Here is a 43,331-nt window from a genome sequence, read left to right as displayed (position 1 = left end):
ACATTCTCCTTCGAAGGAATAGCAGTAAGAGACCAAAGTTGATGGCCATGCTCCCAGAGTTAGGAATAAAAGTCGTTCCCCTAATGCCTGAGATTCTCTCCAAAGCGGAGATGTGTGAAAAGCTTGATTTTGACGATGCCATCCACTACGCGACCATGAAAGCCCACAAGATAGGCGTAATCCTCTCAAACGACCGAGATTTTGACAAATTACAAAATTAAGGAGATAAAAAGGATCTTTTAGCTCACTCCTTTTTCTCCTCGGGGAACTTCGACGTTTCTTCATTGGCCCTCATAATGCTTTTCCTGTACTCCTCGTACTTCTTCCTCGCCTCCTCGGCCTTCTCCTTCTCGCCGAGGTACTCGTATGCCTCCGCCACGTGCTTCCACCACATCGGGTCCTTTTCGGCTTCCTTAAGGCAGTACTCGAGGAACTTCTGATAAGCTTCCCTCGCGAGGTCTTCCATGCCGAGCTTCCTCGCTATGTTACCGACGTCCTCCCAGAAAACTCCCTCTTCCTGAGCCTCCTTCCTGTAGTACTCGAGGGCTTTAAGCCATGCCTCCTTAGCTTTCTCCTCGTTTCCGAGTTCCTCGTAAAGCTTGGCAACGTCTTCCCAGAACCAGGGTTCTTCCTCGGCGTAGCGCTCCAGAGCCTTGGCTGCCCTCTCCATGTTTCCAGCTTTCTTCCAGTACTCGTGGGCCTCCTTGAGATAGTAGGTGTCCTTCTCCTTCTCGTAAAGCTGTTCGTAGATCTCCGCTGCCCTCTCGTACTTGCCGGCCTTCTCGTAGGCCCACGCCGCGCTCTCCATCCAGCCGAGCTTCTCGTACATTTCAGCGGCCTTCAGGTAGTCTCCCTTCTTCTCGTATTTTCTCGCCGCCTGCTTGTACTTGCCGGCCTTTTCGAGACTCTCGGCGCTCTTGAAGCGGTCAACGAGGCCGAGGTCGGGCTCGCTGATGTACCAGATGCCGAAGGCAACCACCGCGATAAAGAAGACTATTATCGCCCACACCGGGGTGAGGTACGACCAGTTGGAACGGTCCCAGGTGATGGCCCGGTAGAGGCCGTAGCCGCTTATGGCCGTGAAGATAGCGAGTATCATCCCGTACTTCCAGCTCTCGGCGTAGAGGGTCAGCCCCGTGAAGAAGAGGAGCATCAGGGTGACGCCGAGGAAACCGAGGACGAGGATCACCTTGAGGAGCAGCGTCCAGCCGCCGTACCACACTATTCCGGCGGCTATTAAAACGACCGCCAGGAGGAAGCCCACCAGATACGCTTTCAGCCTGTCCACACTTCCACCCCCTCCATTTCCAGCAGGAAGATTTTTTCGTCCAGTCGCGGGGTGTAGTAGCCGATCCCGTCTTTAGCCACCACCCTGTGACAGGGAACCACTACCGGGTAGGGATTTCGCCTCATGGCTCCTCCGATGGCCCTTGGGGAGGTACCGAGGGCCCTCGCGAGGCCACCGTAGGTTATAACGCTCCCTCTTTTAACGTTTTTTATGAGCCATTCGTAAACGCGCCTCTCGAAGGGGGTAACTCCCTCGAAGGACAGCTCCGGGAGGAGGTCGGCGTTGTCGAGCCTTCCGAGGATGACGTCCCTCACGAGGTCGGGATAGGGGGATTTCCCGGGTGTTGTGTCACCCTTCACGCCCCTTCTTCCGAGAAAGCGCACGAGTCTCTCAACGTTTCCCGAGAGGTGCTTCTCCTTCAGGGAAAAGGTTATCCCGAGGATCCTTTCTTCCCAGAGGACGGCTATCCAGACAGTCCTTCCGCCCAGCTCAAAGGCCTTGACGCTCAGCATCGCTAAGGCTTTAAGGGGAGGACTTTAAACGCTTTCGGTGGTAAAATGAGGATCTACGTGCTCGGTGCGGGGAGCATAGGCTCACTCTTCGGGGGCCTGCTGGCGAGGGCGGGCAACGACGTTACTCTCATCGGCAGGGCGGAGCAGGTTGAGGCGGTTAACGAGAACGGTCTCGAAGTGTTCGGTGTCGAAGAGTTCAGGGTTTACCCCAAGGCGAGCCTCTACGCGCCGGACGAGCCGCCCGATCTACTCCTGCTGGCCACGAAGTCCTACTCAACGAAAGTGGCACTTGAGTGCGCGAGAAACTGCATAGGGCCGGAGACCTGGGTGCTCAGCATACAGAACGGCCTGGGCAACGAGGAGCTGGCCCTGAAGATAACGCTCCGGGTTCTGGGGGGAATAACCACGAACGGGGCGATGCTCGTTGAATGGGGCCGCGTGAAGTGGACGGGCAGGGGCATAACAGTCATCGGAAAGTATCCCACTGGAAGGGAGGAATTCGCGGAGAAGGTTGCGGAGGTTTTCAGCAGGGCCGGCATAGAAACCCGCGTCAGCGAGAACATCGTCGGCTGGAAGTGGGCGAAGGCGATAGTCAACTCCGTTATCAACGGCCTGGGAACGGTTTTAGGCGTCAAAAACGGCTTTCTGATGGAGGACCCAAACCTCGAGGGAATCTCGGTGGACATAGCGAGGGAGGGCTGCCTCGTCGCCCAGCAGCTCGGCATAGAGTTCGAGGTTCATCCCCTCGAGCTCCTCTGGGAAACCATAGAAAAAACCCGGGACAACTACAACTCAACCCTCCAGGACATCCTGCGGGGCAAGAGAACGGAGGTGGACTACATTCACGGCAAGATCGTCGAGTACGCCCGCTCCGTTGGTCTCGAAGCCCCCCGGAATGAACTCCTCTGGGCACTCATAAAGGCGAGGGAAAACCTAAATAAGCGGGAGGGTGAAGTTTGGACGGAGGGATGAGGATGCCCATATTCGGGGGAAAGGAAAGCAACGTTTTTGATGCCATAGAGGAACACCTGAAGGCTGTGGAGGGGGTTCTCGAGGCCTTCAGGGAGCTCGTCGCTGCCTACCTTGAGGAGGACTTTGAGAGGGCAAAATCCTTTGAAGAGAGGGTGAGCGAGCTGGAGAGCGAGGCCGACAAACTGCGGAGGAGCATAGAGACCATGCTCTACGAGGGTGCTTTCCTGCCGGCCAACCGGGGCGACTACGTCCATCTCAGCGAGCAGGTTGACCAGGTGGCAGATGCTGCCGAAAGCGCTGCCCACACGCTAATCCTGGCGAGACCGAGGGTCCCGATTGAACTGAAGGGAGAGATAATGCGTCTTGTGGATTCTGCGATAGGGACCTATGAACTGCTGATTGACGCCGTAAGGGCCCTCAACTCAAACGTTGACAAGGCTATAGAGCTGACGAAGGCGGTGGAGGACGCGGAGGAGAGTGCCGATAGGGTTGAGTACACCGTCAAGGGTAAGGTTTTTGAAAGCGAGACTATTTCAACCTACGCCAAGCTGATCTGGAACCAGATCCTCACGAAGATCGGTGATATAGCGGATAGGGCGGAGGATGCCTCCGACCAGGTCATGCTCATGGCGATAAAGAGGAGGGGATGATGCATGGTGAAGGTTCTTGTTGCTGCGCCGCTGCACGAGAAGGCAATAGAGATCCTGAAGAAAGCCGGTTTTGAAGTCGTTTACGAGGAGTACCCTGACGAGGACAGGCTTGTGGAACTCGTGAGGGACGTTGATGCCATAATCGTCCGGAGCAAGCCGAAGATCACCAGACGGGTAATAGAGGCCGCCCCGAAGCTCAAGGTCATCGGAAGGGCCGGTGTCGGTCTCGACAACATAGATCTCGAGGCCGCCAAGGAGAGGGGCATTAAAGTAGTTAACAGCCCCGGTGCAAGCTCAAGAAGCGTCGCGGAACTCGTCTTCGGACTGCTCTTCGCCGTTGCCAGGAAGATAGCCTTCGCCGACAGAAAGATGCGCGAGGGAGTGTGGGCCAAGAAGCAGTGCATGGGCATCGAGCTTGAGGGCAAGACGATCGGTGTCGTTGGCTTCGGCAGGATCGGCTACCAGGTGGCGAAGATCGCGAACGCCTTCGGGATGAAGGTTCTCCTCTACGACCCTTACCCGGACGAGAAGAGGGCCATGGAAGTTGGGGGAACCTTCGTATCACTGGAGGACCTCTTCAAGGAGAGCGACGTCGTTACGCTTCACGTTCCACTGGTCGAGTCCACATACCACCTGGTCAACGAGGACAGGCTCAGGCTGATGAAACCCAGGGCTATCCTCATAAACGCTGCGAGGGGTGCGGTGGTTGACACCAATGCCCTCGTGAAGGCGCTGGGGGAGGGCTGGATTTACGGCGCTGGACTGGATGTCTTTGAGGAGGAGCCCCTGCCGAAGGACCACCCGCTGACGAAACTCGACAACGTTGTCCTGACGCCCCACATAGGGGCCTCAACCGAGGAGGCCCAGATGAGGGCGGGCGTTCAGGTCGCGGAGCAGATCGTGAAGATCCTCAGGGGATGAGCCCTTTTATTTTCACTCCTATCCCAGCTGGAAACCTTTTAAACTCCCACCCCTACCTCCCCCCATGACGACCCACCACCCGCGCTGGAAGGAACGCCTCAGGGATGAGGGCTACCTTGAGGTTGGAGACTTCAGGATAGAGCTGACGCTTGACAACACCTTCATGGACCTTGACTACATACCCAGGGTTATATTCTACGACGGGGAAACCGGCCGCTGGCACGTTCTCAGGAATCCTATTCCAAAGGGAAAAACGCTCGAGGAGAACTGGGACAACGCAATCGAAGTTCTGGAGAGAATAGCCCGCGGTGAGGAGAAGCCGATCTTCGGAGACGAGGGGGTGGCCGTGAGGTTCGCCAGGGCTTTGAGGTCCCTTGCCGGTGGTTAGTGAATTTGCTCACCCATTAAGTATTTTTGAGGAGAAAACTTCTAAACCGTTTGGATCTACTCTTATCCGGTGATGGTGATGGATGCTCACATCGATATAGCCAGGTACATAGACCACACGAACCTGAAGCCCTACGCCACCAGGGAGGACATAGTCAAGCTCTGCAAAGAGGCCATCGAGTACGGGTTCTACGCCGTCTGCGTCAACCCCTACCGCGTCAAGCTCGCCAAGGACTACCTGCGCGAGAGAAAAGCGGACGTCAAGGTCGCGAGCGTTATCGGTTTTCCGCTCGGGGCAACGCCGACCGAGATAAAGGTCGCCGAGGCGAAGAAAGCCCTTGAAGACGGCGCCGATGAACTCGACATGGTCATCAACATCGGCGCACTGAAGGACAGGGATTACGAGTACGTTAAGAACGACATAGCGGAAGTGGTTAAGGTCGCCCACGAGAAGGGAGCGAAGGTCAAGGTCATCATCGAGACCTGCTATCTAACCAACGAGGAGAAGGTGAAGGCCTGCGAGCTAGCTAAGGAAGCCGGAGCCGACTTCGTGAAGACCTCTACCGGCTTCGGAACCGGAGGGGCAACGGTGGAAGACGTTAAACTGATGAGGAAGGTCGTCGGCCCGGAGATGGGTGTCAAAGCGGCCGGGGGCATAAGGACATACGAGCAGGCCTTAGCGATGATTGAGGCCGGGGCGAACAGGATTGGGACGTCGAGCGGCGTAAAGATCGTGGAAGGTGCCCGGAATGGACGAGATTCGGGAGCTCCTTGAGAAGGCTATGGAGGAGCTCAGGGAAGAGGGCCTCAACCCGGACATCCTGCTCGCGGGTCCGGGCTTCATCGAGCACGCCTTCGACGTCCTCCGCCGCTGTGGGATCAGGGTTTACAGAATAGAGGAGCTGGACTACGACGCCGTCGTAGCGGATTCAAAGTTCCTGGGCCAGATGAAGAAGGCTTCCAGAAGGATATCCCTGGAGCCATTCCTCCTAGAGGTAGAAGTGTGGGAAGAATTGAAGAGACTCGAGGTCTAGATGAGGTCCTCGATCTCCGGATACCTTTTCTTTATGGCCTTGGCCAGGGCGGTGCCAACGAGGATACCCGTTACTGCCTGAAGGGTGTTGCCCGGGACCTCCGTGAGGGCCGCAGGAAGGCCGTACATATAGACCTCGAAGAGGAAGTAGCCGAGCACCATTATCGCCCCACCGACGACACCCGCCACCACCAGGTTCCCTGTGCTGTCGCTCCTCCTCGCGAGGTAGCCGACGACGAGGCCCTCCAGCCCCTTGACGACGAGCGTTATTGGCGCCCAGCCGGGATAACCGCCGATGATGTCACCAAGGGCCGAGCCGACTCCCCCCGCAAAGAAGCCGACCACTGGGCCGAAGACCATCGCCGCGAACATGACCATCGTGTCGCCCAGGTTGATGTAACCGTTTGTGGCGGGGGTGGGGATCCTGATTATGGTGGTTGCCACGGCAACGAGGGCCGCCATTATCGCCGAAACGGCCAGCATGCTGGCGCTCCTGAACTTCTTCCTGTTGACGTAGACGTAGACAACGTAGAGTACCGTGACTCCCGCGAGCACGTAGGGACCGTAGGGCCCGAGCACCTCCGTCAGGGAGGACATTCGATCACCCCGCTTAAATTAAAGGGATCAGCCGAGGGAGGCCTTGAGGGCCTCCTCGAAGATCTCCATCGCGACGTCGATTTCCTCCTTCGTGACGGTGAGCGGCGGGATGAAGCGAATGCTGTTGTCGCCGCAGCCGAGAAGAACGAGACCGCGCCTTGCCGCTTCCCTGACGATCCTGTCCCTTAACTCCGGATACTTCTCCTTTCCTTTCTTGGTCTTGACTATCTCGACAGCCTGGGCCAGTCCTAAGCCGCGGGCATCGCCGATGACTTCATAGCTTTCCTTGAACTCCTCGAGGTACCTGCGGAGGTAGTCTCCAACCTCCTGGACGTGCGGGAGTAGTTCCTTAACTATCTCGACGACCTCTATTCCAGCGGCTATGGCAACTGGATTGCCACCGAAGGTGGTCGCGTGCCTTCCGGGCTTGTCGAAGCTTATCTCCTTCCTGTGGACGACACCCGCTAGGGGTATTCCGCCGCCGATGGCCTTTCCGAACTGGATGAGGTCAGGCTCAACGCCAAAGTGCTCGATGGCCCAGAACCTTCCGGTCCTTCCGACGCCCATCTGAACCTCGTCGTCAGCTAAGAGAATGCCGTACTCGTCGGCGAACTTCTTGAGGGCCTTGAAGAAGCCCTTCGGCGGAACAACGTAACCTCCTTCACCCTGTATCGGCTCAAAGAATATCGCGCCAATCTCGTGCGGAGGAACGTGCCTGAAGACGTACTCCTCGATGAAGTCCAGAACGCGGTTGGTCAGCTCGTCGGGTTCTTCATAACCGTCGATTCCCCAAGTGTTCCTGTAGGGGTTCGGGTAGGGTATGTGGGTAACGCCGGGCATCGTCGGGAAGAACCTGTCCTGCTGGACCCACTTGCTCGCTGTGAGGCTAAGAACTGCCTGCGTTCTTCCGTGGAATGCATGGTAGAAAGCCAAGAACTGCTTCCTTCCGGTTCCGTACTTGACGAGCTTCATTGCCGCTTCATTTGCCTCGGCACCGCTGTTGCCGTAAACCACTTTCTTCTCGAAGTCACCGGGGGCAAGCTCGATGAGCTTCTCGGCTAAAACGACGGCGTTCTCATAGAAGAAGTCGGTCAGCGAGTAGTGGGTGAACTTCTCGGCCTGCCTCTTTATCGCCTCAACCACGCGCGGGTGGGCGTGGCCGACGTTGAGAACGCCAACTCCGCTCGCGAAGTCGTAGAAGACGTTCCCGTCAACGTCGTAGACCCTTATGCCTTCACCGCGCTCGATGACTATGGGCAGGTTCTCAGGGTCCTGGGTTGTGGTTGCCAGATACTTGAAGTTCTTCTCTATTATCTCCCTGGCCTTCGGTCCCGGGAGTTCCTTAACGCTCGGCTTTATCACCATGTGCATCACCGTCCCACCGTTGGCCTTTCCCTATATAAGCCTGCGTTCATTGATGAACATCTTTGGCCGAAGATTTTTCTGGGACTGCCCCCTGAATCCGAACCCGGCCGGCGATCCGGTTGAAAAGGAAAGCAAGAAGGGGCCTTCACTCCACGTTCTTCTCCGCCCACTTTTCGAGGAATTCCCTGGCTGAGTTGGCCGCTATTGCGCCCTGACCTACAGCAACTGCTATCTGCTTGAAGACGTTGGTTATGTCTCCGGCGGCAAAGATTCCCGGAATCTTGGTGCGCATGTGCATATCAACGGGAATGTAGCCGTACTCGTCTGTTATGCCTAGGTGTTTAACGAAGTCCGTCTTCGGCTCGTAGCCGATGAATATGAAGACTCCATCAACCTTCTCTTCCTTTTCCTCGCCGGTCTTGACGTTCTTCAATTTGACTGCTTCAACCTTGTCCTTTCCGATTATCTCCGTAACCACCGTGTCGAGTATGGCCTTAATCCCGCTCTCCTTAAAGCGATCCTGCAGTATCTTGTCGGCCCTGAACTTGTCCCTCCTGTGGACGAGGGTCACATCGACCCCTATGCTCTTGAGGTAAAGGGCCTCCTGGAGGGCTGTGTTTCCGCCGCCAACCACTATGACTTTCTTGCCCTTGAAGAGCGGGCCGTCGCAGGTGGCGCAGTAGGAGACGCCCTTTCCGGTGAGCCTTTCCTCGCCGGGAACCTTGAGCTTCCGCGGGGAGGCTCCGACCGCTATGATAATCGTCTTTCCACGGTATTCCTTACCATTCCGGGTCTTCACGGTGAACTTGCACGGGCCCTCATAGTAGGCGCACTCCGCCGGGTCAATCCTGATGACTTCGTCGAAGATTATGTCAACGCCCAGCTTTTTGACGTGCTCGTGCATCCTGTTGGTAAGTTCGGAGCCGCTTATGCCCTCCGGAAAGCCGGGATAGTTCTCGATGAGATCCGTTAGCGCCATGTTTCCGCCCAGGTCCTTGCTGATGATCAGCGTTTCGAGGCCGAAGCGCGCCGAGTATATCGCCGCCGTAAAGCCTGCCGGACCGGCCCCTATGATGAGCACGTCCCAGAGCTTCTTCTCGTACTCTCCCCCGCGTGAGAATCCTCCGAGACTGAACATCTCTCCCACCTCCGGGGTTTTCTAACCCGGTTTGCTTAAAAGCGTTGTTGCTCCCCATCCGGTACTCAGACCACGACCCTTACCTCGGGTTCCTCCCTTTCCTTCGGAACATCTTCTCCTGGCCTGACGGTAACCATCGCCGCGTCGTGCACGTCCTTCGAGAACGGAACGTCGAGGATCAGCCGGAGGACGTAATCACCGTGTCCCTCCAGTATCAACCTCCTTCCGAAAACGTCCCTGAGCTTCCTCGGATCGCTGTATTTCCTGTCCATTATCAGGATAATGGGCTCTATCCAGAACTCCCTCCTTAGCTCTGCCTCGCCGCTGCCCTTCAGCTCGGCCAGTTTTTCCTTGGTGCGGAGGCCGCTCTTCTCGAGCTCGACTCTCGCGCCCCGGCATCTGTTCACGTTCACATAGAGTTTTCCATAAAACCCGTTTTCCAGGGTGTCCAGCCTTAAGTGGGCAAACTCCATGTCCCTGGACGCCTCAAGGGGCCCTCTCTCGACCTCAACAGAGTACGAGGGGATTATCGGGACCACAACCGTGCCCCTGAACTTTCCATCCTCGATGAGGTACGCGGGCAGCTCCACCAGGGCATCGTCGTTTTCCTTCACCTCGACAGAGAACCGCTCCGGAGCGAGCTCTATCCCGTCCGAGATGATCTCATCAGTGGCCGTGAAGGTCCTCTCGATGGCGTAGTGCCTTTTCCGGGTTCCCCTCCACTCACCCCTCAGGACGAACCTCCCCCTTCCCAGTTTGGTTTCCCCAGGAAGTTTCAGGACCCTGTCCTCAACGGTTATAGCCGCTGCAAACCGCCGGCATCTCTCCCTGGCGGATTTCTCCCTCTCAATGCCCAGCAGGATCGTACCGGCAATCACCGCGACGAAGAGAAGGAACATCGCTGCCCCCTGGCTCACAGGATCACCAACCTAACTACCTGCAGAGAGGATAAAAGGGTTTTCCCTCAGACGAGTGAAAACTCCCGATCGAGGAGCAGGTGGAGGGTGTAGCCGCTGAAGGCCGCGAAGCCGACGTAGAGGCCCTCCCCGGTGCTCATCGCGAGTCCGTACTCCGCGAGGAGAAATGCAAGGGCCCCATAGATGAGCGCGAAAAACAGGGAATGGACTATGCCCCTGTGCCGGGGCATTATCGCGGTGAAGAGGTACCAGGCGATGACACCAGCGATGACACCGGCGGTCCAGGAGAGGGCCGGGTCGAGCCACTTCGGGCCGAGGCTTATGAGCCCGTTGATCCACAGGAAGACCGCGCTCCCGACGGCGACGCTCACTATTGGTTTTGTGCCGCGGTGGATGAGCGCGTCCGGATGATCCATGTCCGGTAAATCGCTTCCTAGGACGTAGAGGGCGTAACCCAGCACAAGCGCCATCGCGGTCAGCCTGAATGGAACGCCGATGGTTGAGAGGTAACCGGCAACCGCCACAGCTATCGGATAGCTGACTATCCCGCTGAGCACGTGGGTATCGTAGTTCGGCATGGTATCACTCCTCTTCCCTCTCGGCCTGACCCTCCTCTAAAAACTTCCTCACGTAGTCAGGAACCTTGTAGTTACCCTTGGGGTCGCCGACCAGAAAGCCGAGGCGTATAAGTTCGTTCAAACTCTCGTAAACCTGCATCCCGGGTTTCTTGACGGCTTTGGCCACCTGGATGTAGCTGATAGGCCCGCCGTTGAACTGGAAGACTATCGCCTCTACCAGATCCCTGTACTCCCCGGGAATCCTCGTGAGATACTCCTCAAGGCTCTTGGGCTCCTCGAGGATTGTGGTCACGACATAGTCGTCAATCGGATCGAACTTGTGTTTCGCCGACTCGCTCAGGACGTAGTGGAGCAGCCTTAGAATCTGCCTCGGGTTCCCCTTCCCGAGCCGGTGGATGAGTTTGATTGCCTCCTCGGTGAACGGGTACAGCGGGTCGTCGGTGTCCCTTATGCGAACGCGGTTTAGCCTCTTCTTAACGAGCTCAAAGGTCTCATCTAAACTCATCGGCCTCAATTTGAACTCGTAGTGGAGGCGCATGAAGAAGGCCGGGAAAATCTTGGTGTATTCCTCGTAAGCCTCTGGAACGCTCGCGAAGGCAACCACACAGCCCTTCGGCATCGTGCTTATGAAGTGCCTCAGCATCTCGAAGAACTGGATCTTCTCGTGCTCCCTCGCGCTCTGCATGTTCTCAAGCTCGTCAAGGAGAAGGGCGCAGTAGGGGTATTTGCTCATCTGCTCAACGAGAAGCTCCGCTATGTCCCTGCTCTTGTACTCCTTGCTGTCGGTCAGCATCTTCTCAAGCCTGTCGATGAAACCGAGCTTTCTCGATAGGTTTTCGAGGAATATATTGGTTCTGCTCTTCGGTGGCTTGAGGGCGTAGAAGATATCTCTTGTGAGCTTGAGGATGTCGTTGGTGTCCACCTTCACGTATATCGCCTTGCCCCGGTTTTCCTCTACAGCCTTCGCGAGGCTCTTGAGTCTCTGGGTCTTTCCCATACCAAGGGGTCCCACGATGCTCATCGCTATCGAGCTTTTGTTCCCAATAACCTCTGAGACTATCATCTGAAGGCGCATGTCCACCTCCTGGTAAACGTGAATGCTCTCGACGTCGCTTATCCCCTCGCTCGCGAGCTGTTCAAAGGGATTTCGAGAAAGGCCGTAAACCTCGTATGACCGGTACGGGTAAAGTTTAAGGCCACCGCTTTCCATTTTAACCACCGGGGGTGTTTCGCGTTTGGAATATAAAAACCTGTCCATCGGTGAGCGGAAATGACGGTTTTGCTCGTTACTTCCCGGCAGGGGCGCGAGGGGGATGCGATACTCGAACTCGAGTGGGCTTTGGAGAAGGTTCGTGTTAAAGGAACCGACTGGGGGGGCGTTCTCTTGGCGGAAACCCCACTCTCAAGGAAAGAAGTCCTCCGGAGGCTCAGGGAGTTCGAGACCCAGGCGATACAGAGGGTCGTTCCGCTCGATAGATTCGTTCCAGCAAGGTGGGAGGAAATAGAGAGGGCCGTTCTTGAGCTGGCCGGGGAAATCAGCGGAACCTTCGCAGTCCGCGCCAGGATCAGGGGCAACAAAAGACTCTCCCAGAGGGAGCTTGAAGTCAAGCTTGGCTCCCTCATCGTGGAGCGGTACCGCCTTAAAGTCAACCTCTCTGACCCGGACTGGACGGTTGTCGTTGAAGTCCTGGGGAAGAGGGCGGGAGTAGGCCTCGTGAGGAGAGGGGAAGTCCTGCGCTTCGAGGTAAAGGACTAACCCAAAGCTTATTTACTCCCCCGTCCTAAATGGGCAGGGATGAAAATGATTGACGTTGAAGAAATCATCGAGCGCCTCTCAAAGCTGGGCTATGAAGAGGCCCTGGCCTACTGGGTGAAGAGCGAGAGGGAAGAAGCCCAATTCTACCGCCAGCTTGCCGAGCGCGCCAGGAACCTCGGCCTCCCCGAGAGCCTTGTCAGGACCTTTGAGAAGCTCTCCCAGGATTCGGAGAGACACTCCCTGGAACTCACGAGGATATTCCGTGAGACCTACTCGCGCGAGCCTGAGAGCGATATCCCTCCGCTTGAGGTCATGCCGGTCCTTGAAAGGTTCGAGAGGGCCGACCAGGCAGAGGAGGTTCTCGAGGCGGCGATGAAGAGTGAGCTTATAGCCATGAACGCCTACAGAACCCTGGCTGAGAAGGTTAGCGACCCGAAGCTCAGGGAGCTTTACCTCAAGCTGGCGAACGTTGAGAAGACCCACTACGAGGCCCTCAAAAAGGAGTACGAAAGGCTGGGTGGTTGAGATGACGGTTGAGGTTATCGAGGAGATTAAAAAGCTGAACGAGCGCGAACTGATGAGCTACTGGATCAGGGGGGAATACGAGGAGGCGGAAACCTACTGGAAACTCGCGGAGCGCGCCAGGGAACTCGGACTCCCCGAGAACGTCGTTGAGACCTTCAGGAGACTCGGCGACGAATCCAAAAGACACGGAGACGAACTTCTGAGGATCTACCGGGAGAAATACGGGGAGAAGCTGCTTGATGTCAGCATTCCGAACGTGGAATCCCTCGACGTCCTCGGCAAGTTCTGGAAGGTTGAGGACCTCGAGGACGTGCTCAGAATAGCGATGGAGAGCGAGAAGCTCGCTGAGACTATTTACAGAAAGCTCGCGGAGGAGACTGAAAATCCCAAACTTAAGGAAACTTACCTCCGCCTGGCGAACATAGAGAGCGGCCACTACAGCTCCCTTAAAGCCCTTTACGAGTGGAGAAAAGAGAAGGGGCTAATCTGAGTCCTTTTTCTCCTGCTTTTTGTGGGCAACACTCTTGTATGGGTAGTGACCTATGAAGTGTTTGTTTTTGAGAATTCATCGAGCAGTTTGAGTATGGCCTTAGCAAGTTCTTCAAACTCTCTAACGTCTTTGAGTATCTTTTCGTTTTCATTGGGATTCTGCTCAAGGAGTTTCCTTAGCGGGACTACATACTCCTTTAGGATTCTCTCGGGGAACATTAGGAGTCTGTTAAAAGCACTCCGTGCGTGGTAGAGCTTCTTCTTCCCCATCTTCGTCGAATAAACTAGCCCATCATGTTCGAGCAATCTTAATGCAGTGGAAACGGTTGATTTTCCGAGGCCTGTTTCTCTCGCCAGCTCTGTTATCGTCTTCGGCTTTTCTGAAAAGAGCAACTGGGCATATATCCGGGCGGGAGCGGGGGGATAACCAAAGCTTTCGAGGATCTTTTCAACGTAGAACTCCGGACTTTCTTCGCTCTCCATGGCTTCAATTACCGTTCCAATCGTTTTAATCTTTTCGGTTGGACATATTGTTCAGTTTAAACTGAACAAACGGTACTTACCAAAAAATTTAAATATTATGGCCGCCATATGAACATTGAAAAAATCTTGAGGGGGTGAGATTATGGCGAAGCTCGTTGCAAACATGACGGTTGAGATGGCAGACGAGGTTCTTGGGAAGATGGCCGAGGCCTTTGGAGGCGGCGCTGGGAAGGGCATATCAGAGGTTGTCATGGAAATAAAGGACGTTGGCGGAAAATTAGTCATAAAGGCTACACCCGCCGAGGACAACGTCGTGGTCGGTGGAAGTGGGGGAGGGGAATGAACTTCTTCTCCTTAACCCTTGTCCTTTTTATCGACGATGAACTCGTAACTGGAGAGCTTCTTAAGTACGGTGAGTGCGTTATCGTTTTCACTCAAGCAGGAGGCAATGAGATTATAGCATTCTCGGAAAGAACTGGCAAAATCCTAGGAAGGGGAACAATTAGTTTGGAATAAAAAAGAGAACCTAAGACTCCTTTTTGGGAGTGTTTCTTATGGTTTTCACTTGCTCCCTGGCCTTTTCCTTCGCCTCCTCCGCCTTCTTTCTCAGCTCCTCGACTTTATCAGGTTTCAGAGGTATAAAGCGCCCCTCCCTGTTGTCGTAGCTCGCCAGGAGAAATTCCCTGCTCATCTGTAGCGCTCCAGTGGGACAGACGTCAACGCATTGCCCGCAGTAAACGCAGCGAGCAGTCCAGAGGGCCACTTTCCTTATCTCAGGTAGATAGACGAAGACTCCGGCGGGACAGACGTTGACGCACATTCTACAGCCGACGCACTCCTCCACGTTGTAGGAGATAACTCCCCTGAAATCCTCCGGAATAGGGACCGGCTCCGTCTTGGGAAACGGGTTGGTCGCTGGCTTCCTGAGGAGGTTCCTGAGGACCGTTGGAACAAGCGGAGGCGCCCTCACATTATCACCTCCATCGCTATGAGGAGCGAGCCAACGAGCGAAGCAAGAAAGACGTTCTTCCAGAGGAAGTCCACAGCTTGAGTTATCTTCAGCCTTCCGGTAACTGCTCTAAAGACGCTTTCAACAAAGAAGAGCAGGGCGAAGACCTTCAGCGTGTGGAAGAGCAGGTCCACAACGTTTGCCGAGAGACCGGTGAGGTTTAAGTAGCCTGAAATCCCCCATGGGAAGAATATAGCCACGACGAGCGAGGCCGAGATGAAGGCCTTCATGGCGTTCGTCAGCTTGAGTAAAGCTAAATACCTCCCGCTGTACTCAACCAAAAGCCCCCCCGCTATCTCCTCCTCTGCATCGGGTATGTTGAAGAATCCCACCTCTATCTCGCTCGCCAGCCAGACGGTGAAGACGTAGAGGAGTATGACTGCTCCAACGAAGCTCATCGGAGTCCCTATCTCCCAGATGTTGTGGACGTAAAAGACCCCCATGCTGAAGGGCTTGTCAACGCCAAGCTTCCCGAGGCGCCACATTATGGCAAAAATCCCCAGCATCATGGCCGGTTCCCTCGACACCATTATCGTCGCTTCTCTAGCCGCTCCTATCTTCGCGTAGGGGTTGCCGGAGCTTATCGCTCCAAGAATCTTGAAGAAACCGATCAGCGTGAGCAGGTATATGAAGACCATCACGTCGCCCTTGCTCGCCAGGATTGGCGTGAAGCCCACCGGCGTGTAAGCTAGGAGCGCTATGGCGGTGGCTAAAGCTAAACCCGGAGCGGCTGTGAACATGAAGTTCGCCGTGCTAGGGATTATCGTCTCCTTACTGGAAAGCTTGAGGAAGTCGTAGAGCGGCTGCAGTATGGGTGGCCCGATACGCCTCTGCATTCTTGCAACTAATTTTCTGTCTACCCCCTCCCAGACCAGCGAGGCGAGTGAGACGAAGGCGTAGAGGCCGAGCAGTCCAACAGTGGGGTAAACGAGTTCTCCGACAACGTCCATCGCCATCACCTCGAACAGCTCGACCCTACTGGAGTCGGGTCGCCTTTGATATTGGAGTTTATCTCGCGCGTCTTCCTGATGGATTCCCTGAGGAGGTCTTTCTCGGTCAGTATCTTCTTCTTGCCGTCCTGTACCACCGCGACCCTGTCGGTACAGCTCAGGCACGGGTCTATTGACGCAACAGCAACGACGAAGTCAGCTACCTGGTCGCCTTTAACTCCTTCAGCCACCGCGAAGAGGTTGGGGAAGGTCGGCTCCCTCGGTTTCCAGCGAAGTGGCTTGTCGCTCCCCTTCTTTCCGCGAACGTAGTGGACTAGCTCTCCCCTTGGGGCTTCATACCTGCCTATTCCCTCGCCATCAACGAGGAGCTTCAGCTTGGCAACGAGTATGTTGTCCTTGGGAAATGTCTTTATCTTCCCATCCGGCATGGCATCGAGGGCATTCTCAATGAGTTCTAAGCTCCCCCACAGCTCGCCTATCCTAACTGCCATTCTGTCGAACACATCGCCCCTCGGCCTTTCTCCTGTAACGTCCTGGGGCATAACCGGCTTTATTCCGAGGTCAGGATAAACGCCGAGCCTTTCGCTCCATCTCGCGTCGTCCCTGATTCCGCTTCCCCTTCCCGTTGGACCCACTGCTCCCTGCTCCATCGCGACGCGCTTGCTTATTATTGCGGTATCCCTGAAACGTGCTTCTATAGTCGGGTCGTGGAGGAAGGCATCCTCAATCCCCGGAAAGACCTCGCGGTAGTATTTTATCATGTCGAGGATTATCCGCCTCTTCTTCCCGTCTATGTCCCTCCTGACGCCTCCAATGGTCACCATCGAGTAGTTGACGCGGTTTCCCGCTATAGCTTCAAGCGTGTCCATTACCTTTTCTCTGGCCAGCCATGTAAGGTGGAGCAGTGTGTCGTAGCCTATGTCATGAGCCAGAACACCGAGGTTGAGGAGGTGCGAGTGAATCCTCTCAAGCTCGCCGATGATGACTCGAATATACTCGGCCCTCTCCGGGACCTCTATTCCCCCCGCCTCTTCAACGGCCCTCGTGTAGGTGTGGTTGTGCGAAAAGGAGCAGATTCCACACATTCTCTCTGCCAGATACATTATCTGGATGTAGTTCCTCCTGAAGGCTATCCACTGGATTCCGCGCAGGTTGTAGCCGAGCTTGACATCAACGTCGACTATCCTCTCGCCGTCTAAGGTGAGTATGAACTTCTCAGGCTCCTCCAAACCGGGGTGAATTGGACCGAATGGCATCTTCACCCAGTACTCGACTTTGGTCATTTCTTCGCACCTCCCGGAGCCCTTTGCTCCGCAAGCGCCGTTCTCACTGTCGTTCGAACGTCCTTGACGGATCGCGGAAGTCTATCACCTCTATTTGGATGAGCGCGAACCTCGTTCATGGGCCTCATTTCTTCGCACCTCCTTTCAGATAGTAAGGGTGTCCCGCGTTGTGAACCATCTCCTCTGGAACACCTTTGTCGTCTAAGCGAAGAGGATAGATTCCCTCCGGGAAGTCGTCCGGTAAAAAGAGCCTCCTCTTGTCGGGAGCGCCCTCAAAGTCCAGCCCGACCATCTCCATGCCCTCCCTCTCGAACTGGAGGGCTATCGGAAAGACCTCGCTGATGTCCGGAATCACCGGGTCGTCCTTCGGCGCGTGTACATCAACGAGCAGGGAAACGGCCGGAGCATCGCCGTAGTGTATCACAACGTGACTGAGGAAGTCCAATTCATCCCCCCAGTCCTGCTCGATGCCTATCGAGTAGTGAGCCTCGCCGTCGAGTTCTTTGATGAATCTCATCAGCTCCCTGTACTTCTCCCTCGGAACTCTAACCCAGACTCTCTCGCGCCCCCACCTGTTGGTTTTCACCTGAACTTCCGCCTCTGGAAAGCGCTCCGCTATGGCCTCCGCAACCTTCTCGGCCTTGGTGGGTTCTTTAACTCCGGTTACCTCGTTAGCGGGATTATCATTCATACCCATCCCCTCCTGGCGTCTCTCCTTTCAGGATTTTAGCAAGCTTCTCCAGCGCCAAAACGACCCCGTGGAGTATCGCCTCGGGCCTCGGCGGACAGCCCGGGACGTAAACGTCTACCGGAATGACGTTATCGAGCGGTGCGTTGGTGAATGGACTCTCGTAGAAGACGCTTCCACCGGTAGGGCACGCCCCAACGGCTATAACCATCTTCGGCTCGGGCGTTTGCTCGTAGACGAGCTTAACCCTCTCAAGGCTCTGGTTGGTTACCGGCCCGGTGACGAGGAGTATATCAGCGTGCCTTGGACTGCCGACGAGCTTTACACCGAAGCGCTCGGCGTCGTATCTCGGGGTTAGAGCCGCTATTATCTCTATGTCGCAGCCGTTGCAGGAACCGCTGTTGATGTGGAATACCCACGGCGACCTCCCGATGAACCTGCAGAGCTGGGCTATTCTCTTCTCAAGCCTCTCGCGCTCCGGTGAGTTTGAACCTCCGTTAGCGGGAACTTTGATGCTCACTCCCAACACCTCCTCAGCCCCATATGAGCCCTTGCTTGCGCAAGCGCCGTTCTCACTATCGTTCGAACGTCCTTGACGGATCGCGGAAAAGCATCTCCATGCATAAAACGGCCTATTTCCCAGTTGGGGTAACTTCTACTGGCTCTGTTTTCACTGTTCGCGCGTTTGGTCCGCCCTTCGGGCGGGAAGTGATAGCGAACTTCATAGGCCTGCTCCATCCATGTTCACCCCCAGATTAGGAGAACCCCCATGACGAAGGCAGTAACAATGACCAGATAGCTCGCGTAGTCGGTGAGGAGGCCGGTATGATCGGCCCTAAGGACGGTGAAGAAGCGCTTGAGCGCGTAGGTCAGGCCCCACATGACGTTTCTTCCCGTGTAGTGGCCTTCTAAGTGCTCGAAGCCCGGAATAACCCTATCCGGGTCCTCACCGCTGATGAATATCTTCGCCCCCGGCCCGGTTTTTCTCGTCCCCATGCCGCTCCTCTTCGCCCACCGGTCGAGGAGGTAAGCGAGGATCAGCCCGATGATGAAGACGAAGAGGAAGTAGAGCGCGTCCCAGTACCCGAACACATCAACCACCCCCCATTAGAGTGGCTACGTAAGCCAGCTGATTTTCGAGTGCCCTCGCCGCAGGAATCATGACCTTGTCGCTTATTCCCCACGGGAAGAGCCCCATGACGATTATCGCTATCGTGAGGATCACCATCGGCCAGAGCATGCTCTTTTCCGGGTCTTTCGCCTCCATGACCTTTTCGCTCGGCCTTCCGAAGAAGGTGTAGAGAACCCTGACGTATGCTGCTGTACAGAAGGCCGTCCCTATTATCGCTATCGCGCCCAGAACTGGATTGAAGAGGGCCGAGCTTTCGTAGATGAGCCACTTGCTCGCGAAGCCGTTCAGCGGTGGCATTCCTACTATCGCGGCCGCTCCAATGAGGAAGGCAAAGGTTGTTTTCGGCATCGTCTTCGCTAAACCGCTCAGGTCGTTCAAATCCCTCGTTCCGAGCTGGTGAATCACCGCTCCAGCAATGAGGAAGAGCAGGCCCTTCATGAGGGCATGGTTAAAGGTGTGGTAGATCGCTCCCGCTAAGGCTATCTCTCCTGTCCGGCTTCCGTAGGCCGCTAAGCCGATACCAATCCCGAGGAGGATGTAGCCTATCTGCCCGACCGAGGAGTAAGCTAAAAGTCTCTTCATGTCGGTCTGGATTACCGCCATCGCGTTGCCGACGATAAGGGTTATGCAGGCGAAGAGTATTATGAGCCAGCCGACGGTCTTCACGCTTATGCTTATCCCATAGACGCTGAAGGCTATCCTCGCTAAAGCGTAGATTCCCCCTATCTTGATGACCAGACCGGAGAGCATGGCCGAAATCGAGCTTGGGGCAGCTGGATGTGCATCGGCAAGCCACATATGAACCGGCGAAGCACCGCTCTTGAAGAGAAGTCCCGAGGTGAGGAGCGCTAATGCGACCTTTCCAACGACGGTTGCGTTCTGGGAGAGCTTTAAGGCAAGATAACCCATCGTCAGCGTCCCGTACTGGCCGTAGAGGAGCGCTATGCCGAGCAGAATCAGGGAACTCGCCATCGAGCCGACGAGCATGTACTTTATGCCCGCTTCAATGCCCTCCTGAGTGTCGTTCCTGAAGGCAACCAGGGCGTAGCTGGCGATGCTCATTATCTCGAGGAAGACGTAGAAGTTGAAGAGGTCGCCGGTTATCGCTATGCCGAGCATTCCGAGTTCGAGGATTAGAATGAGCGTGTAGTACTTGTCCAGCCCGGTGTCGTGCCTCATGTAGCCGAGGGAGTAGAGAACGGCCATGAAGGAGACGAAGGCCACCATAAGCACCATGAGCGCGCCGAAGAGGTCTACCTCCCAGACTATCCTTATCGGGAAGTTTGCTTGACCGAGCGGGCTTTTTGCACCGAGCGTGTAAAGGACCGTCCCCTTCTCGTAGACCCGGTAGAAGACCCACGAGCCTACCGCGAGCGTTGCACCGCTTATCAGGACGGCCCAGGCTTCCCTCGCTTTCCTTCCGGCCAGGCTCACCATCGGCATCGAGAACGCTCCGAAGAGCGGGATGATCATGAGGTATGGAAGGGCCATCATCCCCTCAACCTCCTTAAAGCCCTCACGTCAAGGGTCCCGTAGTGGCGGTAGGCGTTTATCGTCAGGGCTATTGCGAGGGCTAAAACACAGACGCCGATGACTATGCTCGTTAGAACCAGGGCCTGGGGCAGAGGCCCGACCATCGGGCTTTTCAGCGTCTCGTAGCCGGTGTAGATTGGCGCCGTCGGGATTTCGTTCAGCTCTACCCGGTAGCCGAGGCTTATGAGGAGCAGGTGTATTCCCGAGTCTATGATGTTGAGCGCTAAAATCAGCTTGAGCAGGTTGTTTTTTGCGAGGAAGGCGTAGATTCCGAGGGCGATGAGCAGGAAAGCGGTTATGAACTGGAACTGTATCATTCCCTCCACCTCCGGTATAGCGCTATCCAAGTCAAGGCGCTGACGAGACCGATGAAGACCTTCAGACCAACCGCTAAGTTCATTATCGGCAGGAACCCCGCTGAAAGGAGCGTTCCCGGTTTTCCGTTGAAGAACGGGCCATTATGCCAGAGCGTGTTGTAGAAGAAGGCAACGCCGATTCCGAGCATGGCGGCGCCGAGGAAGGTTAAGCCTCCTATGCCCTCCAGGACCGAGTAGAGGCTCTTGTTGTAGCGCTTTTTCATCTCCTCGAGGCCGAACGCCAGCAGGAAGAGTATTCCAGCTCCGGCTATCGTCGCCCCACCCTGGAAGCCGCCTCCGGGCGTCAGGTGACCGTGGGCCACTATATAGGCCCCGAAGATTCCTATGAGCGGTATCGTGGCCCTAGCGGCGGTTCTCACTATCACTCCCATGTCGTCTCCCCTGCAGTTCACCGCTCATCCCTCCTCCAGGGCCTGAGAAGCGCTACGGCTCCGGCGATGGCAGTGAAGAGAACGGTAGCCTCACCGAGGGTATCGTAGCCGCGGTAGTCGAAGACGATGTCGGTAACTATGTTCGTCCCCCCTACCTCCTGGACGCCGTGCTGGATGTAGTAGTCGTCCGTGTAGCGGAGCGAGAGCCACTCCTTCCCCCCAGGCCCGAACTTGAGGCCGTAATCCGGGTTCGCCACATAGAGGAGCACACCGAGGATGAAGAGCAGTGAGAGGTAAGCAAGCGTTCTCTTCATCCTTCCACCTCCCACCTCTCGGTCTTCGCTATTCCGTAGACCACAACGGCTGTAACAACTCCCGCTCCAACGGCCGCCTCTGCTATAGCCACATCAGGAGCGTGAAGGCTGTAAAACTCGAGGCTCAGGAGCAGGCTCATTCCCGCGAACATCAAAGCCGCGGCAAGCAGATCCCTGAAGCGAATGGTCAGATAAGCGGTTATTAGAACGCCGAGCAGGACGATGGCCTGAATCCCCATGTCTATCGTGAAGGCGTTCATTTGCCTTCACCCCCGAGCTTCTCCTCGTAGGCGTCAACCACTGCCTTGACCGGCTTGTAGCCGCTCAGGTGAGAGGCTTTGGCTATCGCGTGCGCGCCGACGGGGTTGGTTAAGAGGAGAGCCACCAGGGCCACGAGGCTGTGAAGGGTCATCCCGAGGTATTTTGGATCGCCTGTGGCGTGAATCCTGTAAAGGGCGTGGGTAACCACCGCCAGGACCGCGAATATCGTTCCGAAGGTTGTGCACTTGGTCGCGCCGTGGAGCCTCGTGTAGACGTCTGGGAAGCGGTGCAAAGCGATGCTTCCGAGGGCGTTGAAGGTTATAGCTATCGCTAAGAAGGCGTAAACGAGGTAATCAATCATTGCAATCCCCCCTGGAGGTAGCGCGCTATGGCGAGGGTTCCGATGTAGCTCAGCAGGGCGTAAACGATGGCGATGTCGATGTAGATCGTCCTGTCGTAGGCTGCACCGAGGAGAACCATCGCGGCAACCACAAGGGTGTTCAGCGTGTCAACGCCAACAACCCTGTCCGGGACGCTCGGCCCGAGCATCACCCTGAGCACGGAGATGAAGCCCGCTATCACCACTATGAGCGACGCATAGAAGAAAACCGGCTCCATCATCTTCCCAGCCTCCCCGCCCACTTTTCAAAGGGTCCCGCAACCGGTTCGGAGCTTTCCGGCCTTTCCATCCCCTCGGGTATCTTTATCCAGTGGACGTAGAGTGCCCTTTCCTCCGGGCACGCATCTACCGTCAGCGTTCCCGGGGTGAGCGTTATTGAGTTTGCCAGAATAGTATACTGGGCGTCGTTTTCGAGGTCAACGGGAACCCTGACAATTCCGGGCCGTATCTTCCCGGTTATGACGAGATAAGCAACGTGGAGGTTGGCCTTGACCATTCCCCAGAAGAGAACCGGCGAGTAGGCTATGAAGCCGAGCCACTTCATCGGGTTCAGGAAACGAACGGCCCTTTCACCGATCACGTCCCTCGTAGCGTAGCCAACTATCAGGGCGAACATCAGTCCAGCCATGAGTTCCTGCGTGCTCCAGAGCAGGCCGTTCGTTCCGGCGGTTAAGACGAGCCACAGCAGGTAGCTCCAGACGAATGAAGCGATGAACCTCAAATCATCACCCCCTGGGGCTTTTAAGCCCTCTCTCAATCCAGGATTCTCCAATCCTCTTAAAACGCTTTTTTAAAGCTTTGTTTGGCATAAAAAGGTAGGAAACGCATTGTTTTAAACCGGGGGTTGGGGGAAGTTAGGGGACCCTAAAAAGTGTTATCCGCCAACATCTCGGCCTGAGAGGGCTTTTCAACCTTTGGTTTTGAATTTTCGGGTTTAAAAACGCTTTTTTACGTTCGAACCAACCCCAAACCGGGGGGACGGGAATGAGTACGTGCACCTTTATGTTCATTGGAGGTGGTTGGATTGAGGTACGTTAAGCTTCCGGAGGAAAACACCTACGAGTTCCTCGAGAGGCTGAAGGGATGGGGTAAGCTCTACGCCCCGGTGAAGATTTCGGAGAAGTTCTACGATTTCCGCGAAGTTGACGACGTCAGAAAGGTGGAATTTCACTACAACAGAACGATAATGCCGCCGAAGAAGTTCTTCTTCAGGCCGAGGGAGAAGCTCTTCGAGTTCGACCTGAGAAAGCCCCAATACAGGGAAACGATTGAAGACGTTGAACCCTTCGTGCTCTTCGGCGTCCACACCTGCGACATCTTTGGCCTGAAAATACTCGACACGATATACCTCGACGAGCTTCCCGACAAGTACTACAAGGTCAGGCGAGAGAAGGGCATCATCATAGGCATAAGCTGCATGCCAGATGAATACTGCTTCTGCAACCTCCGCGAGACGGACTTCGCGGACGACGGCTTCGACCTCTTCCTCCACGAGCTTCCCGATGGATGGCTCGTCCGCGTTGGAACCCCCACCGGCCACAGAATAGTGGACAAGAACATCAAGCTCTTCGAGGAGGTTACCACCGAGGACATCTGTGCCTTCCGCGAGTTCGAGAGGAAGAGGAGCGAGGCCTTCAAGTACCACGAGGACTGGAGTGACCTGAGGTATCTCCTCGAGCTTGAAATGGAGCACCCCATGTGGGACGGGGAGAGCGAGAAATGCCTGGCATGCGGGATATGCAACACGACCTGCCCCACCTGTCGGTGTTATGAAGTGCAAGATATAATCAACCTCGACGGAGTTACGGGCTATAGGGAAAGGCGCTGGGACTCATGCCAGTTTAGAAGTCACGGTTTAGTTGCTGGAAACCACAATTTCAGACCAACCAAAAAGGACCGCTTTAGAAACCGTTACCTCTGCAAAAACTCCTACAATGAAAAGCTGGGCCTAAGCTTCTGCGTCGGCTGTGGTCGCTGTACAGCATTCTGTCCTGCAGGAATTAGCTTTGTGAGGAACCTGCGCGTCATCCTCGGCCTCGAGGAGCGCTCTTGCCCCGGGAAAATAGCCGAGGAGATTCCAAAGAAAGGTTTTGCCTATGCTGAGAACATCAGGGGTGAGGACGTATGAGCGAATTACCCAAAGATATTATGATGCCCAACGATAACCCGTACGCCCTCCACAGGGTTAAGGTTCTGAAGGTCTACCAGCTCACGGAAAAGGAAAAGCTCTTCCTGTTCCGCTTTGAGGATCCCGGGTTAGCGGAGAAGTGGACATTCAGGCCGGGACAGTTCGTCCAGCTGACCATTCCCGGCGTTGGAGAGGTGCCGATAAGCATCTGCTCCTCTCCGATAAGGAGGGGCTTCTTCGAGCTGTGCATAAGGAAGGCCGGAAGGGTGACAACGGTCGTTCACAGACTGAAACCGGGCGATACGGTTCTCGTTCGCGGTCCCTACGGCAACGGCTTCCCCGTAGACGAGTGGGAGGGCATGGATTTACTCCTCATTGCTGCAGGCCTTGGAACGGCACCGCTGAGGAGCGTCTTCCTCTACGCTATGGACAACCGCTGGAAGTACGGGAAGGTAACCTTCATCAACACGGCCCGCTATGGAAAGGACCTGCTCTTTTACAGGGAGCTTGAGGCGATGAAGGACCTGGCGGAAGCTGAGAACGTCAAAATAATTCAGAGCGTAACCAGAGACCCGGACTGGCCCGGGAGACACGGCAGGCCCCAGAAGTTTATCCCAGAGGCAAACACCGACCCCAGGAAGACGGCCATAGCCATCTGCGGTCCTCCGAGGATGTACAAGTCGGTCTTCGAGGCCCTCATAGAATACGGTTACAAGCCAGAGAACATCTACGTAACCCTGGAGAGGAAGATGAAGTGCGGAATCGGAAAATGTGGCCACTGCGTTGCCGGAACGAGCACAAGCTGGAAGTACATTTGCAAAGACGGGCCGGTTTTCGGCTACTTCGACATAATATCAACACCCGGCTTGCTCGACTGAGGTGATGGCGATGAAAGAGAAAAAAATCCGCATCGGGTTTTACGCTCTAACCTCATGCTACGGCTGTCAGCTCCAGTTAGCTATGATGGACGAGCTTCTTCAGCTAATCCCCAACGTCGAGGTGAAGTGCTGGTATATGCTGGAGAGGGATAGCAGTGAGGTCGAGCCGGTCGACATAGCCTTCATCGAGGGGAGCGTTTCAACCGAGGAAGAGGCCGAGCTGGTGAAAAAAATCCGCGAGAATGCGAAGATAGTGGTGGCCGTCGGTTCCTGTGCCGTTCAGGGTGGTGTCCAGAGCTGGGAAAGGGATAAGCCACTTGAGGAGCTCTGGAAGACGGTTTACGGCGATGCCAAGGTCAAGTTCCAGCCCAAGATGGCCGAGCCGGTCTCGAAGTACATCAGGGTGGACTACAACATCTACGGCTGTCCACCGGAGAAGAGGGACTTCCTCTACGCCCTCGGGACGTTTCTGATAGGTTCCTGGCCGGAGGACATAGATTACCCCGTCTGCCTTGAGTGCAGGCTGAACGGAAATCCGTGCGTGCTCCTTGAGAGGGGAGAGCCTTGCCTCGGTCCGATAACGAGGGCCGGGTGTAACGCCCGCTGTCCTGCTTACGGCATAGCGTGCATCGGTTGCAGGGGCGCGATAGGCTACGACGTTGCCTGGTTCGACTCCCTCGCGAGAGTTTTCAGGGAGGAGGGCCTCACGAAGGAGGAAATCCTGGAGAGAATGAAGATGTTCAACGCCCACAATCCAAAGCTTGAGGAAATGGTTAGCAGGGTTTTCGAGGAGGTGAAAGAATGAGCAGAGTTTACCTCCCAATCACAGTTGACCACATAGCGAGGGTGGAGGGCAAGGGCGGTGTTGAGATTGTAGTTGGCGACGATGGCGTCAAGGAAGTCAAACTCAACATCATCGAGGGACCGAGGTTTTTCGAGGCGATAACCGTGGGCAAAAAACTCGACGAGGCTCTAGCGGTCTATCCGAGGATATGCTCCTTCTGTTCCGCCGCCCACAAACTGACCGCGGTGGAGGCGGCCGAGAAAGCAGTAGGATTCACCCCGCGCGAGGAGATTCAGGCTCTCAGAGAGGTCCTCTACATAGGGGACATGATAGAGAGCCACGCCCTCCACCTCTACCTTTTGGTACTTCCCGACTACCTCGGCTACTCCGGGCCGCTCCACATGGTTGAGGAATACAGGAAGGAAATAGGAATAGCTTTAGAGCTTAAAAACCTCGGGAGCTGGATCATGGACGTTCTCGGCTCAAGGGCCATACACCAGGAGAACGCCATCCTCGGCGGCTTCGGGAAGCTCCCGGACAAAGCTACGCTGGAGGAGATGAAGAGAAAGCTGAAGGAAGCCTTACCCAAGGCGGAATACACCTTCGAGCTGTTCACGAAACTCGAACAGTACAGCGAGGTGGAAGGCCCGATAACCCACTTGGCGGTTAAGCCGGGGGGCAACGCCTACGGAATCTACGGCGACTACATAAAGGCCAGCGATGGTAACGAGTTCCCGAGTGAAGAGTATAGGGAGCACATAAGGGAGTTCGTCGTTGAACACAGCTTTGCGAAGCACAGCCACTATCACGGGAGGCCCTTCATGGTCGGTGCCATATCGCGCCTCGTCAACAACGCTTCGCTCCTCTATGGAAAAGCAAAGGAACTCTACGAGGGCCACAGAGACCTGCTGAGGCCAACGAACCCCTTCGCCAACAACCCCGCCCAGGCGCTGGAGCTGGTGTACTTCACGGAGAGGGCCATCGACCTAATCGAGGAAGCCCTCGCGAAGTGGCCGGTGAAGCCGAGGGACGAGGTGGAGATAAGGGACGGCTTAGGCGTTTCCACAACCGAGGCACCGCGCGGGGTTCTTATCTATGCTCTCAAAGTCGAGAAGGGGAGGGTTTCTTACGCCGACATAATAACGCCGACGGCCTTCAACCTGGCGATGATGGAGGAGCACGTCAGGATGATGGCGGAGAAGCACTACAACGACGACCCGGAGAGGCTGAAGCTTTTAGCAGAGATGGTTGTTAGAGCTTACGACCCGTGCATCTCCTGTTCGGTGCACGTGGCGAGGCTCTGACCTCTCAACTTTTTTAAGGTTTCGTGACGAGAGAGTTTAGGGGAGTGTCAAAGTGGCGGAAGAGCTTGTTGATGTTACGATTCACGTCAAGGTTCCCAGGGAGTACGCTGAGGAGTTTAAAAAAGACGTGGAAGCAAGGGCATGGTACCTTTCCCACAAGGAGGAGCTGTTTAAGAACCTGAAAAAGCTCAAAGGCGTTCTAAAAACCGAAAAATCGTGGAAGGAGCTTAAGGAGGAGTACTATGAGGGACTTACTCGTTGACAGCTCCGTGCTCATCGAGTATTTTAAAGGCAACGAGCGGGCTGTGAAGTTGCTGGAGTCCTTTGAAAATGCTGACGTGGTGCTCTACATCAACGACGTGGTGTTCAGCGAGGTTGTTTACATACTCCTCGGCCACTACCTTGGGAGCTCTCCTAGAACAATGAAAGGAAATCCGAATAAACTTCCTTCAGAAATCGAGGAGGTCTTTAAGGTTCTCAGGAGCTTTGGATTCATTCCTGTAGAGCAGAGCACCGTTTTTAAGGCGATGACCATCATCCAGAAGTACGCCATGCTCCCCAATGATGCCCTTATCCTGGCGACCTGCATGGAGCACAGCTTTTCCCTGGCGACCCTAGATGATGACTTTAAACTTCCCGCCGGGAAGGAAGGGGTTCCACTCATTGGGGTGAGAGCTTGAGAACCCTAATCCTCGCTCTCGGCAATGACCTCATGAAGGACGATGGAGCTGGCCTCAAGGTCAGCAGACTTCTCGCTGAGGAAGGCTACAACGTCCTTGAGGTCGGAACCGACATCTTCCTCTTGGCCAACCACTACAGCGGCGAGGAGAGGCTCATCATTATCGACGCTATCTTGAGCGATAAGCTTAGACCGGGGGAGATAATCCACCTTCGGGGCGAGGAGGTCTTTGATAAACTGAAGGCCGAGATAAGGAGCGCCCACTTCATGGGGGCAATAGATGGCCTTAATCTCCTAATGGCCCTCGATGAGAGGCTGGCGAAGGCTGAGATGCACTTCATCGGCATCGTTGCGAAGGAGATAGACCTTGGTATGGAGCTGAGCGGGGAGGTTAGGAGGGCGATTCCAAAGGTTGTTGAGCTGGCTGAAAAACTGGCCGCTTCCGGTCAGTGAATGCAAACCTTTATATACCCTCTGACCGACTCCCCAGCGGGACTCTTCTCGGAGTCTTTCGAGAAGTCCTGAAAGTTGGAAAGTTGGTGTTAGGTATGTATGGAGATAGATTTGGTGGATACGAAAGCGAAGCCCCGGTCAAGGTTGGGGAGAGATACAGGGTCAGGATAGAGAGCCTTGGAAAGGGCGGTGACGGCATCGCCAAGATAAAGGGCTTCGTTATCTTCGTCCCGAACACTCAGGTTGGAGACGAGGTCGAGATCGTTATCAACTCGGTCAAGAGGAAGTTCGCTTTCGCGGAAGTCATCTGATTTCCTTCCCTTTCCTCTGTTCTTATACTTCTGATTTGCACGTTCTTCTTGCTTCTCTGTAGTTCCCAGAACTGCACCGCACCATTTTTAAACCCCTCCCATTAGCCCCCTCAGATGGCCAGGGTGTACGTTGAGAACTACGGGTGCACGCGCAACAGGGCAGACGGCGAGATAATGGAAGCTATTCTGCTTAGGGCGGGCCATGAACTTGCTGAGACCCCTGAAAACGCGGACTACGTTGTTGTCAACACCTGCGCCGTCAAGGATCCAACGGAGCACAAAATGGCCCGCAGAATACGGGAGCTTATAGATTCCGGGAAGAAGGTCATCGCTACCGGCTGTCTGGTCCACGTTAATCCTGGGGTTATAGACAGGCGCGTCTCTGGAATCCTTGGAGTTAAGAGCATAGACAGGATTGCCGAGGCGGTGAGCATAGCGGAGCGCGGTGGAAAGCTCGTCAGCGTTGAGGACTGGCGCGAGAGGAGCATTGACAAGCTCGAACTTCCCAGGCTGTGGAAATCTGGTGTAGCTTTTGTGGTTCCAATAAGCGAGGGCTGTCTGAATGCATGCACATACTGCGCAACGCGCTTCGCGAGGGGCGTTCTCAAGAGCTACAGGCCCGAACTGGTTATCAAGTGGGTTAAGGAGGCGCTGGCGAGGGGCTATAGGGAGATACAGCTCTCCAGCGAGGACACCGGTTGCTACGGCTTCGACATAGGGACTAACTTAGCTAAGCTTCTCGACGAGATAACGGCCATCGAGGGCGACTTCCGCATAAGGGTTGGCATGATGAACCCCAACCACGCGATAAAGATACTCGACGAGCTGATCGACGCTTACCGGAGTGAAAAGGTCTATAAATTCCTCCACCTGCCTGTCCAGAGCGGCGACAACGAAATCCTGAGGAGAATGGGAAGGAACTACACCGTTGAGGAGTTCGAGGAGATTGTTAAGGAGTTCAGGCGAAGGGTTCCGGGCCTGAACCTCAACACGGACATAATAGTCGGCTTCCCCGGGGAGAGTGATGAAGCGTTCCAAAACACCGTTGAGCTGGTGAAGCGGGTAAGGCCTGACAAGATAAACGTCTCCCGCTATTCTCCACGACCGGGCACGATAGCGGCGAAGTGGAAGCAGCTGCCCGGCTGGCTCGTAAAGGAGCGCTCCAGGGTTCTGCACCGGCTCCGCCTTGCGATAGCCTACGAGATAAACCGGTCCTACGTGGGCAGGGAGATAGAGGTTCTCGTGCACGGGCCGGCCGAAAAAGGCGGGATCGAGGGCAGGACGTTCAACTACAAGGAGATAATCCTCGACTCAGGAAAGGCCGGTGAGCTGGTCAAAGCCAGGGTGGACCGGACAGGATCCACCTACCTGAGGGGTACCCCCACATTCGGGGGATTGCCCCACAGTTCTGAGCAGAAAACTATTTATAAATAGGATCCGCTAAAACCCTCAGATACCTTAAGCATGGAGGTGAACTGTCATGAGGAGGTCAACCAAGAAGAGGTTAATCCCGCTGGCGCTTGCCCTCGCGCTGGCCATGGTTGGGGCCGCGCTGGCTGTGCCGAGCATTACAGTGCACGTTAAGGGAGTTGGCGCGGGAGGTCCCACCCGTATTGAAAACCCAATCCAGCAGGCAGATGTCTCCTGGAACCTGGACACTACCACCGACCCAGACGTTATCTCAGGTATCCACGTTGATCTAACAATTAACTCAACTGTAGCAACTTTTTCGGGCAAAGTGTACATCAAGTTCCTGGACAATTCGAACAACTTAGTCTACATCTACAGCAAAAATATAGACAACACACAGGTTACCAGTGGCCATATAACCTTTGATATTGACAAGCTCTACACCAACGCCAACGATGCCGATAATGGTGGAACTCCAGCTATTGACTTTACAGCGGGGACGGTTAAACTGGAAGACTTAGCCCACTTTTACAAGGTAGCAGTAGTTTACGTGGAGTCATAACCTAGCTGATGTTCCTAAGTTTTTGTTTCTTCTCCTTGTCCCTTCCCGTTTCTTCTCTTTGATTGAAGGAGATGTCACCGTCACCCTTTTAGCCTGAAGGTTTTTTATCACCCAACAGTCCTCCCGTCAAGAACCTGTTCCAGGGGTGTCCGGATGTTAAAGCGCCGCGTGGATCTGGTCTCACTGCTCACCTACGCCACCCTGATCTTCACGCTGGTAGTGGTTGTTCTCCACTTCGTCTTCGGCTTTCAGTACGTCGTAATCCTCACGGACTCTATGGAGCCGAACATCAACCCCAGCGACCTCGTCATCACGATGCCCGTTGATCCCGGCGAGCTCCGCCCCGGGGACGTAATCCTCTACGAGATAACGCTCGACAACACGACGTACAGAATAACCCACCGCATAATAGCAATCGAGAGGGATCCCTCGGGGAGGATCTATTTCATCACCAAGGGCGACAACAGGAAGCACCCCGACCCCTGGAAGGTTTACCCGGAGCAGGTGATTGGAAAGGTAATCCTGGTGATCCCTAAGGTGGGGATGGTCTGGTACTACACACCGCTCCTGGTTCTGCTCCTCTTCCTCATCGTTATAGGTTCCCTCGCCTACGACATGGCCCTTCTGCTCCTGGAGGACAAACCGATAAGGCCCAAGTCAAGGAAGGCTGACCTGCTGGCGATTAGAAGGAAGAAGATAAAGTTTCACCACCACCGGCGCTAGGCCCACTCGTCCTCGGGGATGGCCTCCTTCTTGGCCGGGATTATGCAGAGGAACTCCAGAGTGTCCCCCGTTGCTTTGTAGCCGTGGGGCTCGTTGGGCGGGACGTAGAGGAAGTTCCCCTCTTTAACGTGGTACTCCTCCTTTCCGTTGGTGATTATTCCCTCGCCCCTCACTATGAATATCTCGTGCTCCCAGTCGTGGCTGTGTATCGGGATCTCCGATCCCTTCCTCATGGTGAAGTAGCGCATGGCGAAGTTCTTCGCCCCCAGTTTCGGAGAAACGAGCCAGCGGATGGTTACCCCATCAAAACCTGTTTCCTTCTCCGGAACGTCCCTGTAGTGTCCGACGAACATGGTACCACCGGAACCACTTGGGCGAATGGATATTTAAGCTTGGTGGAAACAGAATCAAAAGGGCTTTAAGCACATACTCCAACGTTTTTCAGGTGAACCCAATGAGAAAGATTGTTTCCGCGGTTCTCCTGGTTCTGCTCGTTCTCGCCGCGGGGTGCATAGGCGGTGGGAACTCCCAAACGGGAACGGCTGCCCCAACATCCTCTCCCTCAGGGGGCATTGACTTCGACTCCTACGGAAAGGGGCAGATTCTGGCGAAGTGGTGGGAGCTCGCCGATACGTCCAAGGTCTACGTCAGCGAGGGCTACGAGGAGATGGCAAAGCACTATTTTCCGGACGCAAAGATCCTCCCGGCCAGCCAGTACGATGGAGGTATAGCGGTACTCTCCCCAAAGGACGCCAGGAAGATTCTGAGGGGCAAGCCAATCCTCATAACCGTGAATGATTACTTCGGCTACGTTGCCTACAAGCTCGGGATAAAGTTTGTCGGTCCGGACAAGGGGGTCTTCGCGGCCTTCAACTCCAAAGGAAAGGCCCACTTCGTCTTCACAGGCACGAGCAGGGCCGGAGCTGGCGCTGCCCTTGAGTACGCGATGGAACTTAAGGAAGGTTCTTCCATCAACACAAAGGACGTCCTGAGAAGCGGCCAGTTCGAGGGGGTTCTCCTGAAGGTCATCGGCGACAACAATTGGGACGGCATTCAGGAGAACGGCGAGAGCTGGTACCTCACCACGGTCAGGACTATGGAGCCCTTCCTCTACCACTGGCGCGTCGTTGAGGGGGAGAACGTCACCGTTAAGGGAGGCTTCATAAGGCTCGTCAACGGATCTACTGTCTACATACACTCCCTCGGCTTCAACGTGAGCGTCGAGGTAAGGGATCCAAAGAACGTCGAGCTGACCTACGTCATCGAGAACACGAACCCCTCGATACTGAACCTTCCGGATAAAGCAGAGACCGGTGATACCTGGGTGAAGTTCAGCACAGCTGAGAGCTCCTTCAGGGTAGAGGCCAAGCCCCTTGGCGATTACAGGATAATAGCCTTCGGCGACCACAGGCCCGACGGCGGCGTTAAGCCTCCGGAGGTATTCCTCAAGATACGCGACGAGATAAACAGGGACGATGGTATCTTCATCCTCGATGGAGGTGACCTCGTATACACAGGCAAGGCCGACGAGTGGGCGGCCCTTCTCAAGGAGTGGAAGTGGGACAAGCCGATCTTCGTCGCGCCGGGCAACCACGAGTACCGCGGTGAGGGGATAAACATCTTCCACAGGATCTTTGGTCCAGATAACTACGCCTTCTCCCTTGGGAAATACCGCTACATAATAATCAACGACGTCGAGGACAACTACGGCCTCAGCGACGAGGTCTTCCAGTGGCTCGAGAACGAGATGAAGGCCGCTGCCGATAAGGGCCAGAGGCCTGTCTTAGTTCTCCACGCCCCGCCGATAGATCCGAGGCCCAACGACGACCACGCGATGAACCCGGAGGATGGAAAGAGGCTTCTCGCCATGATGAAAGCCTACAACGCCTTCGGAATCTTCAGCCACATCCACATCTACTGGTACGGTGAAGAAGACGGCGTCCAGATGCTCATAACGGGAGGAGGTGGCGCTCCGCTCTATGCCCCGCCCGACCAGGGTGGCTTCTACCACTACGTGAGGCTTTACATGGCCGCGAACGGAACCGTCTCGGTCGAGCCCGTCAGGGTGGAGCCCTGACTCCCTTTCTATTTAGCCCTATATAGTGATGCCCATCCAGCTATATTCTACTGCGGCAAGATATTTATACAAACTCAATTACCCACTTCCGGTGAACGGGATGGATCCGTGGCTGCTGGTGACAATAATCCTCGGTTTTGCCATGGCGTGGGCCATCGGTGCCAACGATGCCGCCAACTCGATGAGCACCGCCGTCGGTGCAGGGGCGATAACTCCAAAGCAGGCCGTTATAATAGCCGGAATACTTGAGTTCACCGGTGCCTACTTCTTCGGAAAGAGCGTCACCGAGACCATAAGGAAGGGAATCCTCGATCCAACAAAGATAACCGATCCCAACGTGCTGGTCTACGGCTCCATAGCGGCGCTTTTGGCGGCAACGCTCTGGCTCCTCATAGCCACGAAGTTTGGCATGCCCGTCTCGACCACCCATTCAATAATCGGTGGAATAGCGGGCTACGGAATTGTTTACGCGGGCACCGCGATAGTCAACTGGGGTAAGATGGGCCAGGTCGTCCTGAGCTGGATCCTCTCACCGGTAATCGGGGGCATAATGGCCTACCTCATCTTCAAGGCCCTCACGAAGAGCATTTTCGAGAGAAAAAATCCCGTGAGGAGCGCCCGCCTCTGGTCGCCCTTCTGGATAGGGCTGGCCTTCGTGGTCATCGGAACGATGTTCTACATCAAGGTTCTCCACGGGAAGAACCTCGGAACCGGCGTCCTGATGTACGGGATCCCGGCCGGGGTGGCGGTCTTCCTCATCACGTACCTCCTGATCAGACTCCGCTTCCCGATAAGCGATCCCTTCATAGGAGTCGAGACTATCTTCAGAAAGGCGCAGGTGGTTACCTCGGGCTACGTGGCTCTCGCCCACGGTGCCAACGACGTGGCAAACGCGATAGGCCCGGTCGCGGCGGTTTACGCCGTGGCGACGATGGGTCTGACGGGGATGAAGGTCCCGGTGCCAAGGTGGATACTCGCCCTCGGCGGTCTCGGAATAGCGGTCGGAGTTGCTACCTACGGTTACAAGGTCATGGAAACCGTCGGAAAGAAGATAACAGAACTCACCAATACAAGGGGTTTCACCATAGATTTCTCGGCGGCAACGGTCGTTCTGGCAGCGAGCTGGCTCGGTCTTCCAGTCTCAACCACCCACGTGGTCGTCGGAGCGGTCATGGGCATAGGCCTGGCCAGGGGAGTAAAGGCAATAAACAGGGACATCGTGAGGGATATAGTGATCTCCTGGTTCATCACCGTTCCGGTGGCGGGTTTGATAAGCGCGGCCATATTCAAAATCCTGATGATGGTGGGGTGAAACAATGCAGGTCTGGACGAAGCTCTTCGCCAAGAGCCCCTTCAAGCCCCTCATAAAGCATTCAGAGGTGGTTCTTGAGACGGTTGAGACCCTTGAGAAGGCCCTGCGCGCCTGGGAGAGGGGTGACTACGAGGAGATGAGGAGGCTCGCCATAGAAGTTGACCGTCTGGAGGACGTTGCCGACAGGATAAAGGCGGAGATAAGGGATTCCCTCAGCTCGAAGCTCATGATGGCAGTCGCGAGGGAAGACGTTCTCATCTACCTCCACATGCAGGACAAGGTTGCAGATGCCGCTGAAGACACCGCCAAGTGGCTCCTGGTAAAGAAGCCCGGAACCGTTCCAAAGGAGGTCAGGGAACTCATCATCCAGATGGGTGTGGAGAGCATAAAGGCTGCAAAGCTCGTCCATGAGGCCATAGTTCAGATGGACCGCGTTATAGAGAGCGGCTTTTCTGAGAAAGAGATAGAGAAGGAATACGAGATAATCCACGAGATCGAGGGTGTCGAGAACGAGATAGACGGCCTCGATACCGAGCTGATGCAGAGGGTCTTTGAGATGGCCGACGAGCTGAGCTGGGGAGATGGCTTCTACATTCTCAACGTCGCCAGAACGCTGAGCAACATCTCGGACAAGGCCAAAGACGCGGCCGAGAGGATAAGGCTCATGATGAACCGGTGAGGGCTCGAAGAACGGTAAGAACGAGAGAATTAGATGGCTATCATGGTCGAGGTCATCTGAATCTCGGGCATGCGCCTTATCTTTTCAGTTATGAACCGGTCGAGGTCCTTCAGCGTTTCCGTCTCTACCTTAACGACGAGGTCGTATTCTCCGTAGACCACGTAGGCCTCCTTGACCTCGGGCATGGCGAGTAGCTTCTCCATAACTTCCCTTTCCTTTCCAGCGGCCGTAACCATCAAAATAAAAGCCGTCACCATGGCTATCACCAAAAGTATTTTATCTTGGGGGTATTTAAGTCTATCGAGGAACATGCTCGGCCATCTAATTGACTCTAACCGACTGGAGCGCTTCTTCTTCCACATGGAATCCCTAGGACTCACGGGAATAAAGCCATACTCCAAGGGAACAACGAGTCTGGTGTTCCTCGGGGAATTCGGCGGAAAGAGGGTGATCGTCAAACTCCTGAGACCCGACTCGCCAAGGAGTAACCTTGAGAGGGAAGCTGCCATAGTGAAGATCCTGGAGCCTTTCAAAATCACGCCTCCCCTGCTCTTCACCGGGACCTTCGAGGGTCTCCCCTACATTGTCAGGGAGTTCGCGGTGGGAGAGCCGATCCTCCACGCCGATCTTGAGAAACGCCACCTATTTGAGATAGTGGAAAAAACGGCCTTACTCGACAGGCTCGGCCTCGATCACGGCCAGATACAGGGTGGAAAGCACATAATAATCGGAGAACGGGTGTGGATTATTGATTTCGAGAAGGCCAACTGGAGAAAGCCAAAGAACCTAACCTCCGCGATGGCGATGCTCTTCCTGAACGACAACCGCATCTCAAGGCGCGTTCGCGGGAAGTTCGGAATCGACGACACTTTTCTGGAGGGGATGAAAAGGAAACTCGCGGAATACAAGAGGACGGGAAAGTTCTCAGGCATTCTGGCCCTTCTTTCCCGCCTTTAGCCTGTCAGCGTAGAGCGCGAGAAGGGGTATGACTACCGCCATCGCTATGAGCCCCATCCTTGGGTCCCAGAGGTAATTGAAGACGAGGATGACCACAACCGCTATGGCTATCATGAGGAACAGATCGCGGTCGTAGAGCCTCGACTTCGCGAGTATGTTCTGATCCCGTGAGATGTACGACAGGTAGAGCGGTATCCCGAGGGCCGCTATAACTATGCCCAGGTACGTCTTGAAGATCATTGCCGTGAGTATTCCCGCCGCCAGGATCGTCAAAACGGCCGTTTCCTCCCTCATCTCTTCGCCCCCACCGGCCTATTATTCCGACCCTTTTAAAGATTCCCCAGGGGTTACCCCCTCCAAGAATTAAGCTTATATATCCGAGTATCCATTATAACCCGGTGATACCGTTATGAGTGCCATCGAATGGAATGAGAAGACCTTCTCCAGGTTTGCGTACCCAAACGACCCAAGGATTGAGGGGAACAGGGTTGCCTACACCCTCACCAAGGTGAACATGAAGGACAACAGGTACGAGAGCACGATCGTTGTGGAGGATCTTGAAACCGGAGCCAGGCGCTTCGTCGAGAACGCCTCGATGCCCAGGATTTCGCCGGACGGCAAAAAACTCGCCTTTATTCGCTTCAACGAGGACAAGAAGGAAACGGAGGTATGGACCGCGGAGCTCGAAACGATGAGCGCAAAGAGGGTTTTAAGGGCCCGGAACATCCGCTCAATCCAGTGGAATACTGATTCGAGACGCCTTCTGGTCGTTGGCTTCAAGAGACACGATGATGAGGATTTCGTCTTCGACAGCGAGGTTCCCTTCTGGTTCGACGGCATGGGCTTTCTCGACGGCGAAAAAACGACCTTCTGGATCCTGGACACGGAGGCCGAGGAGATAATCGAAGAGTTCGAAAAACCCCGCTTTTCCAGCGGTCTATGGCACGGCGATGGTATAATCATCAACGTCCCCCACAGGGAGGGTTCAAAGCCGGCACTCTTCAAGTTCTACGACATTTACCTCTGGAAGAACGGTGGGGAGGAGAGACTCTTTGAGAGGGTCTCCTTCAGGGCTGTTGACTCCGATGGGAAGACAATCCTTCTCAGGGGCAAGAGGGAGAAGCGGTTCATAAGCGAACACGACTGGCTCTACCTCTGGGACGGTGAGCTAAAGCCCATCTATGAAGGCCCGCTCAACACAGGACAGGCGAAGCTGACCGATGGGAAGGTTTACTTCCTAACTCCCGATGCCGGTAGCGTTCACCTCTGGCTCTGGGACGGTAAAGCCGAGAGGGTCGTCGTTGGAAACCACTGGATTTACGGCCTTGACGCGAGCAACGGGAGGGCCCTGCTCCTGCTGATGACCGCAACGAGAACGGGCGAGCTCTACCTCTACGACGGCGAGCTGAAGCAGATAACCGACTACAACGGGCCGATATTCGAGAGGCTCAAAACTTTCGAGCCGAGACACTTCAGGTTTAAGAGCCTCGACCTCGAGATAGACGGCTGGTACCTCAAACCGGAGCTGGAGGAAGGGGAGAAAGCTCCCGTCATCGTTTTCGTCCACGGCGGGCCGAAGGGGATGTACGGCCACCGCTTTGTCTACGAGATGCAGCTGATGGCGAGTAAAGGCTATTACGTGGTTTTTGTCAACCCCCGGGGAAGCGACGGCTACGATGAGGACTTTGCCCTAAGAGTCCTCGAGAGAACCGGTCTGGAGGACTTCGAGGATATTCTCAACGGCATCGAGGAGTTCTTCAAGCTCGAACCCAACGCCGACAGGGAGCGCGTTGGAATAACCGGAATAAGCTACGGCGGCTTCATGACCAACTGGGCCTTAACGCAGAGCGATCTCTTCAAGGCAGGCATCAGTGAAAACGGCATAAGCTACTGGCTGACGAGCTACGCCTTCTCGGATATAGGCCTCTGGTACGACGTGGAAGTGATAGGCCCCAACCCGCTCGAGAACGATAACTACAGGAAGCTGAGCCCGCTCTTCTACGCGAAGAACGTGAAGGCACCGCTCCTGCTGATTCACTCGCTGGAGGACTACCGCTGTCCCCTCGATCAGAGCCTGATGTTCTACAACGTGCTCAAGGACCTTGGAAAGGAGGCCTATATAGCGGTGTTCAAGCGCGGTCCGCACGGACACAGCATAAGGGGAAGTCCAAAACACCGCTCAAAGCGCTACAAGCTCTTCGTCGAGTTCTTCGAGAGGAAACTGAAGAAGTATGAAGAGGGCTTTGACGTCGAGAAGATACTCAAGGGAGACTCAGCCTCAGCTCCCTGAGCCTTTCTTCTAACTTTTTCCTGCTCCCCCTGAAGTAGAAAACGCACCAGCCGTTCCTGCAGGCGATTTTGAATTCGCCCCTCACATCGCTGATGTCACCTTCTCCCCGAACCACTCCAACGAAGCATCCTTTGTCCCTCCAGATTTCGGGCTTCTCTGGCCTTAAAAACCCCCCGTAAAGCGCCTTCCCCATCGTCCGGAACTCAAGGGCGCAGCTTACGATTCCAAAGCGGTGGTTGTGCTCGAAGAGCCTGAGGAGGAAGGCTATGTAGTCCTCGTCATCCAGGTCGTAGACGGGATCCGGCAACTTCCGCAGGATTTCCTTCGGAATGGGTTTTCCCTCCAGGAACAGGATTCCCGCGAGATAGAACGGAACGTAGGGGTCGCCAACCTCGATGATGCGTATTCCACCCATTTTTGCTTTCTCAATTAGCTCTTCCGCCCTGTTGAACCCCGCCATGACACCTAAGAGAACGTACTTCCCCAGGAATTCGAGGAAGGACTCCCCGTGGTATCTCACCAGCCCCTCCATCAGGTAGTTCCCCTCGAACTCCCTCAGGATTGCTTCAAACTCCCACCGGTTTCCATCCACAAGCGCCCTGCTGGCTTTGATGACGAGGAGAGGATGGAAGACATGCCTCTTTTTGTCCGTTACCATCACGACGTGCATAGCTTAGGGCTCTATCAAGGGGTTAAATTATTTTCTCCCGGAGTAAAGCTCGTCCCTACTCAGACCTGCCCAGTTCTACCACTATTTGACGCGAAAGTGTTAAAAAATCCACCCATCAACCCCCTTGCTACGTCAAATAAACCGGAGGTCTGTTTATGGACGGGAAAAAAGGTGAGAAGAAGCTCTACTATCACGGACTAACGGAGCAGAAGAAGCTCGACGTCTCAAGGCTCAAATACCTCTCACTGATAATCTCTGTAATCGGGGTGGCCGTTCTTCTCGTGGCGGCTCAGAGCGCCCAGGCCCCCCTCGTTAAGGTGGGCGACGTTTACGGCAACTATCTGATGAACTACGCCGTCGTCAGGATAAACGGCACCGTAACGACTGTCCCCTACGTCTCCGAGAGCGGAGGAAGACTGGGACTGAGCTTCAGCGTCAACGACGGGACCGGGGGTATAGATGTCAGGGTGTACTCGCCACTCGCGGAGGAGATGATAAAGAAGGGCATCATCCCCTTCCCCGGCGATAATGTAACCGCTGAAGTTCAGCTGCGCGTGAGGGAGACCTACACCTACGCGATACTCAACTACCTCGATGGGCTGAGGTTCAACTCGATTCTGTACTCCGAGAAACCGGAGACGGTCAAATACCTCACCGAGAACATGAGCGGAACCTACGTCGCGGTTGAGGGGATAGTGGACGGGTTCTCCAACGTCAGCTCCGGTTACCTGCTCACCCTCGACACAGGGGAGTCTCTCGTGACGGTCCTCATCCCGAAGGTTCTCCTCCTCTTCAACAACGTCTCGGTCAAGGTTGGCGATACCGTCTACGCTCCGGGTATCGTTTACCTCTACAAGGGCACCTCACCGGAGATTGTCGTGAGGGACCTGAACCAGCTCTCGATAACCCCGATAGAGGAAGCCCCGGAGGTGCCCCTCGGAGAGGCCAAGAACTACCCCGGAATGGTGATGTCGGTTAAGGGTAAGTTAGTGGGAATAAGCTACGAGAACGGCCGCTACGCGCTCCTCCTGACAGATGGCTCGAACTACCTCACGGCGCTGATGCCGAGGGACGTTCTGGCGGAGCTCAACCCGTTCAACGTCTCGGACGGAAGCCTGCTCAGGGTCGCCGGGAAGATGGGCAACGACGGAAGGCTCGTTGGAGCTTACCTCGAAGTTCTGGAGCCGATTAAGACGGAGTTCAGGCCCATAGGAGTCCTGACCACGGACATGCGCGGCTCGATAGTTGCAGTAAAGGGCAACATCGCCGAGGTTGAGAGGGTCGGCTCGAACCTCAAGCTCGTCGTAGACGACACCACAGGAAAACTCGACGTTTTCATACCATCCGCGACGCTGATGGAGCTCTCGAACGAGACGATGGCAAAGCTCAAGCCGGGCCTCGGCGTCGAGGTGGCTGGCTACCTCGAGGAGTACCGAGGGAGCATTGAACTCGTCGTCTACACCGGCGATGGCCTCAAGGCCCTCGGAGAACCGGTTCCGCCGGGCGAGATAGTCCTCCCGAAGGTCACCGCGGACGAGCTCAAGGATTACATCGGCCAGCTGGTGGATTTCACCGGCTCGCTCGAGGGGCTGACCTACGAGAACCACACCTACTACCTGCTCGTGGACGGCGTTAAAGCGTCCGTTCCGAGGAGCGTTCTCATGAACCTCAACCCACTTGAAGCCGGCACCGGAAGTCAGGTGACGGTAAGGGGGATTGTGGAAAGCTCGAACCTCGTCAAGGGCTGGAACCTCACCGTTGAAGTTCCCGTCTCCCCGATCCCGCTCAGACCGGAAGAGATAACGCCTGAGATGGAAGGAGAGATAGTCCTCGTTGTCGGAAAGGTCACCGATGTCGCAAACCTCAGCGGCAACCTCAAGATAAGCCTTGGCGACTTCCCCGTCTTCGTGCCCCGCTCAACGGCCAGTGAGATGACCTACGTCCCGGAGAAGGGCGACATCGTCGAGATAGCCGGCTACGTTGAGCTGTACCGGAACGCGCCGGAGCTCGTTCTATTCAATCCGGAGGCAATAAAGAAGATGGAAGTCAGCGGGCCGGTCAAAGGAACGATCAGCGACCTCGAAACCGCCACGGAGCCGCTCCTCCTGACGGTCACATGGGACTCGCTGGACTACCAGAAGCCCGACTACCTCATCACGGTGCACGACCACACGGGAAGCGCCACCCTCACCGTTGACCGCTCGCTCCTCCCGAACCCGCTCAAAGCAGGAACCGGAAGCGAACTGAAGGTCGTTGCCGATCCGCTGAGCGGTTCGATAACCTCCCTGAACGTCACGAAGGCGGTTCCGGCGAAGCTCCTCAAGACCGGCTCGGTAAGCCTCGAAATGACAGGAAAGACGGTAGCGGTCAACGGAAGCGTTGTGGACATTGGAGTCATCGGCAGGAACCTGAAACTCACGGTGGACGATGGAAGCGGTAAAGTGGCCGTCTTCATCCCCGAAGGGTCCAACCTAAGTGTGAGCGGGGGCCAGACCATCTACCTGGCCGGCTACGTGGACGAGTACAGGGGAGAGCCGGAGATAGTGGTATACACCCTCGATGCCGTCAGGGTTTACGAGAAACCCTCTGGAGGTGTGGAGGAGATAACGGTCTCCGAGCTGCCGAACGCATCCGGTAAAGTTAACCTCACCGTCACCTGGGACGCGCTGAGCTACGAAAACGGCGCCTACTACATGGCCGTCCACGACTCCACCGGAAGTGCAAAGCTCAAGGTGACCAGGGATCTCCTTCCGGATCCGAGGGAAGCGGGAACCGGAAGCGAGCTGAAAATAGCCTACGACGCGGACAATGGCGAGATCGTCTCGATAACCGTCCTGAAGGCCGTCCCGTCCGAGGAGCTGAGAACCGGCGATGTCACCCTGGACCTCATTGGAAAGACCGTTGTCGTCGAGGGAACCATCACGGATGTCTACACGGGGAAGAGCTTCGTCAAGCTCACCATTGACGACGGCAGCGGCGAGCTTGTGGTTTTCATTCCAAAGAGCGTCGCAGGGGACACGACCTTCGAGAAGGGCCAGAGCGTCAGGATAGCCGGCTACGTGACAGAATACAGGGGGACCGTCGAGGTCATCCCCTACAGGCCGGACTGCATCGAGGTGAGGTGATGGCCATGCTCCCCTTTTCCACGATTTTGCTCTGGTCGCTCGCGGGGGTGCTCTTCGGTTCGCTGATATCCTGGATTCCGGGGTTCCACATATTCAACATCATGGCCCTACTGGTGGCGGTCTTCGGCGTGGGCGAGCTCATGCCCGTCCAGGTCTTCCCGTTCTTCGCCATTGGGGCGATTGTGGCTTACGCCTACGTCAGCGCGATCTCCAGCGTATACTTCAGCGTTGCCGATGAGAGCGCCGTCTTCCTCCTCTTCCCGACTCAGCGCTATCTACTCCTCGGCAGGGGACACGAAGCGGTTTTGCTGTACCTCATCGGGGCCGTTGCAGGAACGCTAATACTCGTCCTGGGCGCGCTCTTCATCTTCCCGCGCGTCCTGCCGCCAATCTATCAAGCCACAAGCCCGTACATCACCTACTTCCTCGTGGCGATAGTGCTCTTCATGTTCATGAGCGAGTGGCCCAAGGAAGGAGATAGGGGCAAAACTCCAGCTGAGAGGCTCTGGTTAGCTTGGAGGCAGATACTCGGCGGAATACTGGTGTTCTTCCTCTCAGGGATCCTCGGCTTCGTCGTCATGAACACGAACCTCCTGCCAACAACGAGCGCCTACACCCGCTTAACTCCGATGTTCATCGGTTTCTTCGGAATGTCGTGGGTCATACTCAACATCCTCTCCAATCCGCCGATGCTCGAGCAGGTTCCCGACGACAGGGTCGAGAGCAGCGTCTACAACATGGCGAAGGCCAGCTTCGGAGGTGCACTCGGGGGAACGATAGCGGCAGTTTATCCAATAATCACCGGTGGAATGGGTGCTTTGATAGCGGGCCACATGACGAGCCAGCGCGGTGACGATGCCTTCATCATCAGTCAGGGCGTCAACAGGGTCATCTACTACGTTGGAGCCTTTACGCTCCTCTTCCTGCCCCAGCTCAGGCTCACGAGGGGCGCTGCAGCGTGGCTCGTCAGCTCGATATACACCCCCAAGAGCTACGCGGAATACTTAGCGGCGATAGGCGTCATCCTGCTCAGCGCGGGCATAAGCTTCGTCTTCACCTA

General features: G+C 55.6%; 57 protein-coding genes. 30 read left to right on the top strand and 27 right to left on the bottom strand.

What is annotated here, in order from left to right; all coding sequences use genetic code 11:
• A partial coding sequence (locus MV985_RS07330) for a type II toxin-antitoxin system VapC family toxin (protein ID WP_297464826.1) occupies positions 1-221 on the top strand: 221 nt, incomplete at its 5' end.
• A gap of 23 nt (positions 222-244) precedes the next feature.
• Here MV985_RS07330 and MV985_RS07325 read toward each other — a convergent pair.
• Together MV985_RS07325 and otg are read right to left on the bottom strand one after the other, a co-directional pair.
• Positions 245-1,288, bottom strand: a complete 1,044-nt coding sequence (locus MV985_RS07325; RefSeq protein ID WP_297464824.1) for a tetratricopeptide repeat protein — start codon at positions 1,286-1,288, stop codon at positions 245-247.
• The gene (otg, locus tag MV985_RS07320) at positions 1,276-1,800 is read right to left on the bottom strand and encodes a methylated-DNA--protein-cysteine methyltransferase (RefSeq protein ID WP_297464823.1); all 525 of its coding nucleotides are present in this window, start codon (positions 1,798-1,800) and stop codon (positions 1,276-1,278) included. Before otg ends, MV985_RS07325 begins: the two co-directional genes overlap by 13 nt.
• 45 nt (positions 1,801-1,845) lie before the next feature.
• Here otg and MV985_RS07315 point away from each other — a divergent pair, with 45 nt between their 5' ends.
• The 6 genes from MV985_RS07315 (at position 1,846) to MV985_RS07290 (ending at position 5,764) form a co-directional block, all read left to right on the top strand.
• A complete protein-coding gene (locus MV985_RS07315; protein WP_297464820.1) occupies positions 1,846-2,772 on the top strand; it encodes a 2-dehydropantoate 2-reductase in 927 nt (308 codons plus the stop codon).
• A 2-nt stretch (positions 2,773-2,774) separates the two neighbouring features.
• Positions 2,775-3,422, top strand: a complete 648-nt coding sequence (locus MV985_RS07310) for a TIGR00153 family protein (RefSeq protein ID WP_297464854.1) — start codon at positions 2,775-2,777, stop codon at positions 3,420-3,422.
• Positions 3,423-3,428: 6 nt separating this feature from the next.
• Positions 3,429-4,343 carry a D-2-hydroxyacid dehydrogenase gene (locus MV985_RS07305; protein ID WP_297464852.1) on the top strand — a complete coding sequence of 305 codons (915 nt, stop codon included), beginning with the start codon at positions 3,429-3,431 and terminating at the stop codon, positions 4,341-4,343.
• 64 nt (positions 4,344-4,407) lie between these two features.
• Positions 4,408-4,731, top strand: a complete 324-nt coding sequence (locus tag MV985_RS07300) for a hypothetical protein (RefSeq protein ID WP_297464819.1) — start codon at positions 4,408-4,410, stop codon at positions 4,729-4,731.
• A gap of 78 nt (positions 4,732-4,809) precedes the next feature.
• Entirely contained in the window at positions 4,810-5,505 is a 696-nt protein-coding gene (gene deoC / locus MV985_RS07295; protein ID WP_297464850.1) for a deoxyribose-phosphate aldolase, read from the top strand.
• A complete protein-coding gene (locus MV985_RS07290) occupies positions 5,480-5,764 on the top strand; it encodes a family 4B encapsulin nanocompartment shell protein (protein ID WP_297464817.1) in 285 nt (94 codons plus the stop codon). Before deoC ends, MV985_RS07290 begins: the two co-directional genes overlap by 26 nt.
• Here MV985_RS07290 and MV985_RS07285 read toward each other — a convergent pair.
• The 6 genes from MV985_RS07285 to MV985_RS07260 form a co-directional block, all read right to left on the bottom strand.
• Positions 5,761-6,360: an ECF transporter S component gene (locus MV985_RS07285; RefSeq protein WP_297464815.1), complete on the bottom strand. Its 600-nt coding sequence runs from the start codon at positions 6,358-6,360 to the stop codon at positions 5,761-5,763. The two genes, MV985_RS07290 and MV985_RS07285, sit on opposite strands and share 4 nt — an antisense overlap.
• Before the next feature lie 27 nt (positions 6,361-6,387).
• Positions 6,388-7,725: an ornithine aminotransferase gene (locus MV985_RS07280; protein WP_297464848.1), complete on the bottom strand. Its 1,338-nt coding sequence runs from the start codon at positions 7,723-7,725 to the stop codon at positions 6,388-6,390.
• A gap of 145 nt (positions 7,726-7,870) precedes the next feature.
• Positions 7,871-8,863 (bottom strand): thioredoxin-disulfide reductase, encoded by a 993-nt coding sequence (gene trxB / locus MV985_RS07275; RefSeq protein ID WP_297464846.1) that lies wholly within the window; start codon positions 8,861-8,863, stop codon positions 7,871-7,873.
• A gap of 65 nt (positions 8,864-8,928) precedes the next feature.
• Positions 8,929-9,780, bottom strand: coding sequence for a hypothetical protein (locus tag MV985_RS07270; protein WP_297464813.1), 852 nt, complete (start codon positions 9,778-9,780; stop codon positions 8,929-8,931).
• A 47-nt stretch (positions 9,781-9,827) separates the two neighbouring features.
• On the bottom strand, positions 9,828-10,358 hold the full coding sequence (locus MV985_RS07265) for a metal-dependent hydrolase (protein ID WP_297464811.1): 531 nt from the start codon (positions 10,356-10,358) through the stop codon (positions 9,828-9,830).
• Between the two features lie 4 nt (positions 10,359-10,362).
• A complete protein-coding gene (locus tag MV985_RS07260; RefSeq protein ID WP_297464844.1) occupies positions 10,363-11,568 on the bottom strand; it encodes an AAA family ATPase in 1,206 nt (401 codons plus the stop codon).
• A 60-nt stretch (positions 11,569-11,628) separates the two neighbouring features.
• On the opposite strand from MV985_RS07260, the gene MV985_RS07255 reads away from it, so the two are divergent.
• Genes MV985_RS07255 through MV985_RS07245 form a run of 3 tightly spaced genes read left to right on the top strand, consistent with a single transcriptional unit; the run spans position 11,629 to position 13,129 of the window.
• Positions 11,629-12,114: a THUMP domain-containing protein gene (locus tag MV985_RS07255; RefSeq protein WP_297464808.1), complete on the top strand. Its 486-nt coding sequence runs from the start codon at positions 11,629-11,631 to the stop codon at positions 12,112-12,114.
• Between the two features lie 39 nt (positions 12,115-12,153).
• Positions 12,154-12,639, top strand: coding sequence for a ferritin family protein (locus MV985_RS07250; protein ID WP_366085314.1), 486 nt, complete (start codon positions 12,154-12,156; stop codon positions 12,637-12,639).
• 1 nt (position 12,640) lies between these two features.
• Positions 12,641-13,129: a ferritin family protein gene (locus MV985_RS07245; RefSeq protein ID WP_297464806.1), complete on the top strand. Its 489-nt coding sequence runs from the start codon at positions 12,641-12,643 to the stop codon at positions 13,127-13,129.
• A gap of 50 nt (positions 13,130-13,179) precedes the next feature.
• Here MV985_RS07245 and MV985_RS07240 read toward each other — a convergent pair whose 3' ends face one another.
• Positions 13,180-13,611 (bottom strand): helix-turn-helix domain-containing protein, encoded by a 432-nt coding sequence (locus MV985_RS07240; protein ID WP_297464805.1) that lies wholly within the window; start codon positions 13,609-13,611, stop codon positions 13,180-13,182.
• A 142-nt stretch (positions 13,612-13,753) separates the two neighbouring features.
• On the opposite strand from MV985_RS07240, the gene MV985_RS07235 reads away from it, so the two are divergent.
• Entirely contained in the window at positions 13,754-13,954 is a 201-nt protein-coding gene (locus tag MV985_RS07235; RefSeq protein ID WP_297464803.1) for a hypothetical protein, read from the top strand.
• Positions 13,951-14,127, top strand: coding sequence for a hypothetical protein (locus MV985_RS07230; protein ID WP_297464800.1), 177 nt, complete (start codon positions 13,951-13,953; stop codon positions 14,125-14,127). The genes MV985_RS07235 and MV985_RS07230 overlap by 4 nt, the downstream gene beginning before the upstream one ends.
• A gap of 10 nt (positions 14,128-14,137) precedes the next feature.
• Here MV985_RS07230 and MV985_RS07225 read toward each other — a convergent pair whose 3' ends face one another.
• The 14 genes from MV985_RS07225 to MV985_RS07160 all read right to left on the bottom strand — a co-directional run bounded on the left by MV985_RS07225 (position 14,138) and on the right by MV985_RS07160 (position 22,650).
• Positions 14,138-14,581, bottom strand: a complete 444-nt coding sequence (locus MV985_RS07225; RefSeq protein WP_297464797.1) for a 4Fe-4S binding protein — start codon at positions 14,579-14,581, stop codon at positions 14,138-14,140.
• Positions 14,578-15,570 carry a respiratory chain complex I subunit 1 family protein gene (locus tag MV985_RS07220; RefSeq protein WP_297464842.1) on the bottom strand — a complete coding sequence of 331 codons (993 nt, stop codon included), beginning with the start codon at positions 15,568-15,570 and terminating at the stop codon, positions 14,578-14,580. The genes MV985_RS07225 and MV985_RS07220 overlap by 4 nt, the downstream gene beginning before the upstream one ends.
• Before the next feature lie 5 nt (positions 15,571-15,575).
• Complete coding sequence (locus MV985_RS07215) at positions 15,576-16,853, bottom strand: nickel-dependent hydrogenase large subunit (protein WP_297464796.1); 1,278 nt, start codon at positions 16,851-16,853, stop codon at positions 15,576-15,578.
• 124 nt (positions 16,854-16,977) lie between these two features.
• Positions 16,978-17,544, bottom strand: a complete 567-nt coding sequence (locus tag MV985_RS07210; RefSeq protein ID WP_297464840.1) for an NADH-quinone oxidoreductase subunit C — start codon at positions 17,542-17,544, stop codon at positions 16,978-16,980.
• Positions 17,537-18,061: an NADH-quinone oxidoreductase subunit B family protein gene (locus MV985_RS07205; RefSeq protein WP_297464793.1), complete on the bottom strand. Its 525-nt coding sequence runs from the start codon at positions 18,059-18,061 to the stop codon at positions 17,537-17,539. Before MV985_RS07205 ends, MV985_RS07210 begins: the two co-directional genes overlap by 8 nt.
• 224 nt (positions 18,062-18,285) lie before the next feature.
• Positions 18,286-18,633, bottom strand: coding sequence for a hydrogenase (locus tag MV985_RS07200; RefSeq protein WP_297464791.1), 348 nt, complete (start codon positions 18,631-18,633; stop codon positions 18,286-18,288).
• A 1-nt stretch (position 18,634) separates the two neighbouring features.
• Positions 18,635-20,167, bottom strand: coding sequence for a proton-conducting transporter membrane subunit (locus tag MV985_RS07195; RefSeq protein ID WP_297464789.1), 1,533 nt, complete (start codon positions 20,165-20,167; stop codon positions 18,635-18,637).
• On the bottom strand, positions 20,164-20,523 hold the full coding sequence (locus MV985_RS07190) for an NADH-quinone oxidoreductase subunit K (protein WP_297464787.1): 360 nt from the start codon (positions 20,521-20,523) through the stop codon (positions 20,164-20,166). Before MV985_RS07190 ends, MV985_RS07195 begins: the two co-directional genes overlap by 4 nt.
• Positions 20,520-20,954: a Na(+)/H(+) antiporter subunit B gene (locus MV985_RS07185; RefSeq protein ID WP_297464838.1), complete on the bottom strand. Its 435-nt coding sequence runs from the start codon at positions 20,952-20,954 to the stop codon at positions 20,520-20,522. Before MV985_RS07185 ends, MV985_RS07190 begins: the two co-directional genes overlap by 4 nt.
• A gap of 17 nt (positions 20,955-20,971) precedes the next feature.
• Positions 20,972-21,268: a hydrogen gas-evolving membrane-bound hydrogenase subunit E gene (gene mbhE / locus MV985_RS07180; RefSeq protein ID WP_297464785.1), complete on the bottom strand. Its 297-nt coding sequence runs from the start codon at positions 21,266-21,268 to the stop codon at positions 20,972-20,974.
• Positions 21,265-21,528, bottom strand: a complete 264-nt coding sequence (locus tag MV985_RS07175) for a DUF4040 domain-containing protein (RefSeq protein ID WP_297464783.1) — start codon at positions 21,526-21,528, stop codon at positions 21,265-21,267. Before MV985_RS07175 ends, mbhE begins: the two co-directional genes overlap by 4 nt.
• On the bottom strand, positions 21,525-21,890 hold the full coding sequence (gene mnhG, locus MV985_RS07170) for a monovalent cation/H(+) antiporter subunit G (RefSeq protein ID WP_297464781.1): 366 nt from the start codon (positions 21,888-21,890) through the stop codon (positions 21,525-21,527). The genes MV985_RS07175 and mnhG overlap by 4 nt, the downstream gene beginning before the upstream one ends.
• The gene (locus MV985_RS07165) at positions 21,887-22,150 is read right to left on the bottom strand and encodes a cation:proton antiporter (RefSeq protein WP_297464779.1); all 264 of its coding nucleotides are present in this window, start codon (positions 22,148-22,150) and stop codon (positions 21,887-21,889) included. The genes mnhG and MV985_RS07165 overlap by 4 nt, the downstream gene beginning before the upstream one ends.
• Positions 22,147-22,650, bottom strand: a complete 504-nt coding sequence (locus MV985_RS07160) for a monovalent cation/H+ antiporter subunit E (RefSeq protein WP_297464776.1) — start codon at positions 22,648-22,650, stop codon at positions 22,147-22,149. The genes MV985_RS07165 and MV985_RS07160 overlap by 4 nt, the downstream gene beginning before the upstream one ends.
• 303 nt (positions 22,651-22,953) lie before the next feature.
• Here MV985_RS07160 and hydB point away from each other — a divergent pair, with 303 nt between their 5' ends.
• The 11 genes from hydB (at position 22,954) to MV985_RS07105 (ending at position 31,161) form a co-directional block, all read left to right on the top strand.
• A complete protein-coding gene (hydB, locus tag MV985_RS07155; protein WP_297464774.1) occupies positions 22,954-24,057 on the top strand; it encodes an NADPH-dependent hydrogenase/sulfhydrogenase 1 subunit beta in 1,104 nt (367 codons plus the stop codon).
• Entirely contained in the window at positions 24,054-24,935 is an 882-nt protein-coding gene (locus tag MV985_RS07150; RefSeq protein ID WP_297464772.1) for a hydrogenase subunit gamma, read from the top strand. Before hydB ends, MV985_RS07150 begins: the two co-directional genes overlap by 4 nt.
• 10 nt (positions 24,936-24,945) lie before the next feature.
• Positions 24,946-25,740 carry an NADPH-dependent hydrogenase/sulfhydrogenase 1 subunit delta gene (hydD, locus tag MV985_RS07145; protein WP_297464836.1) on the top strand — a complete coding sequence of 265 codons (795 nt, stop codon included), beginning with the start codon at positions 24,946-24,948 and terminating at the stop codon, positions 25,738-25,740.
• Positions 25,737-27,023: an NADPH-dependent hydrogenase/sulfhydrogenase 1 subunit alpha gene (hydA, locus tag MV985_RS07140; protein WP_297464769.1), complete on the top strand. Its 1,287-nt coding sequence runs from the start codon at positions 25,737-25,739 to the stop codon at positions 27,021-27,023. The genes hydD and hydA overlap by 4 nt, the downstream gene beginning before the upstream one ends.
• 52 nt (positions 27,024-27,075) lie before the next feature.
• A complete protein-coding gene (locus tag MV985_RS07135) occupies positions 27,076-27,285 on the top strand; it encodes a hypothetical protein (RefSeq protein ID WP_297464767.1) in 210 nt (69 codons plus the stop codon).
• Complete coding sequence (locus MV985_RS07130) at positions 27,266-27,703, top strand: type II toxin-antitoxin system VapC family toxin (protein WP_297464765.1); 438 nt, start codon at positions 27,266-27,268, stop codon at positions 27,701-27,703. Before MV985_RS07135 ends, MV985_RS07130 begins: the two co-directional genes overlap by 20 nt.
• Positions 27,700-28,155, top strand: coding sequence for a hydrogenase maturation protease (locus MV985_RS07125; RefSeq protein ID WP_297464763.1), 456 nt, complete (start codon positions 27,700-27,702; stop codon positions 28,153-28,155). The genes MV985_RS07130 and MV985_RS07125 overlap by 4 nt, the downstream gene beginning before the upstream one ends.
• Positions 28,156-28,250: 95 nt before the next feature.
• A complete protein-coding gene (locus tag MV985_RS07120) occupies positions 28,251-28,466 on the top strand; it encodes a TRAM domain-containing protein (protein ID WP_297464762.1) in 216 nt (71 codons plus the stop codon).
• Positions 28,467-28,580: 114 nt separating this feature from the next.
• A complete protein-coding gene (locus MV985_RS07115; protein ID WP_297464760.1) occupies positions 28,581-29,900 on the top strand; it encodes a tRNA (N(6)-L-threonylcarbamoyladenosine(37)-C(2))-methylthiotransferase in 1,320 nt (439 codons plus the stop codon).
• Positions 29,901-29,946: 46 nt separating this feature from the next.
• A complete protein-coding gene (locus MV985_RS07110) occupies positions 29,947-30,438 on the top strand; it encodes a hypothetical protein (protein ID WP_297464758.1) in 492 nt (163 codons plus the stop codon).
• Between the two features lie 153 nt (positions 30,439-30,591).
• Positions 30,592-31,161: a signal peptidase I gene (locus MV985_RS07105; RefSeq protein ID WP_297464757.1), complete on the top strand. Its 570-nt coding sequence runs from the start codon at positions 30,592-30,594 to the stop codon at positions 31,159-31,161.
• Here MV985_RS07105 and MV985_RS07100 read toward each other — a convergent pair.
• Positions 31,158-31,514, bottom strand: coding sequence for a cupin domain-containing protein (locus tag MV985_RS07100; RefSeq protein WP_297464755.1), 357 nt, complete (start codon positions 31,512-31,514; stop codon positions 31,158-31,160). The two genes, MV985_RS07105 and MV985_RS07100, sit on opposite strands and share 4 nt — an antisense overlap.
• A gap of 101 nt (positions 31,515-31,615) precedes the next feature.
• Here MV985_RS07100 and MV985_RS07095 point away from each other — a divergent pair, with 101 nt between their 5' ends.
• The 3 genes from MV985_RS07095 to MV985_RS07085 all read left to right on the top strand — a co-directional run bounded on the left by MV985_RS07095 (position 31,616) and on the right by MV985_RS07085 (position 35,229).
• The gene (locus MV985_RS07095; protein ID WP_297464833.1) at positions 31,616-33,238 is read left to right on the top strand and encodes a metallophosphoesterase; all 1,623 of its coding nucleotides are present in this window, start codon (positions 31,616-31,618) and stop codon (positions 33,236-33,238) included.
• 100 nt (positions 33,239-33,338) lie between these two features.
• Positions 33,339-34,550: an inorganic phosphate transporter gene (locus MV985_RS07090; RefSeq protein WP_297464831.1), complete on the top strand. Its 1,212-nt coding sequence runs from the start codon at positions 33,339-33,341 to the stop codon at positions 34,548-34,550.
• Between the two features lie 4 nt (positions 34,551-34,554).
• Positions 34,555-35,229, top strand: coding sequence for a TIGR00153 family protein (locus MV985_RS07085; RefSeq protein ID WP_297464754.1), 675 nt, complete (start codon positions 34,555-34,557; stop codon positions 35,227-35,229).
• Positions 35,230-35,258: 29 nt separating this feature from the next.
• Here the strand turns inward: MV985_RS07085 and MV985_RS07080 are convergent, their stop codons facing one another.
• Positions 35,259-35,486 carry an Lrp/AsnC ligand binding domain-containing protein gene (locus tag MV985_RS07080; protein ID WP_297464828.1) on the bottom strand — a complete coding sequence of 76 codons (228 nt, stop codon included), beginning with the start codon at positions 35,484-35,486 and terminating at the stop codon, positions 35,259-35,261.
• A gap of 52 nt (positions 35,487-35,538) precedes the next feature.
• Here MV985_RS07080 and MV985_RS07075 point away from each other — a divergent pair, with 52 nt between their 5' ends.
• Complete coding sequence (locus MV985_RS07075; protein ID WP_297464752.1) at positions 35,539-36,186, top strand: serine/threonine protein kinase; 648 nt, start codon at positions 35,539-35,541, stop codon at positions 36,184-36,186.
• Here the strand turns inward: MV985_RS07075 and MV985_RS07070 are convergent.
• Positions 36,154-36,480, bottom strand: a complete 327-nt coding sequence (locus MV985_RS07070; protein ID WP_297464750.1) for a hypothetical protein — start codon at positions 36,478-36,480, stop codon at positions 36,154-36,156. The two genes, MV985_RS07075 and MV985_RS07070, sit on opposite strands and share 33 nt — an antisense overlap.
• Positions 36,481-36,595: 115 nt before the next feature.
• Between MV985_RS07070 and MV985_RS07065 the strand changes: the two genes are divergently transcribed.
• Positions 36,596-38,476 carry a S9 family peptidase gene (locus MV985_RS07065; RefSeq protein WP_297464749.1) on the top strand — a complete coding sequence of 627 codons (1,881 nt, stop codon included), beginning with the start codon at positions 36,596-36,598 and terminating at the stop codon, positions 38,474-38,476.
• On the opposite strand, the gene MV985_RS07060 is transcribed toward MV985_RS07065, so the two are convergent.
• A complete protein-coding gene (locus MV985_RS07060; RefSeq protein WP_297464748.1) occupies positions 38,448-39,146 on the bottom strand; it encodes a hypothetical protein in 699 nt (232 codons plus the stop codon). The two genes, MV985_RS07065 and MV985_RS07060, sit on opposite strands and share 29 nt — an antisense overlap.
• Before the next feature lie 155 nt (positions 39,147-39,301).
• On the opposite strand from MV985_RS07060, the gene MV985_RS07055 reads away from it, so the two are divergent.
• Positions 39,302-42,271: an OB-fold nucleic acid binding domain-containing protein gene (locus MV985_RS07055; protein WP_297464747.1), complete on the top strand. Its 2,970-nt coding sequence runs from the start codon at positions 39,302-39,304 to the stop codon at positions 42,269-42,271.
• A 5-nt stretch (positions 42,272-42,276) separates the two neighbouring features.
• Positions 42,277-43,331: tripartite tricarboxylate transporter permease (locus MV985_RS07050; protein WP_366085316.1), on the top strand; the 1,055-nt coding region annotated here is incomplete at its 3' end.

The sequence above is a fragment of the Thermococcus sp. genome, assembly GCF_027012695.1.
Taxonomy (GTDB): domain Archaea; phylum Methanobacteriota_B; class Thermococci; order Thermococcales; family Thermococcaceae; genus Thermococcus.
This window is presented reverse-complemented; position numbering and strand designations above follow the sequence as displayed.

What these genes read in the sequence shown, in the direction of transcription:
- MV985_RS07195 (WP_297464789.1), bottom strand. Translation starts at nt 20,167, where the DNA reads ATGATGGCCCTTCCATACCTCATGATCATCCCGCTCTTCGGAGCGTTC.
- MV985_RS07280 (WP_297464848.1), bottom strand. Translation starts at nt 7,725, where the DNA reads ATGGTGATAAAGCCGAGCGTTAAGGAACTCCCGGGACCGAAGGCCAGG.
- hydD (WP_297464836.1), top strand. Translation starts at nt 24,946, where the DNA reads ATGAAAGAGAAAAAAATCCGCATCGGGTTTTACGCTCTAACCTCATGC.
- MV985_RS07220 (WP_297464842.1), bottom strand. Translation starts at nt 15,570, where the DNA reads ATGGACGTTGTCGGAGAACTCGTTTACCCCACTGTTGGACTGCTCGGC.
- MV985_RS07150 (WP_297464772.1), top strand. Translation starts at nt 24,054, where the DNA reads ATGAGCGAATTACCCAAAGATATTATGATGCCCAACGATAACCCGTAC.
- deoC (WP_297464850.1), top strand. Translation starts at nt 4,810, where the DNA reads ATGGATGCTCACATCGATATAGCCAGGTACATAGACCACACGAACCTG.
- MV985_RS07290 (WP_297464817.1), top strand. Translation starts at nt 5,480, where the DNA reads ATGGACGAGATTCGGGAGCTCCTTGAGAAGGCTATGGAGGAGCTCAGG.
- MV985_RS07255 (WP_297464808.1), top strand. Translation starts at nt 11,629, where the DNA reads ATGACGGTTTTGCTCGTTACTTCCCGGCAGGGGCGCGAGGGGGATGCG.
- MV985_RS07115 (WP_297464760.1), top strand. Translation starts at nt 28,581, where the DNA reads ATGGCCAGGGTGTACGTTGAGAACTACGGGTGCACGCGCAACAGGGCA.
- MV985_RS07240 (WP_297464805.1), bottom strand. Translation starts at nt 13,611, where the DNA reads ATGGAGAGCGAAGAAAGTCCGGAGTTCTACGTTGAAAAGATCCTCGAA.
- hydA (WP_297464769.1), top strand. Translation starts at nt 25,737, where the DNA reads ATGAGCAGAGTTTACCTCCCAATCACAGTTGACCACATAGCGAGGGTG.
- MV985_RS07300 (WP_297464819.1), top strand. Translation starts at nt 4,408, where the DNA reads ATGACGACCCACCACCCGCGCTGGAAGGAACGCCTCAGGGATGAGGGC.
- MV985_RS07165 (WP_297464779.1), bottom strand. Translation starts at nt 22,150, where the DNA reads ATGATGGAGCCGGTTTTCTTCTATGCGTCGCTCATAGTGGTGATAGCG.
- MV985_RS07260 (WP_297464844.1), bottom strand. Translation starts at nt 11,568, where the DNA reads ATGGAAAGCGGTGGCCTTAAACTTTACCCGTACCGGTCATACGAGGTT.
- MV985_RS07175 (WP_297464783.1), bottom strand. Translation starts at nt 21,528, where the DNA reads ATGAACGCCTTCACGATAGACATGGGGATTCAGGCCATCGTCCTGCTC.
- MV985_RS07100 (WP_297464755.1), bottom strand. Translation starts at nt 31,514, where the DNA reads ATGTTCGTCGGACACTACAGGGACGTTCCGGAGAAGGAAACAGGTTTT.
- MV985_RS07130 (WP_297464765.1), top strand. Translation starts at nt 27,266, where the DNA reads ATGAGGGACTTACTCGTTGACAGCTCCGTGCTCATCGAGTATTTTAAA.
- otg (WP_297464823.1), bottom strand. Translation starts at nt 1,800, where the DNA reads ATGCTGAGCGTCAAGGCCTTTGAGCTGGGCGGAAGGACTGTCTGGATA.
- MV985_RS07065 (WP_297464749.1), top strand. Translation starts at nt 36,596, where the DNA reads ATGAGTGCCATCGAATGGAATGAGAAGACCTTCTCCAGGTTTGCGTAC.
- MV985_RS07315 (WP_297464820.1), top strand. Translation starts at nt 1,846, where the DNA reads ATGAGGATCTACGTGCTCGGTGCGGGGAGCATAGGCTCACTCTTCGGG.
- MV985_RS07070 (WP_297464750.1), bottom strand. Translation starts at nt 36,480, where the DNA reads ATGAGGGAGGAAACGGCCGTTTTGACGATCCTGGCGGCGGGAATACTC.
- MV985_RS07250 (WP_366085314.1), top strand. Translation starts at nt 12,154, where the DNA reads ATGAAAATGATTGACGTTGAAGAAATCATCGAGCGCCTCTCAAAGCTG.
- trxB (WP_297464846.1), bottom strand. Translation starts at nt 8,863, where the DNA reads ATGTTCAGTCTCGGAGGATTCTCACGCGGGGGAGAGTACGAGAAGAAG.
- MV985_RS07245 (WP_297464806.1), top strand. Translation starts at nt 12,641, where the DNA reads ATGACGGTTGAGGTTATCGAGGAGATTAAAAAGCTGAACGAGCGCGAA.
- MV985_RS07090 (WP_297464831.1), top strand. Translation starts at nt 33,339, where the DNA reads ATGGATCCGTGGCTGCTGGTGACAATAATCCTCGGTTTTGCCATGGCG.
- mnhG (WP_297464781.1), bottom strand. Translation starts at nt 21,890, where the DNA reads ATGATTGATTACCTCGTTTACGCCTTCTTAGCGATAGCTATAACCTTC.
- MV985_RS07110 (WP_297464758.1), top strand. Translation starts at nt 29,947, where the DNA reads ATGAGGAGGTCAACCAAGAAGAGGTTAATCCCGCTGGCGCTTGCCCTC.
- MV985_RS07265 (WP_297464811.1), bottom strand. Translation starts at nt 10,358, where the DNA reads ATGCCGAACTACGATACCCACGTGCTCAGCGGGATAGTCAGCTATCCG.
- mbhE (WP_297464785.1), bottom strand. Translation starts at nt 21,268, where the DNA reads ATGAAGAGAACGCTTGCTTACCTCTCACTGCTCTTCATCCTCGGTGTG.
- MV985_RS07120 (WP_297464762.1), top strand. Translation starts at nt 28,251, where the DNA reads ATGTATGGAGATAGATTTGGTGGATACGAAAGCGAAGCCCCGGTCAAG.
- MV985_RS07095 (WP_297464833.1), top strand. Translation starts at nt 31,616, where the DNA reads ATGAGAAAGATTGTTTCCGCGGTTCTCCTGGTTCTGCTCGTTCTCGCC.
- MV985_RS07190 (WP_297464787.1), bottom strand. Translation starts at nt 20,523, where the DNA reads ATGATACAGTTCCAGTTCATAACCGCTTTCCTGCTCATCGCCCTCGGA.
- MV985_RS07060 (WP_297464748.1), bottom strand. Translation starts at nt 39,146, where the DNA reads ATGCACGTCGTGATGGTAACGGACAAAAAGAGGCATGTCTTCCATCCT.
- MV985_RS07055 (WP_297464747.1), top strand. Translation starts at nt 39,302, where the DNA reads ATGGACGGGAAAAAAGGTGAGAAGAAGCTCTACTATCACGGACTAACG.
- MV985_RS07185 (WP_297464838.1), bottom strand. Translation starts at nt 20,954, where the DNA reads ATGGGAGTGATAGTGAGAACCGCCGCTAGGGCCACGATACCGCTCATA.
- MV985_RS07215 (WP_297464796.1), bottom strand. Translation starts at nt 16,853, where the DNA reads ATGACCAAAGTCGAGTACTGGGTGAAGATGCCATTCGGTCCAATTCAC.
- MV985_RS07075 (WP_297464752.1), top strand. Translation starts at nt 35,539, where the DNA reads ATGCTCGGCCATCTAATTGACTCTAACCGACTGGAGCGCTTCTTCTTC.
- MV985_RS07235 (WP_297464803.1), top strand. Translation starts at nt 13,754, where the DNA reads ATGGCGAAGCTCGTTGCAAACATGACGGTTGAGATGGCAGACGAGGTT.
- MV985_RS07230 (WP_297464800.1), top strand. Translation starts at nt 13,951, where the DNA reads ATGAACTTCTTCTCCTTAACCCTTGTCCTTTTTATCGACGATGAACTC.
- MV985_RS07080 (WP_297464828.1), bottom strand. Translation starts at nt 35,486, where the DNA reads ATGGTGACGGCTTTTATTTTGATGGTTACGGCCGCTGGAAAGGAAAGG.
- MV985_RS07105 (WP_297464757.1), top strand. Translation starts at nt 30,592, where the DNA reads ATGTTAAAGCGCCGCGTGGATCTGGTCTCACTGCTCACCTACGCCACC.
- MV985_RS07085 (WP_297464754.1), top strand. Translation starts at nt 34,555, where the DNA reads ATGCAGGTCTGGACGAAGCTCTTCGCCAAGAGCCCCTTCAAGCCCCTC.
- MV985_RS07285 (WP_297464815.1), bottom strand. Translation starts at nt 6,360, where the DNA reads ATGTCCTCCCTGACGGAGGTGCTCGGGCCCTACGGTCCCTACGTGCTC.
- MV985_RS07310 (WP_297464854.1), top strand. Translation starts at nt 2,775, where the DNA reads ATGCCCATATTCGGGGGAAAGGAAAGCAACGTTTTTGATGCCATAGAG.
- MV985_RS07210 (WP_297464840.1), bottom strand. Translation starts at nt 17,544, where the DNA reads ATGAATGATAATCCCGCTAACGAGGTAACCGGAGTTAAAGAACCCACC.